The organism is Yoonia sp., assembly GCF_017854565.1.
Lineage (GTDB): Bacteria > Pseudomonadota > Alphaproteobacteria > Rhodobacterales > Rhodobacteraceae > Yoonia.
In genome coordinates this window covers 1-57,671 of the sequence record NZ_JAFMHJ010000007.1, presented here as the reverse complement: position 1 = coordinate 57,671, position 57,671 = coordinate 1, and the positions used below count along the sequence as shown (strand labels likewise).

General features: G+C 60.5%; 55 protein-coding genes (1 of these 55 running past the window's edge). 28 read left to right on the top strand and 27 right to left on the bottom strand.

The features are described from left to right. From QZ196_RS04990 to QZ196_RS04970, 5 genes are all read left to right on the top strand, one after another. Positions 1–2,053 carry the end of a glucoamylase family protein gene (locus tag QZ196_RS04990; protein WP_296424523.1) on the top strand. It extends 6,422 nt beyond the left edge of the window, so the window shows 2,053 of its 8,475 coding nt (coding positions 6,423–8,475); its start codon lies beyond the left edge, outside the window; its stop codon occupies positions 2,051–2,053. Positions 2,054–2,126: 73 nt separating this feature from the next. Beyond that, positions 2,127–3,872, top strand: a complete 1,746-nt coding sequence (gene acsA, locus QZ196_RS04985; protein ID WP_296424521.1) for an acetate--CoA ligase — start codon at positions 2,127–2,129, stop codon at positions 3,870–3,872. Further along, positions 3,869–5,869: a pyruvate dehydrogenase (acetyl-transferring) E1 component subunit alpha gene (gene pdhA, locus QZ196_RS04980; protein ID WP_296424519.1), complete on the top strand. Its 2,001-nt coding sequence runs from the start codon at positions 3,869–3,871 to the stop codon at positions 5,867–5,869. The genes acsA and pdhA overlap by 4 nt, the downstream gene beginning before the upstream one ends. Beyond that, positions 5,866–7,035 (top strand): dihydrolipoamide acetyltransferase family protein, encoded by a 1,170-nt coding sequence (locus QZ196_RS04975; protein WP_296424517.1) that lies wholly within the window; start codon positions 5,866–5,868, stop codon positions 7,033–7,035. Before pdhA ends, QZ196_RS04975 begins: the two co-directional genes overlap by 4 nt. After that, the gene (locus QZ196_RS04970) at positions 7,032–7,277 is read left to right on the top strand and encodes an acyl carrier protein (RefSeq protein WP_296424513.1); all 246 of its coding nucleotides are present in this window, start codon (positions 7,032–7,034) and stop codon (positions 7,275–7,277) included. Before QZ196_RS04975 ends, QZ196_RS04970 begins: the two co-directional genes overlap by 4 nt. A 12-nt stretch (positions 7,278–7,289) precedes the next feature. On the opposite strand, the gene QZ196_RS04965 is transcribed toward QZ196_RS04970, so the two are convergent. From QZ196_RS04965 to QZ196_RS04915, 11 genes are all read right to left on the bottom strand, one after another. Continuing rightward, positions 7,290–8,186 (bottom strand): FoF1 ATP synthase subunit gamma, encoded by an 897-nt coding sequence (locus tag QZ196_RS04965; RefSeq protein WP_296424512.1) that lies wholly within the window; start codon positions 8,184–8,186, stop codon positions 7,290–7,292. Next, positions 8,186–9,709 carry a F0F1 ATP synthase subunit alpha gene (locus tag QZ196_RS04960; RefSeq protein WP_296424511.1) on the bottom strand — a complete coding sequence of 508 codons (1,524 nt, stop codon included), beginning with the start codon at positions 9,707–9,709 and terminating at the stop codon, positions 8,186–8,188. The genes QZ196_RS04965 and QZ196_RS04960 overlap by 1 nt, the downstream gene beginning before the upstream one ends. Further along, on the bottom strand, positions 9,699–10,469 hold the full coding sequence (locus tag QZ196_RS04955) for a F0F1 ATP synthase subunit B (protein WP_296424509.1): 771 nt from the start codon (positions 10,467–10,469) through the stop codon (positions 9,699–9,701). The genes QZ196_RS04960 and QZ196_RS04955 overlap by 11 nt, the downstream gene beginning before the upstream one ends. 2 nt (positions 10,470–10,471) lie before the next feature. Continuing rightward, on the bottom strand, positions 10,472–10,759 hold the full coding sequence (locus QZ196_RS04950) for a F0F1 ATP synthase subunit C (protein ID WP_296424507.1): 288 nt from the start codon (positions 10,757–10,759) through the stop codon (positions 10,472–10,474). After that, a complete protein-coding gene (locus tag QZ196_RS04945; RefSeq protein ID WP_296424504.1) occupies positions 10,756–11,451 on the bottom strand; it encodes a F0F1 ATP synthase subunit A in 696 nt (231 codons plus the stop codon). Before QZ196_RS04945 ends, QZ196_RS04950 begins: the two co-directional genes overlap by 4 nt. Then, complete coding sequence (locus QZ196_RS04940; protein WP_296424502.1) at positions 11,448–11,747, bottom strand: ATP synthase subunit AtpR; 300 nt, start codon at positions 11,745–11,747, stop codon at positions 11,448–11,450. Before QZ196_RS04940 ends, QZ196_RS04945 begins: the two co-directional genes overlap by 4 nt. Beyond that, positions 11,744–12,031, bottom strand: a complete 288-nt coding sequence (locus tag QZ196_RS04935) for an AtpZ/AtpI family protein (protein WP_296424500.1) — start codon at positions 12,029–12,031, stop codon at positions 11,744–11,746. Before QZ196_RS04935 ends, QZ196_RS04940 begins: the two co-directional genes overlap by 4 nt. After that, positions 12,028–12,438 carry an ATPase gene (locus tag QZ196_RS04930; protein ID WP_296424497.1) on the bottom strand — a complete coding sequence of 137 codons (411 nt, stop codon included), beginning with the start codon at positions 12,436–12,438 and terminating at the stop codon, positions 12,028–12,030. Before QZ196_RS04930 ends, QZ196_RS04935 begins: the two co-directional genes overlap by 4 nt. After that, positions 12,435–13,829, bottom strand: a complete 1,395-nt coding sequence (gene atpD, locus QZ196_RS04925) for a F0F1 ATP synthase subunit beta (RefSeq protein ID WP_296424495.1) — start codon at positions 13,827–13,829, stop codon at positions 12,435–12,437. The genes QZ196_RS04930 and atpD overlap by 4 nt, the downstream gene beginning before the upstream one ends. Before the next feature lie 130 nt (positions 13,830–13,959). Next, positions 13,960–15,780, bottom strand: a complete 1,821-nt coding sequence (locus QZ196_RS04920) for an alpha/beta fold hydrolase (protein ID WP_296424493.1) — start codon at positions 15,778–15,780, stop codon at positions 13,960–13,962. 172 nt (positions 15,781–15,952) lie between these two features. Continuing rightward, a complete protein-coding gene (locus tag QZ196_RS04915; RefSeq protein WP_296424492.1) occupies positions 15,953–16,660 on the bottom strand; it encodes a GntR family transcriptional regulator in 708 nt (235 codons plus the stop codon). A gap of 239 nt (positions 16,661–16,899) precedes the next feature. Here QZ196_RS04915 and QZ196_RS04910 point away from each other — a divergent pair, with 239 nt between their 5' ends. The 11 genes from QZ196_RS04910 (at position 16,900) to QZ196_RS04860 (ending at position 26,525) form a co-directional block, all read left to right on the top strand. Continuing rightward, entirely contained in the window at positions 16,900–17,877 is a 978-nt protein-coding gene (locus tag QZ196_RS04910) for an ABC transporter ATP-binding protein (protein ID WP_296424588.1), read from the top strand. A 31-nt stretch (positions 17,878–17,908) separates the two neighbouring features. Further along, positions 17,909–19,177: a PotD/PotF family extracellular solute-binding protein gene (locus QZ196_RS04905; RefSeq protein ID WP_296424490.1), complete on the top strand. Its 1,269-nt coding sequence runs from the start codon at positions 17,909–17,911 to the stop codon at positions 19,175–19,177. A gap of 65 nt (positions 19,178–19,242) precedes the next feature. After that, positions 19,243–20,106, top strand: coding sequence for an ABC transporter permease (locus QZ196_RS04900; RefSeq protein WP_296424488.1), 864 nt, complete (start codon positions 19,243–19,245; stop codon positions 20,104–20,106). A gap of 1 nt (position 20,107) precedes the next feature. Continuing rightward, positions 20,108–20,947: an ABC transporter permease gene (locus QZ196_RS04895; protein ID WP_296424486.1), complete on the top strand. Its 840-nt coding sequence runs from the start codon at positions 20,108–20,110 to the stop codon at positions 20,945–20,947. Beyond that, entirely contained in the window at positions 20,944–21,579 is a 636-nt protein-coding gene (locus QZ196_RS04890; RefSeq protein ID WP_296424485.1) for an aspartate/glutamate racemase family protein, read from the top strand. Before QZ196_RS04895 ends, QZ196_RS04890 begins: the two co-directional genes overlap by 4 nt. Further along, positions 21,576–21,992 carry a nuclear transport factor 2 family protein gene (locus tag QZ196_RS04885; protein ID WP_296424483.1) on the top strand — a complete coding sequence of 139 codons (417 nt, stop codon included), beginning with the start codon at positions 21,576–21,578 and terminating at the stop codon, positions 21,990–21,992. Before QZ196_RS04890 ends, QZ196_RS04885 begins: the two co-directional genes overlap by 4 nt. Continuing rightward, positions 21,989–22,870, top strand: a complete 882-nt coding sequence (locus QZ196_RS04880; RefSeq protein WP_296424481.1) for a polysaccharide deacetylase family protein — start codon at positions 21,989–21,991, stop codon at positions 22,868–22,870. The genes QZ196_RS04885 and QZ196_RS04880 overlap by 4 nt, the downstream gene beginning before the upstream one ends. A gap of 19 nt (positions 22,871–22,889) precedes the next feature. Then, positions 22,890–24,347, top strand: coding sequence for a dihydropyrimidinase (gene hydA, locus QZ196_RS04875; RefSeq protein WP_296424479.1), 1,458 nt, complete (start codon positions 22,890–22,892; stop codon positions 24,345–24,347). Positions 24,348–24,368: 21 nt separating this feature from the next. After that, complete coding sequence (locus tag QZ196_RS04870; RefSeq protein ID WP_296424477.1) at positions 24,369–25,271, top strand: polysaccharide deacetylase; 903 nt, start codon at positions 24,369–24,371, stop codon at positions 25,269–25,271. Beyond that, a complete protein-coding gene (locus QZ196_RS04865; RefSeq protein WP_296424475.1) occupies positions 25,271–25,567 on the top strand; it encodes a hypothetical protein in 297 nt (98 codons plus the stop codon). The genes QZ196_RS04870 and QZ196_RS04865 overlap by 1 nt, the downstream gene beginning before the upstream one ends. Beyond that, positions 25,560–26,525: a CobW family GTP-binding protein gene (locus tag QZ196_RS04860; protein ID WP_296424473.1), complete on the top strand. Its 966-nt coding sequence runs from the start codon at positions 25,560–25,562 to the stop codon at positions 26,523–26,525. Before QZ196_RS04865 ends, QZ196_RS04860 begins: the two co-directional genes overlap by 8 nt. Here QZ196_RS04860 and QZ196_RS04855 read toward each other — a convergent pair. After that, positions 26,522–27,427, bottom strand: coding sequence for a hydrogen peroxide-inducible genes activator (locus QZ196_RS04855; RefSeq protein WP_296424471.1), 906 nt, complete (start codon positions 27,425–27,427; stop codon positions 26,522–26,524). The genes QZ196_RS04860 and QZ196_RS04855 overlap by 4 nt on opposite strands. Positions 27,428–27,677: 250 nt before the next feature. Between QZ196_RS04855 and katG the strand changes: the two genes are divergently transcribed. Next, positions 27,678–29,864 (top strand): catalase/peroxidase HPI, encoded by a 2,187-nt coding sequence (gene katG, locus QZ196_RS04850; RefSeq protein WP_296424470.1) that lies wholly within the window; start codon positions 27,678–27,680, stop codon positions 29,862–29,864. Positions 29,865–30,188: 324 nt separating this feature from the next. Next, the gene (locus QZ196_RS04845) at positions 30,189–30,404 is read left to right on the top strand and encodes a hypothetical protein (protein WP_296424467.1); all 216 of its coding nucleotides are present in this window, start codon (positions 30,189–30,191) and stop codon (positions 30,402–30,404) included. A gap of 52 nt (positions 30,405–30,456) precedes the next feature. Here the strand turns inward: QZ196_RS04845 and QZ196_RS04840 are convergent, their stop codons facing one another. Then, positions 30,457–31,545, bottom strand: coding sequence for a Gfo/Idh/MocA family oxidoreductase (locus tag QZ196_RS04840; RefSeq protein ID WP_296424465.1), 1,089 nt, complete (start codon positions 31,543–31,545; stop codon positions 30,457–30,459). 4 nt (positions 31,546–31,549) lie between these two features. Beyond that, entirely contained in the window at positions 31,550–32,257 is a 708-nt protein-coding gene (locus QZ196_RS04835; protein WP_296424585.1) for a GntR family transcriptional regulator, read from the bottom strand. Positions 32,258–32,363: 106 nt separating this feature from the next. Between QZ196_RS04835 and QZ196_RS04830 the strand changes: the two genes are divergently transcribed. The 6 genes from QZ196_RS04830 to dctP all read left to right on the top strand — a co-directional run bounded on the left by QZ196_RS04830 (position 32,364) and on the right by dctP (position 38,297). Then, positions 32,364–33,521, top strand: a complete 1,158-nt coding sequence (locus QZ196_RS04830) for an LLM class flavin-dependent oxidoreductase (protein WP_296424463.1) — start codon at positions 32,364–32,366, stop codon at positions 33,519–33,521. Beyond that, entirely contained in the window at positions 33,518–34,408 is an 891-nt protein-coding gene (locus QZ196_RS04825) for an aldo/keto reductase (protein WP_296424461.1), read from the top strand. The genes QZ196_RS04830 and QZ196_RS04825 overlap by 4 nt, the downstream gene beginning before the upstream one ends. Continuing rightward, positions 34,408–34,911: a flavin reductase family protein gene (locus tag QZ196_RS04820; protein WP_296424459.1), complete on the top strand. Its 504-nt coding sequence runs from the start codon at positions 34,408–34,410 to the stop codon at positions 34,909–34,911. The genes QZ196_RS04825 and QZ196_RS04820 overlap by 1 nt, the downstream gene beginning before the upstream one ends. Before the next feature lie 117 nt (positions 34,912–35,028). Continuing rightward, positions 35,029–35,625 carry a TRAP transporter small permease subunit gene (locus tag QZ196_RS04815; RefSeq protein ID WP_296424457.1) on the top strand — a complete coding sequence of 199 codons (597 nt, stop codon included), beginning with the start codon at positions 35,029–35,031 and terminating at the stop codon, positions 35,623–35,625. Then, entirely contained in the window at positions 35,625–37,187 is a 1,563-nt protein-coding gene (locus QZ196_RS04810) for a TRAP transporter large permease (protein ID WP_296424455.1), read from the top strand. Before QZ196_RS04815 ends, QZ196_RS04810 begins: the two co-directional genes overlap by 1 nt. Before the next feature lie 45 nt (positions 37,188–37,232). Then, entirely contained in the window at positions 37,233–38,297 is a 1,065-nt protein-coding gene (gene dctP, locus QZ196_RS04805; protein ID WP_296424453.1) for a TRAP transporter substrate-binding protein DctP, read from the top strand. Between the two features lie 134 nt (positions 38,298–38,431). Here dctP and QZ196_RS04800 read toward each other — a convergent pair whose 3' ends face one another. After that, a complete protein-coding gene (locus QZ196_RS04800; RefSeq protein ID WP_296424583.1) occupies positions 38,432–38,908 on the bottom strand; it encodes a tetratricopeptide repeat protein in 477 nt (158 codons plus the stop codon). Positions 38,909–38,947: 39 nt separating this feature from the next. Between QZ196_RS04800 and QZ196_RS04795 the strand changes: the two genes are divergently transcribed. Further along, positions 38,948–40,219 carry a cytochrome c peroxidase gene (locus QZ196_RS04795; RefSeq protein WP_296424451.1) on the top strand — a complete coding sequence of 424 codons (1,272 nt, stop codon included), beginning with the start codon at positions 38,948–38,950 and terminating at the stop codon, positions 40,217–40,219. Here the strand turns inward: QZ196_RS04795 and QZ196_RS04790 are convergent. From QZ196_RS04790 to xylF, 8 genes are all read right to left on the bottom strand, one after another. Next, the gene (locus QZ196_RS04790) at positions 40,216–41,418 is read right to left on the bottom strand and encodes a DUF4147 domain-containing protein (protein WP_296424449.1); all 1,203 of its coding nucleotides are present in this window, start codon (positions 41,416–41,418) and stop codon (positions 40,216–40,218) included. The two genes, QZ196_RS04795 and QZ196_RS04790, sit on opposite strands and share 4 nt — an antisense overlap. Further along, positions 41,415–42,620, bottom strand: a complete 1,206-nt coding sequence (locus QZ196_RS04785) for a hypothetical protein (RefSeq protein ID WP_296424446.1) — start codon at positions 42,618–42,620, stop codon at positions 41,415–41,417. The genes QZ196_RS04790 and QZ196_RS04785 overlap by 4 nt, the downstream gene beginning before the upstream one ends. Then, positions 42,617–43,573 carry a hypothetical protein gene (locus tag QZ196_RS04780; RefSeq protein WP_296424444.1) on the bottom strand — a complete coding sequence of 319 codons (957 nt, stop codon included), beginning with the start codon at positions 43,571–43,573 and terminating at the stop codon, positions 42,617–42,619. The genes QZ196_RS04785 and QZ196_RS04780 overlap by 4 nt, the downstream gene beginning before the upstream one ends. 61 nt (positions 43,574–43,634) lie before the next feature. Continuing rightward, positions 43,635–44,936 (bottom strand): xylose isomerase, encoded by a 1,302-nt coding sequence (gene xylA / locus QZ196_RS04775; protein ID WP_296424442.1) that lies wholly within the window; start codon positions 44,934–44,936, stop codon positions 43,635–43,637. Next, entirely contained in the window at positions 44,933–46,372 is a 1,440-nt protein-coding gene (gene xylB, locus QZ196_RS04770) for a xylulokinase (RefSeq protein WP_296424439.1), read from the bottom strand. Before xylB ends, xylA begins: the two co-directional genes overlap by 4 nt. Beyond that, a complete protein-coding gene (locus tag QZ196_RS04765) occupies positions 46,372–47,118 on the bottom strand; it encodes an ATP-binding cassette domain-containing protein (RefSeq protein ID WP_296424437.1) in 747 nt (248 codons plus the stop codon). The genes xylB and QZ196_RS04765 overlap by 1 nt, the downstream gene beginning before the upstream one ends. After that, positions 47,118–48,410, bottom strand: coding sequence for a sugar ABC transporter permease (locus tag QZ196_RS04760; RefSeq protein ID WP_296424436.1), 1,293 nt, complete (start codon positions 48,408–48,410; stop codon positions 47,118–47,120). Before QZ196_RS04760 ends, QZ196_RS04765 begins: the two co-directional genes overlap by 1 nt. A 124-nt stretch (positions 48,411–48,534) precedes the next feature. Continuing rightward, positions 48,535–49,569: a D-xylose ABC transporter substrate-binding protein gene (gene xylF, locus QZ196_RS04755; protein WP_296424434.1), complete on the bottom strand. Its 1,035-nt coding sequence runs from the start codon at positions 49,567–49,569 to the stop codon at positions 48,535–48,537. Between the two features lie 211 nt (positions 49,570–49,780). Here xylF and QZ196_RS04750 point away from each other — a divergent pair, with 211 nt between their 5' ends. Together QZ196_RS04750 and QZ196_RS04745 are read left to right on the top strand one after the other, a co-directional pair. Then, positions 49,781–51,046, top strand: a complete 1,266-nt coding sequence (locus QZ196_RS04750; protein WP_296424431.1) for an ROK family protein — start codon at positions 49,781–49,783, stop codon at positions 51,044–51,046. Continuing rightward, positions 51,043–52,518, top strand: a complete 1,476-nt coding sequence (locus QZ196_RS04745) for a CRTAC1 family protein (RefSeq protein ID WP_296424429.1) — start codon at positions 51,043–51,045, stop codon at positions 52,516–52,518. Before QZ196_RS04750 ends, QZ196_RS04745 begins: the two co-directional genes overlap by 4 nt. On the opposite strand, the gene QZ196_RS04740 is transcribed toward QZ196_RS04745, so the two are convergent. The 3 genes from QZ196_RS04740 to QZ196_RS04730 form a co-directional block, all read right to left on the bottom strand. After that, positions 52,515–53,822, bottom strand: a complete 1,308-nt coding sequence (locus tag QZ196_RS04740; RefSeq protein WP_296424427.1) for a cytochrome c peroxidase — start codon at positions 53,820–53,822, stop codon at positions 52,515–52,517. The genes QZ196_RS04745 and QZ196_RS04740 overlap by 4 nt on opposite strands. Positions 53,823–53,891: 69 nt before the next feature. After that, positions 53,892–55,172: a DUF3422 domain-containing protein gene (locus QZ196_RS04735; RefSeq protein ID WP_296424425.1), complete on the bottom strand. Its 1,281-nt coding sequence runs from the start codon at positions 55,170–55,172 to the stop codon at positions 53,892–53,894. 125 nt (positions 55,173–55,297) lie between these two features. Next, positions 55,298–56,470: a type III PLP-dependent enzyme gene (locus QZ196_RS04730; protein WP_296424423.1), complete on the bottom strand. Its 1,173-nt coding sequence runs from the start codon at positions 56,468–56,470 to the stop codon at positions 55,298–55,300. 350 nt (positions 56,471–56,820) lie between these two features. On the opposite strand from QZ196_RS04730, the gene QZ196_RS04725 reads away from it, so the two are divergent. Continuing rightward, on the top strand, positions 56,821–57,369 hold the full coding sequence (locus QZ196_RS04725; RefSeq protein WP_296424422.1) for a pseudouridine synthase: 549 nt from the start codon (positions 56,821–56,823) through the stop codon (positions 57,367–57,369). Positions 57,370–57,491: 122 nt separating this feature from the next. Here the strand turns inward: QZ196_RS04725 and QZ196_RS04720 are convergent. Next, positions 57,492–57,671 (bottom strand): multicopper oxidase domain-containing protein (locus QZ196_RS04720; protein ID WP_296424420.1); only part of this gene is annotated, 180 nt, incomplete at its 5' end.

Genomic DNA, 57,671 nt, shown 5'->3' with positions numbered 1-57,671 from the left:
TGCGCCGGTCAAGCTGATCCGGCTGCGTATGACCGATGTATCGGGCCAGAACCGCCGGATCACCGCAACCTATTATGTCGAATGGCTGCTGGGTGCGATGGCAAGCGTGTCCAAGCCGCATGTGCGGTGTGTCTATGACCCGACAACAAAAGCCATCATGGCGCGCAATGGCTGGAACCCGGAATTTGGGACCAAGACCGCCTTTCTGACTGCCTCGCTCGATCCGCACAGCATCACCGGTGACAAACTTGCGTTTCTGGGCAAAGAGGGCACGGTGGACGCCCCCGACGCAATGCAGCGCTGGGATCTTGGCGGCAGCTTTTCACCCGGCAGCGAGGCGTGCGGCGCCTATCAGGTCCATCTCGATATTGCCGCCGGTCAGACAAAAGAGGTCGTCTTCATTCTTGGCCAGGCCGATAACCCGGAAATGGCGGCGGCGCTGATTACCCGATGGCGCAACCCCGATGCAACCAAAGCCGCGTTGACCGATGTCGGAACATTCTGGGAAAGTCGGCTGAATGCGGTTCAGGTGCAGACACCTGATCCGGCGCTGGATCTCATGGTCAACCGCTGGCTGCCTTATCAGAACATCGCCTGCCGGCTGCTGGCACGGGGCGCGTTTTACCAGGCAGGCGGTGCCTACGGGTTCCGCGACCAGTTGCAGGATGTGCTGGCGGTGCTGTTCACCGACCCGGCCCGCGCGCGCGACCAGATCTTGCGCGCAGCGCGGCACCAGTTCGATGCGGGCGATGCGCTGCATTGGTGGCATCCGCCGCTGGGACGTGGCGTGCGGACACGCTGCTCCGATGATTATCTGTGGCTTGCGTATGTTACCGCGCGCTATGTCGAAACCACCGGCGACACCGGCATCCTGACCCAAGAAGTACCGTTTTTGTCCGGGCCACCGCTCGGGCCTGACGAACATGACCGCTATGCGCAGTTCGATCCGGGCGAAACAGGCACGCTTTACGCACATTGCGCAGGGGCCATGGACCGGATGATCCGCACCGGGCAACACGGCCTGCCCCTGATGGGCACCGGCGACTGGAACGACGGCATGGACCGGATCGGCGATGATGGTAAGGGCGAAAGCGTTTGGCTGGCATGGTTCCAGATCGCGACAACCCGCCTGTTTGCGCCATTGGCAGAGCTTTGGCCGGATCAGGCCAGCCGTGCCGCACGCTGGCAAACGCATTGCGAAAAGCTGCGGATAGCGATTGACCAAACTGCATGGGATGGGGCGTGGTACATGCGCGCCTTCGATGACGGCGGTGAACCATGGGGGTCCCACCGGAATGATGAATGTCAGATTGACCTGATCGCACAGGCATGGCGCATTCTGTCAGGCGACCCACCCGACGACCGCGCACGCACCGCGATGCAATCGGCGGCCACCCGGCTGATTGACCGCGAAAATCGCCTCATCCGCCTGCTTGATCCGCCGTTCCATCACACCCTGCGCGACCCCGGCTACATTCGGGCCTACCCCCCCGGCATCAGGGAAAACGGTGGCCAGTATACCCATGCGGCGACATGGATCGGGCTGGCCTTTGCGGCCCTTGGGGATGGTGACCGCGCATGGCAGGTCTTCGACACGATCAATCCGATCCGGCGCACCGCGACAGTCGGCGATGCGGCGCATTATCTGCGCGAACCCTATGTGCTGCCCGGCGATGTGTCCGGCGGCAGCATGATCGGGGTTGGCGGTTGGTCATGGTACACCGGTGCCGCGGGCTGGACCTGGCAACTGGCGATCCACGGTATCCTGGGGCTGCGATTCATCGCCGATAACGTGATCGTCAAACCCTGCATGCCAACCGATTGGGGCGGTGCAACGGTGCATTTGCGCAGTCCGCAGGGCGATCTGACAATCATCATCGAGGACCCGGACCATCTGGGCCACGCAGATGTGGAGCTGCGCATCGACGGGGCACCCTCCGACCCGACCAGCCTGCGCTTTCCCGGTCAGGGCAAATCGACCCGCGCGGTGGTCCGCTTGGTCGCGCAGGGCACGGCACAGCCCACGGCACGGTCCACGGCGGCACCGAATTGATCTTGATCACCCGGCAATATCATGCACGGCGCTACAGTCGCCCTGAACCCGCGTTGGCAGGACGGCAGAAGACATGGAATACGGCACAATCCCAAAATCCAAACAGGTGGCAAATGCGGCCAATATGGCCGATTACGCCGCCGTATATGACAGTTTTTCATGGAATGACGCACGCAAGCTGATCAATGGCCTGCCCGGGGGCCGCCTCAATATCGCCCACGAAGCGATCGAGCGGCACGTGCTTGCCGGCCACGGCCCACAGGTCGCTTTGCGCTGGATTTCCAAATCCGGCACCCGGACGGTATTTACCTATCAGGAACTGTCGGACCTGACCAACCGCTTTGCCAATGTCCTGCGCGATCAGGGCCTCGAAAAAGGCGCCCGCGTCTATGCATTACTGGGCCGCACACCAGAGCTTTACATCGCGGCGCTTGGCACATTGAAAGCAGGCTGCGTCTTTTGCCCGCTGTTTTCGGCATTTGGCCCCGAACCCATTCGCGCCCGGATGGAAATTGGCGGCGCAAACGCCCTGATTACCACCGCACGGCTTTACAAGCGCAAGGTCAGCGCGCTGCGCGACGCGTTGCCCGATTTGCGCAGCGTCTTTCTCACCGATGGCGACGCGGCCAATACCAAACGCCTGTCCACGCTGATGGATGCCACATCGGACCGCTTTGCCACCGAAGCAATGGACCCCGAAGATACCGCACTTCTGCACTTCACCTCCGGCACCACCGGGAAACCCAAAGGCGTCGTGCATGTGCATGATGCCGTCGTGGCCCATCACATCACGGGTCGCTTCGCGCTCGATCTCAGGCCCGGCGATACCTACTGGTGTACCGCTGATCCGGGCTGGGTGACGGGCACATCGTATGGGATCATCGCCCCGTTGACGAACCGTGTGACCATGATCGTTGACGAGGCGGAATTCGATGTCGCGCGGTGGTACGATATTCTGGATCAAGAGGCGGTGAACGTCTGGTACACAGCACCCACCGCCATTCGCATGCTGATGAAGGCCGGGGAAAACGCGCATAAGGGGCATGATTTCACGTCTCTGCGCTTTATGGCCAGCGTCGGTGAACCGCTGAACCCCGAAGCCGTGATCTGGGGCAACAGTGCCTTTGGCATGCCCTTTCATGACAACTGGTGGCAAACGGAAACCGGCGGCATCATGATCGCCAATTTCGCCGCCATGCCCGTCAAGCCCGGCTCTATGGGCAAGCCATTGCCGGGGATCAAGGCCGGCATCGTCGCGACATCTGATGACGGCCTGCGCCAACTGACCGAACCGCGCGCCATCGGCGAACTGGCGCTGCGTCCAGGTTGGCCGTCGATGATGCGCGGCTACTTGCACGAAACCGCGCGCTACGACAAATGTTTTCGGGATGGCTGGTATCTCAGCGGTGATCTGGCGATGCGCGACAGCGATGGATATTATTGGTTCGTCGGTCGCAGCAATGACCTGATCAAAAGCGCGGGCCATCTGATTGGACCGTTCGAGGTCGAAAGCGCGTTGATGGAACATCCCGCCGTCGCAGAGGTGGCCGTGATCGGCGTGCCGGATGAAACGGCGGGTGAACGCGTCAAAGCCTTTGTCGCGCTCAAACCCGGCATTGAACCCACCGATCAGCTGCTTCTGGAACTGCTGGGGCACGCCCGCACCCGGCTGGGTCCGGCCGTCGCGCCAAAGGAAATGGTATTCCGCACCAACCTGCCCAAGACCCGCAGCGGCAAAATCATGCGGCGCCTGCTGAAAGCACGCGAACTTGGCTTACCCGAAGGTGACATTTCGACCTTGGAAAGTGATGAGCAATGACCAATCTCAAACCACGGCTTGATCACGAGCACGTGCGCAGCCTGCTCAAAGACATGATCCGGATCAGGCGGTTCGAAGACAAATGCGCCGAACTGTACACCCAGCAAAAAATCCGCGGCTTTCTGCACCTGTACGATGGCGAAGAGGCCATTGCCGCCGGCATCATTCCGCTGCTCTCCGCTCAGGATCGCGTTGTCGCCACCTACCGCGAACACGGCCATGCTCTGGCCCGCGGCATCCCCATGGGCAGCATTTTGGCGGAAATGTTCGGCAAGGCCGAAGGCTGCGCTGGCGGGCGCGGCGGATCCATGCACCTGTTCAGCCGCGATCACCGGTTTTACGGCGGTAACGCAATCGTCGGCGGCGGCCTACCCATGGCGGTCGGGCTGGCACTGGCCGATAGGTTAAGTCCCACGGACGATACCGTCACCGCCTGCTTTTCCGGCGAAGGTGCCGCCGCAGAAGGCGAATTTCACGAAAGCCTCAACCTTGCCGCGCTATGGCAATTGCCCGTCATGTTTGTGTGCGAAAACAACGGCTATGCAATGGGCACGGCACTGCACCTGTCTGAATCTCAAACCGACATCAGCGCAAAAGCTGCCTGTTATGGCATCCAGAGCGAAGCCGTTGACGGCATGGATATCGTCGCCGTCGAAGTCGCCGCACGCCGCGCCCTGAATTACATTGCCAAGACCGGAAAACCGTATTTCCTCGAATGTCGCACCTACCGTTTTCGCGCCCATTCGATGTTCGACGCACAACTCTATCGCTCCAAGGAGGAGATCGCAGAATGGCGCAAGAAAGGGCCCATCTTGCGGTTTCAGACGTGGTTGCAGGACAGCGGCCTTGTACACGCCGATGAAGTGTCGAAGATCATCGTCAGCATTGATGAAGAGATCGCAGAGGCCGTGGCCTTTGCAGAGGCCGGAACCGACGAACCTGTGCAATCACTGACACGGTTTGTCACCTCGCCGGATCGCCCTGCACCGCCGGTTCCCGCGCCCCCCGGCCCGATGATGAAAACAACCTACCGCGAGGCCGTGAAAGCCGCGATCGTCGATGCCATGACCCGCGACCCCGGTGTTTTCCTGATGGGCGAAGACGTGGGCCACTATGGCGGATGCTATGCTGTCAGCAAAGGGCTGTTGGACCAGTTCGGGCCAGATCGCATTCGCGACACACCGCTGTCTGAATCCGGGTTCACCGGGGCGGGGATCGGTGCCGCCATCGCCGGGATGCGCCCCATCGTCGAATTGATGACGGTGAATTTCTCGCTTCTGGCCCTTGATCAGATTTTGAACACGGCTGCCACACTGCGCCATATGTCGAACAACCAGTTTGGCGTGCCGGTTGTGATCCGCATGGCGACAGGCGCGGGCAAACAACTGGCCGCACAGCATTCACATTCGTTAGAAGGCTGGTATGCCCATATTCCCGGCCTGCGCGTCCTTGCCCCCGCCACCATGGACGATGCAAGAGGCATGCTGTGGACCGCATTGCAGGACCCGGACCCAGTTCTGATATTTGAAAATGTCATGCTCTATAACCGCGAAGGTGACATCGCCGCAAACGCAGGTGCCGTTGACATCGACCGCGCCGCAATCCGCCGGGTTGGCACGGATGTGTCCCTGATCACCTATGGTGGTTCGCTGTTCAAAACGCTGGACGCCGCAGATCAGCTGGCCAACGACGGCATATCTGCCGAAGTCATCGACCTGCGCTGCCTGCGCCCCCTGGACATGCCAACCATCATCGCCTCCGTGACCAAAACCCGGCGCGCCGTGATCGTCGATGAAGGCTGGAAAAGCGGCAGCCTGTCCGCCGAAATCGGTATGCGGCTGGCCGAAGACGCATTTTACGAATTGGACGCCCCCTTGGCCCGTGTCTGCAGCGAAGAGGTGCCAATCCCCTATGCGCAACATCTCGAACAGGCCGCCATTCCCCAAACCGCCAAGATCGTGGCAACAGTCAAACACCTGATGGGCGCCACCCCATGAGCGCATTTCTCATGCCGTCGCTGGGCGCCGATATGACGGACGCCACCTTGGTTGAACAGCTTGTGTCGCCGGGCGACGCGGTACAGCGCGGCGATATCATTGCCGCCGTCGAAACCCAAAAGGGCGTGATCGAGATCGAAGCGTTCGAAGATGGCATATTGGACAATTGGCTGGTCGATATCGGCACCAACGTCGCCGTCGGCACGCCGCTCGCCATGATCCGGGAAAAGGGCGAAAGTGCCGCAGCGGCACCGGCTATCCCGGATATTGCCCCGCCCAAACCGGCCCCGCCCAAACCGGCCCCGCCCAAACCGGCCCCGCCCAAACCCGGCCCACCTGACACGCCGATCCCCGATGACCGCCCGCGCCGGCGCATCAGCCCTGCGGCGCGCCGTCTGGCGGTGCAAACCGGGATCGACCCAAGCACCGTCGCAACCCGATCCGGCGCACCCATTACCCGGTCCGACATTGCCATGCTGACCCAAAATGACAGGCCACCCGCACAGACCGACATGCGCACCGCCATCGCCGCCGCGATGACGCGCTCAAAACGCGACATACCGCATTACTACCTGTCCCACACTGTCGATCTGACCAACGCGCAGGCCTTTGTCAGCGCAGAAAACGCAGATCGCGCGCCGGATGACCGGCTGTTGCTGGGCGCACTTTACCTCAAAGCCATCGCAAACGCGGTCGTCAAAGTCCCGGAAATGAATGGCCACTTTACCGATGATGGGTTTCATCAAAGCGATGCGGTCCACACAGGTCTTGCCATCAGCCTGCGCAGCGGCGGATTGGTGGCCCCCGCGATTTTCAATGCCGACACGCAGCGTCTCGATGATCTGATGACATCTATGCGGGACCTGATCACGCGGGTCCGCGCCGGGCGTTTTCGCGCGCGCGAATTGTCCGATGCCACGATCACCCTCACCAGCCTTGGGGATCGCGGCGTGGATCGGCTCTACGGCATCATCTACCCGCCACAGGTCGCCATTGTCGGCATCGGCACCCCTGCCATGCGGCCTTGGGTCCACGACGAACAGGTCGCTGCGCGCCTGACAGCCACCGTGACTTTGGCCGCCGATCATCGCGTCAGCGATGGCCGTCGCGGTGCGCTGTTTCTCAATACCATCGACAAAAACCTGCAAACGCCGGACACACTATGACAGATCAGGATATTGAAACCGCCCTGACCCAAGAGCTGCACCGCATCGCGCCCGATATCAGCCTTGACGATATTGATCCCGCACAGGACCTGCGCGACGAGTTTGACATCGACTCCATGGATTTTCTCAACCTCGTCACCGCACTGGGCAAACGCTTCAACCTTGATATGCCAGAGACCGACTATCCCGAAATGCGCAGCTTCAACGCGCTTGCGGCCTATCTGCGCACCCAAGCGGCCTAGGTCGAAAACAGCCTACGACGGGCGATCTTTTTTCTTTTTGAATGCCTCGAATCCGATAATGACATCCATCAGCTCGCTGGTAATCTCACTCTGCCGCATCGTGCGCATATCTGCCACCAGTTCTTCAAGCCGGTCATCAACCGATTTCTCGGCCTGCTGCATCAACGCAAGTCGCGCTGCGTTTTCAGTCGCCAAGGCGTCGGCAGCCGCGCGAAAAATGCTTGCAAACAGATGGTTGCGGATGATCTCCCTGAGCAGATCATCAGGTGCCATGGAGAAAAATGGCCGACTGCGCGATTGCCATGGCGCGTGCGCAAGTTTGCCAATCAGCTCCGGATCAAGCGGCAACAGCACCCTGACCTGTGGTTTTTGTGAATTGGGGGTTTCACGGGCAAAATAAGCAAGCGAAATAGCCATTTCACGCGGGTTCATCGCCTGTCTGATATCGTCCAGATGCCGCGTCAGAAGATTGGCAAGCCGCTCAATCCCATCAACGGACGCGGGTGGAAAAAATGTGCTTTTTGCCGCGATCCCCTCATCCGACAGCGCGTGGGCCATCTGCGCCCCAACACACAGAACGCTGGTGTCTTCGTCCGCCCTGCTTTGAAGATATTGCGCAACATGGGTCGCCAGCGCCTCGTTGTAGTTCCCGCACAGGCCGTGGTCAGACCCGAAAACAACCAGCACCCGCGTCGCGACATTTGCCCCCGACATGTCAAGCGGACCATAGCGGGCCAGAAACGCCTGAAGACCCAGCAGAATGGTGTCGTGATAGGCTTCGATCCCGCGCGCGGCGTGGTCATAGGGTGCGGCATTGATCGCCGAAAGGGTTTTCATCGTGTGAACGATGCTGCGAATACCTTGCATGCTGGCCGTCCGGCGCGACAGTGCTTCAAGCGTCTGCGCCATCACGACCCTCCTTCGGCCTTGCGCGCCTGTTCGCCAAGCGCGACCATCCGGCTGCGGTCGTCATCGCTGAGCGGTGCGTCCTGCGAAATCCGTTTGGCAATATCACCAAGGTCTTTCGCTGCTGCCGCGCGCAGACGCGTCATGACCTGTGACGACTGCAGGTCACTCAACCCATCGAGCTTCCCGTCTATCGCGGCGACCAAAACCGCCAACTGCTCAATAGCGGGCATTGGATCGCGTTCCGCTTGCCGCAGCGCCGACCGGACAGCGGCACCGCGTGTCAAACGCGCCCGCGTCTCATCATCCAACCGCGTGCCGAACCGGGCGAAATCCTCCAGTTCCTCAAACTGCGACAACATCACCCGCAAGTTCCCGGCCACGGCGCGAAATGCCCGGCTTTGCGCCTTCCCCCCCACCCGCGACACGGAAACCCCCAGATCAACTGCCGGAAACTGGTTTTTCCGCACCAACCGTGGCGAAAGATAGATTTGCCCATCGGTGATAGAAATCAGGTTCGTCGGAATATATGCAGACAGGTTTTCGGCCTGCGTCTCGACGACCGGCAGAACCGTGATCGACCCGCCGCCCGCCGCTTTGGTGAATTGCCCTGCCCGTTCCAGCAGTCGCGCATGAATATAGAAGATATCGCCGGGAAATGCCTCTCGGCCCGGTGGGCGACGCAGCAAGAGCGATAACTCGCGGTACGATCGCGCGTGGTGTGTCAGATCATCCATCACCACCAGAACATCTTTGGACTGGTCCGAAAAAAACGTGGCCATCGTCATCGCCGCATAGGGCGCGACATATGCCAGACCGGCAGCGTCCTCGTCCCCCGCAAAGATGACGATCGTGCGCTCCATCATGCCACCGGCACGGATCGCACCAATCGCCTTTGCAACCGCATCACCGCGCTGGCCAATGGCACAGTAGATACAGATCACATCGGTGTTCTTTTGGTTGATAATGGCATCCACCGCCAACGATGTCTTGCCGGTCTGCCGGTCCCCGATGATCAGCTCGCGCTGTCCCAACCCCACAGGCACCGCCGCATCAATCGCCTTGATCCCTGTGGCCAGAGGCCGTGTGATGGCCTCGCGATCCAGAATTTTCGGGGCTTCCGCCTCGACCGGTCGCACCGCCTGCGCGTTGATCGGGCCCTTGCCGTCGCGCGGCGCGCCAAGCGCATCCACGACACGACCCAGTAGCCCCGGACCTACCTTCGTCCCGACCACTTTGTGCGACCTAACGACGCTGTCGCCAACACCAATGCGGTCCGAAGGTCCCAACAGAACAACACCCAGACGCCCCGGCTCAACGTCAAGCACGATACCTTGCACGCCGCCTGAAAACTGTAGCACCTCTTCCGACAACGCGCGCTGCAAGCCGGTGACAACGGCGATACCGTCCCCCACCTCGGCCACCTTGCCGATTTCGCTTAGTCGCGGCGCAGGCGACGGGCTTGCCAGTAACGCGTCCAAAACCACGTTCGGCGCAGGTGCCGTCATCCTCGTTTCAGTGTACATGCGACGGCACCTTGGCGTCCGGTATCACTGCGAACTGCTCCTCCATCAGCGCATCCAGACCCTCGATATAGGTGTCCACAGTCCACGAAAGCTGCGCGCCGCCGATGCGCACGATAACCCCCGGTGCCTGATCGGCATCCGTTTCAAACCGCAATGACGCCTTGGGAAAAACCGCCCCGAGCTGTGCTGTCATTTCATCTTGTGCCGTTTTTGACAAAGCATCATGACTGACGATAACGGCCTCGGGGCCATCTCCCGCCGCACGCTGCAGGTCTGGTTTCATCGACGCGATTTTCTCGCACAAATGATGCGCGATCCGAGACTCCAAACTCTCATCTGCCAAATCAGTCAACGCCTTACGGGTCAAAGCTAACAACGCGCCCGCGCCAGCACGGTGCAGCTTGGCGGTATATTTGCGCGTTTCTTCTTCAAGATGGGCCTGCCAATCGGCGCGCTCCTGCTCCAGCCGCTCGTGCGTTTCAGCCAACAATGCATCGCGCTGCTTTTCTGCCTTGTGGCGCATCTCATCGGTCATTTCCGATTGTTCGAAATGCAAGGCCGCCAACTGGTCATGATACTCCGACTGTGCCGCTTCGGCCTTGGCCTTTGTTTGCGCGGCTTCTTTCATCCGCTCGCTGATCTCGGCCTCACGGGCATCAATGCCGTCCAGAATGGGACGGTACAGAAACCGTTTCAATAGCCAGACCAGAACCAGAAAATTGGCCAGCTGGGCGGCGACGGTGATCCAGTCGATTGACACAGCTACCCGCCCGCAGCCTGTGCGGCCGCCAGCGCCGCGTTCCAGAATGGATTGGCGAAAAGCAGGATCATTGCGACCACGAAACAATAGATCGCCGTGGATTCAATCATCGCAAGGCTCACAAACAATGTCCGCGAAATCGTCGGTGCGGCGTCTGGTTGCTGCGCAATCGCATTCAGCGCGGTGGACGCGGCACGCCCTTCGCCAAGGGCAGGCCCCAATGCGCCAAATGACACGGTGAATCCTGCGGTAAAGATTGATATGGCCGCAATAATGGCAAGTTCTGTCATTGTGTTTCCTCTTCGGGCTGGGCAGGTTTTGTGGCGGCTGTCGCGCTGGAAATATAGACCGTCGCCAAGATCGCAAAGATATACGCCTGGATTAATCCCGTCAGCAGACCCAGCACGTCCATGATAACGGGAAAGAAAAACGGCGCGACACTCAGCAAGATTGCTGCAATGACGCCGCCGCTCATGATATTGCCGTAAAGCCGGATCGCAAGCGAGATACCGCGCGAAAACTCCGAGATGACATTAAACGGCAGCATGACAAAAGACGGCTCCAGATAGGTTTTCAGGTATCCAACGACCCCCCGGCTACCGATCCCAAACAACGGCACAGCCACCAAGACCGACAGGGCCAATGCTGTCGTCGTTGACAGCGATGCCGTCGGCGGCTGAAAGCCCGGAACAACCATCAAAAGGTTGGACGTGGCGATAAAAAGAAACAGCGTCCCCGAAAAATACAGCAACTGGCGTGCGGGACGCCGGGTGATTTCATGTATCTGCCCCTGAATCCCCAAAACGATCACCTCCAACGTGGTGCGCCAACGGCTTGGCGGCACATCAGGGCGCAAATTGTGGGTGATCAGCATTGATGCAACCGTCAGCAACGCCATGACAACCCAGGTAAAAACAACCGTCGCATTGACCGATATGCCCCAAGCGACGAAAACGATGATCTGATCAGGCGTCAGCGTCATGGCGTGCCACCGGCGCCCAACCCAGCCCTGACAAACGTTGTGGCGACAAGCCGGATGATGAAAAACGCCGTGCCATACGCAACCAATGCCCACGGCCCCGCCTGCCAGACGATGGCCCAGCCGACGCCCAGCAGCGCCATGATCCGCAGCCCCGCACTGACCAACAACACGCCCATCGGCTGGGCCGCGCCCAGCGCCAGACGCATCCCAAGGGCAAGTCCTTTGAAAAAGGCCGCACTGACGACGGCACCGATCCCAAGCCCCAGCATCACCGCATTCCAGTCAACCGACATCATTCGTCCCGCCCCTCCTTGCCAACCCACATGCCGGCGATGAACGCGCCCAACACCACGCCCCCAAGGATCAGCGCGATGGTCCATGAAAAGCGTTGCGGCGCCACCCGATCCAGCCAAAGCCCCAGAAATGCGCCGCCCACCGTCGGCACGGCAATCGACCAGCCGATCATGCCAAAGGTGCCTATGCCCCGCAGCGGACTGGGTCCGGGATGATCGCGCGCGGCTTTTTTCCGTCTGGCATGCTGGACGATATCGTCGGCGGGTTTGTCGGGTTTGATCGTCATGGCTGCGGCTCTCGCAGCTCGGCAAAGCGCCGGACGATATTGGCCTCAAGCCGCGACAAAGCAGAGCGCGCGCGCCGCTCGTCCTCATCCATCTCGATAAAACTGTCCTGCACTGTCTGCTGCAACGTGCCCAGATCATCGCCATGAACGCCACGCAGCACGGCCACAGCAACATGATGCCCCTTCTTGACCAAAAGCCCCTCATCAAGACCAAAGATTTCCTCGGAGCCATCCGCCAGCCCCAGTGTCATGACCGACGGGACAATCGCGGTGACAAAATCAATGTGGTTGGGCATGATCCCAAAGGCGCCATTTTTTGCCACGGCATTGATGCGTATCACGCGCCCGTCATACAACACCTTGGTTGGCAGCCGCAGTGTCACGTGCATATCGGTGGCCATAGTCATACGGCATCCTCCAGATCATGCAGATCGCCGATCATGTAATAGGCACTTTCCGGCAGGTCGAACCGGGTCTGCCCAAGGATCGTCTCGCAGCCATCCAGCGTATCGGCGACCGGCACCAGCTTGCCATCCGTTCCCGTGAAAGAGCTTGTTGTGAAAAACGGCTGGGTCAAAAACCGCTCCAAACGCCGTGCGCGTGCCACCGTCGCGCGATCTGCACCCGACAGCTCTTCAAGGCCCAGCATTGCGATGATGTCGCGCAGTTCCTCATATTCCGCCAACGTGCGGCGAACCGCGCGCGCAATATCATAATGCCGCTGCCCCACCACCGATGCCGACAGCATAACCGACGCCGACGCCAGCGGATCAACCGCCGGATAAAGCCCCTCACTCGCCCGTTTGCGCGACAGCACCACCGAGGCCGACAAATGCGAAAAAATATGCGCAGCAGCGGGATCGGTAAAGTCATCGGCGGGTACATACACCGCCTGGATCGACGTGATCGCCCCGCGCCGTGTCGACGAAATACGTTCCTGCAGTTGGGCAAGCTCGGTCGCAAGTGTCGGCTGATACCCCACACGTGACGGCATCCGCCCCATCAGCCCCGACACCTCCGCCCCGGCCTGCACAAACCTGAAAATATTGTCGATCAAAAGCAGGACATCCTGCCCCTTATCGTCCCGGAAATATTCGGCCATGGTCAGTGCTGTGTTGCCGATCAAAAACCGCACGCCGGGCGGTTCGTTCATCTGGCCAAACAACATCACCGTCTTGTCGCGCACCCCGGCCTCGCCCATCTCGCGGTACAGCTCCTCCGCCTCGCGGGACCGCTCGCCGATCCCGCAAAACAGGCTGACACCCTTGTGATGCTGCACCGTGTTGTTGATCAGCTCGGTGATCAGCACGGTCTTGCCAACCCCCGCCCCACCGAACAGCCCCGTTTTCCCGCCCCGCTCAATCGGCGACAACAAATCAATCGCCTTTATCCCGGTTTCAAGTATTTCCGAGCGCGTGACACGATCACTCAGCTTGGGCGGTGCCTGATGTACGGACCGCATTTCGGCGCTTGCAGGTGCCGGGCGCCCGTCCATCGGGGCACCGAATACATTCAGCATGCGCCCCAACACAGCATCACCCACAGGCACCATAATCGGCCCTCCTGTCGCCTTGACCGACATACCCACCCCAAGACCACGCACCGGCGCCAATGCCATAGCCCGCACCAGCCCACCACCAATCAGCGCCGCCACCTCCAACGCGACACCCCCGACATACAGCAAGTCATGAATATGCGGCATCGGCCCGTCGAACATCACATCCACCACACCGCCCCGAATGGCCGCGATCTGCCCATCGGTCGATGTGTCCGTTTGGGATGCTTGCCGGGTGCTCATAGCGTCTTGGGTCTCCATGACTGCGATCGGGTGTGGCCCTGCAAACATGCGCGTCTTTCGAGTGATGGAAATGCCACAAGCTGCGTGCTGCGGATTGACCGAACGCAATCTTTTGCCAGCGTGGCCATGGTCATGTCTGATGCACATAGGTGCCCGGTGCGGGGATGATCACCGCATGGTCCTGCCCCGGTGCGCAGGCGGCTGGCGCGGATCGTTCGCCACTGCTTTGATCGTCCAGCCAGTCCTTCCATTCCGGCCACCATGACCCCGATATTGCCGCGCGCTGTGCCAGCCAGGCATCCGGCCCCACATAAAGCGCGCCCTGCGAGCGGTGCGACATCCGGAAATGACGCCCCGATTTGCCCGGCTCGTTGACGATCCCGCCGTTGTGGCCCCCGCTGGTCAACACAAACGTAAGGTCACAGTCGGTGAACAACTGGGTCTTATAAACCGACCGCCACGGCGCAATGTGATCGTCCTCGGTGGCGATCACAAACATCGGTGCCGCGATATCCTTCATCGCTATCACCCGCCCCTCAACGGCAAAACGCCCCGCCGACAGACGGTTTTCCAAAAACAGGCCACGCAGATATTGCGCATGCATCCGGGCGGGCATGCGGGTCGTGTCCGCCACCCAAACGCCCATATCCGTCGGCAGATCCTCTTTCCCAAGAAAATACCGGCGCACGGCCCGCGAATAGATCAGGTCTTCGGACCTGATGGTCGAAAAGGCCCGCGCCATCTGTGGCCGATCAAGATAGCCCTGATCCCACATCATGTCCTCGAGAAAGGCCACCTGACTTTCGTCCAGAAACAAAAGCAACTCTCCGGCTTCGGCAAAATCGACCTGTGCGGCCATCAACGTGATCGTGGCCAGCCGGTCATCACCTCCGCGCGCCATCGTCGCCGCCGCAATCGCCAACATCGTGCCGCCCAGACAATAGCCGACAGCATGAACCTTTTGATCCGGCACGATGGCATTGATCATATCAAGCGCCGCCATCACGCCACGCTGCCGATAATCTTCCAGCGACAATGCGGCCTGCTCCGCCGTGGGGTTGCACCATGAAATCATGAATACAGTGAACCCCTGCCCCACAAGGTAATTCACCATCGAGTTATGCGGCGACAAATCAAGGATATAGTATTTCATGATCCACGCCGGCACGATCAGGATCGGTTCGGACCGCACATTTTCGGTCTGTGGCGCGTATTGGATCAATTCGCACAGATCATTGCGAAACACGACCTGACCGGGCGTACAGGCCAAATCCTTGCCAATCTGATAGCCCTCCGGCGGCGCCTCATGCGCCTGCGACACCGTTTTCATGAAATCATGGGCGAAATTGGCAGCACCGTCGCGCAGGTTCTGACCGCCGGTCGCGACCGTCTCATTGATGATCTCGGGGTTCAGCCATGGGAAATTCGACGGCGACACCAGATCCAGCGTCTGTCGCGCCATAAAACGGGTGCGGTCCGCATCATCGGGCTGCAACCCCCGCAGGCGATCAGTTGCAAGGTCCCACCAGTCCTGCATCGCCAGAAAGCCCAGTTTCCACATCTCGAACGGGGCCTCGTTCCAGCCCTCACTGTCAAAGCGGTGATCATAGCCTTTGGGGGCAAAGGGCGGTTGCCCATCGTGTTTTGTGTCCGCCACATAGGTCATAAGCTTCAGCGCGCTGCGTTGCGCATGTTCAATGAGCTCTAGCTGACGACCCGGCGATTGGGCCATGTGATGCGCCCAGTCGGTCCAGGCTTCAACAAATGCGTGGGTCGCGACGCCGCCGCTCAACCGCGCAGCCGCCGCACGCACCCCCCGGTCAAGGTTCTGGTGCGGATGCTCTGGACGGCTCTGTCGACCGGGCGCGACAACAACCGGGACCAGCGCATGCGCGGTCGCTCTCTTCCCAGCGACCGATTTGGTCTTGGGTCTTGCTGTTCTCTTACTCATTTCAGCCCCTTCGCCAGCCACTGATGGCAGCGATTCCCGCGTTGCATCGCAAAGAACGCCCGGCCGGCAACATGGTTACGGTGTGATGATGGGCCAAACGCAGGCGCGGTACTTTGACCTAGGACAATTGGGACCAAACTTTTTCGCGCCCGTGCCGGACCCCGGTCCGATGTCAGCGCAGGATGTCCTTCAGCGTCGCGCCCGTGGGGGCCGCGTGATGCAGATCCAACGTCGAATGCAGGTCCACAAGGTGGCTGCGCATCAGTTCCTCGGCCCTTTGACCATCATTGTCCGCGATGGCCTGCACAAGCGAATGATGCGCATGGCTTTCACATAGCGCGCTCTCGCGGCGCCAATATAGCGCGATAATCAACGATGATCGGGCAATCAGCGTCTCGATAAACCCTGCGATCGTGGCCTGATTGGCAATGCGCGCGATCTCGATATGAAAGCGACCGGACAAAAACAGCGCCCGCCCACGGTCTTTGACGGCAATCGCGGCATGTTCATTTGCGATATGCGTGCGCAGGATATCCACGTCGGCAGGCGTCGCATGCAACGCCGCAGAACGGGCCGTGCGCGGTTCAAGCAGTTCGCGCGCCTCGAACACTTCGCGCGCCTCGTGGGGGCTGGGCTGCGCCACGAAAGCCCCGCGATTGCGCCGAATTTCGACAAGCTGGCCATGGGCCAACGACTGCAACGCGGCACGCACGATCGTGCGCGACACCCCATAGATCTCAGCCAGGTCATCTTCGCCCAGTTTGGTTCCCGGCGCGAGCCGGTGTTCATGGATCGCAAGCGACACCGCATCAGCCACAGTCTGGACGCGGGCGGGCCGGTGTGCCGCGTCAATCGTGGCAATATCAGGTTTGTTTGTCATGACGATCCTCGCCTGTTGCTGATGTCAGACACAGGTGCATTGAACAAGAGATCCTTGATTGTGCGCGCCTCGTCTTCTGATTGTATACAATATTGCGCCCAATTCTTGAGCGCAGCATCCGGCAAACGATCAAAATCACGACATACCCAAGACTCAGCCCCATTAATATTCCATCAACCTTTGCCCGCGCGCCCCTTCCTGCTGCCTGAATGAGACAACACAGGAGAAACATCAGCGTGATCTTACAAGACCTGGAACTGGTTTCTGTCACCAAGAGGTACGGCACGACCGTCGCCGTTGATGCGGTCAGCCATCACTTCAAATCGGCAAGCTACACCTGCCTGCTCGGGCCGTCGGGCTGTGGCAAATCATCCACCCTGCGGATGATCGCCGGGCACGAAAGCGTCAGTGACGGGTCCATCCTGCTGGCTGGGCGCGACATATCCCACCTGCCCCCCGCCAAACGCGGCACCGCCATGATGTTCCAAAGCTATGCCCTGTTTCCGCATCTCAGCGTGCGCGACAACGTGGCCTTCAGCCTGAAGATGAAAGGCATCGACAAACCCGAGCGCTATGGCAAAGCCGGCGAAATGCTCGAACTGGTCGACCTGTCCGCCCTTGCCGACCGGCTGCCCGATCAGCTTTCGGGCGGGCAACAGCAACGCGTGGCACTGGCGCGTGCCTTGATCACCCGCCCTCAGGTTCTGCTGCTGGACGAACCGCTTTCAGCGCTCGACCCGTTCCTGCGCATCCGCATGCGGGCCGAATTGCGCAAACTGCAAAAAGAGCTGCAGATCAGCTTTGTCCACGTCACCCATGGCCAGGACGAAGCATTGGCGCTGGCCGACGAGGTCGTGGTGATGAACAACGCGGTGATCGAACAGGCAGGCCCCGCCCGCACGGTGTTCAACGCCCCCAAAACCCGCTTTGTCGCGCAATTCATGGGCGGGCATAACGTGATCGCGCTGCCCGAAGGTCATTTTGCCATCCGCACAGATGCCGTCACGACGACCGCACCGGACCAAGGCACCGTTGCCGCCGATATTCTCGCCATCGAATATCAGGGCACCCATGTTTCCGTCCTGACAAAAATCGCCGGAGATCAAGAAGTGACAGCGCTGATCGCTGACGCTGATTTCTTTGCCCACCCGCACAACCCCGGCGACCGGATCGGTCTGACCTGGGACGCAAACAGCCTTCACCCTCTGACCGCGTAAAAGCGGCATTTCCACCGACAAGGAGAGATCAATGACACGATACACGAAACGAAATGGCCTCAGCCGCCGCACGCTGCTGAAAACCGGCATTGCGACCGCCGCGACCGCATTGGCCGCACCCATGGTGTGGGCGCAGTCCAACATCGTGCTGCGTCAGGCCGGCACCGGGGTGTCCGCCTTTAATGAAATCGCGGCAAAGGCGTTTGACGATCTGGGCATCACCCTCGAGATGACAGCCCTCGACAGTGACGCAGTCACCCAGCGTGTGGCGACCCAGCCCAACAGCTTTGACATTGCCGACATTGAATATTGGATCTGCAAAAAGGTGTGGCCAACCGGCAACCTGCAGGCCATGGATACCAGCCGCATCGCCAACTACGACAAGATCGCCGGCACCTTCCTGTCCGGCAAGCTGACCCCGGAAAGCAATATCGCCCAAGGCACCGCACCGCACACCGTCGGCTTTACATCGGGCGCAAACGGCACCGATTTCGTGCAGGAACAATCCGGCTGGATGACCTTGATCCCCACGATCTACAACGCCGACACCTTGGGCATCCGCCCCGATCTGATCGGTCGTCCGATCACGAATTGGTCCGAACTGCTGAACCCCGAATTCAAAGGCAAGGCGTCGATCCTCGACATCTCGTCAATCGGGATCATGGACATGGCGATGGTCGTGGAATCCATGGGCGAATACACCTACCCCGACAAAGGCAATATGACCCGCGAAGAAATTGACCTGACCCTTGCCATCTTTACCGAAGCCAAGAAAAACGGCCAGTTCCGCGCCTTCTGGAAATCGTTTGACGAAAGCGTGAACCTGATGGCATCGGGCGAGGTTGTCATCCAATCCATGTGGTCGCCCGCCATTGCCGCCGTCCGCAGCCAGGGTATTCCCTGTGTCTACCAGCCGCTCGAAGAAGGCTACCGGTCATGGGGTGGCGGCATGGGTCTGGCAGCTGGCCTTGATGGGGCCAAACTGGATGCGGCCTATGAATACATCAACTGGTACCTGTCCGGCTGGGCCGGCGGATTCTTGATGCGTCAGGGCTACTATTCCGCCGTTCCCGAAACCTCCAAGGACTTCATGTCCGACGACGAATGGGGTTTCTGGTTCGAAGGCAAGGCCTCGCAGGGGGACATCGTCAGCCCACAGGGCACCATCATGGAAGGCGCCGGCGCTGTTCGCGATGGCGGATCATTCTACGACCGTATGGGTGCCGTGGCCTGCTGGAATTCCGTCATGGACGAAAACCAGTACATGGTCCGCAAGTGGAACGAATTCGTCGCAGCCTGATGCAATCTGCCGTGGGGCGCCGTGATGGCGCCCCACCATTCCCGCAACACTTCCCCCGGACCCTCATGCAAAAACTGCGCTCCCAAAATGGCCTCATGGGCTGGCTGATGGTGTCACCTCTTGCGGTGGTCCTGCTTATCTTTCTGGTGCTGCCGATCATCATGATCGCCGTCGTCAGTTTCTGGCGGGCAACCGAATTTTCAATCATCCCCGCCTTCGAACTTGAGAACTACACATTTTTATTCAGCTCACCAGTGACTTACACGGTGTTCCTCAACACGTTCAAATATGCGTTGCTGACGTGGATGTTCACATGCGTGATCGGTTTCACGGTGGCCTACTATCTTGCGTTTCATATCCGGACACTGACGTGGCAGGTCGCGCTTTTCTTGCTTTGCACCATTCCCTTCTGGACCTCCAACATCATCCGCATGATCTCGTGGATCCCGTTCCTGGGGCGCAACGGGATCGCCAATTCCACCCTCATTTCGTGGGGGGTGATCGACGAACCCCTGGACTGGCTGCTGTTCAGCGACTTTTCCGTCGTGCTGGCCTTTGTGCATCTTTACACGCTGTTCATGGTCGTGCCGATCTTCAACACGATGATGCGGATCGACAAATCCCTGATCGAGGCGGCGCGCGACGGCGGTGCCAACGGTGCGCAAATCCTGTGGAATGTGATCATCCCGCTGACCAAACCCGGCATCATGATCGGCACCATCTTTGTGGTCACTTTGGTGATGGGCGATTTCTTTACGGTGCGCATCATGTCGGGCAGTCAATCGGCCAACGTCGGTCGCCTGATCTCGAACGATATCGCCCTGCTGCAATACCCCTCTGCTTCGGCGACGGCCATTGTGCTGCTGCTCACGGTGCTGCTGGTAATCGGCATCCTGCTGCGGTTCGTCGATATCCGAAAGGAGCTATAGGATGGAACCCCGTCCCCGTTCATTTTACGTGCTGACCGCGTTCTTTGCGCTGTTCTTACTGTTTCTCTACGGTCCGACCCTGACCATCGCTGTGCTGTCGTTTCAGGGCCCCGGCGGCGGGCTGACATTCCCGATGCGCGGCGTGTCGCTGTATTGGTTCCATGACCTGTTCGAACAACAAGCCGTCGGCGACATCTGGGGCAGCTTCCGCCGCAGCCTTGTGCTGGGTATGATGGTCATGGTCACCACGGTGGTCGTATCGGTCATGGGCGGGCTGGCCTTTCGCAAGAAATTCCCCGGTGCAAACATCCTGTTTTACCTGATCATCACCTCGCTGGTGATCCCGTCGATCCTGATTTCGCTGGGCGTCGGCCTGATGTTTTCCCAAGCCGGGATCGCCGTCCACTGGGCCACGTCGGGCTTTGGCTCACAACTGACATGGACGCTGCCGTTTGGCTTGCTGATCATGTTTGCCGTCTTCAACCGCTTTGACAAAAGCTACGAGGAAGCCGCCCGCGACCAAGGTGCCACGTCATGGCAAACCCTGCGCCATGTCGTGCTGCCGATCATCGCGCCCTCGCTGATCGGGGTGGCGCTTTTCGGCTTCACGCTCAGCTATGATGAATTTGCACGGACCCTGCTGACCTCGGGCAGCAAAAACACCCTGCCGCTGGAAATCTACGGCATGACCACCAACGTCACCTCGCCCGTGCTCTATGCGCTTGGCACACTGACGACCGTATTTTCGCTGCTGATCATCGGCATCTTCCTGTGTGTCGCACTCTGGACCACGCGCCGCAAAGCCAAGGCCGGATCGGACGCGGGCAAGGGCATGTTATGATCATCATCATCAACCCCAACAGCACCGCGTCAATGACCGACGCGATGGTGCAAACCGCGCGCGATGCCTGCCCGGGCGTGGCCATAACCGGCTGGACATCCCACGACGGCCCGCCCGCAATTCAAGGGCCCGCTGATGGCATCGCCTGCGTGCCGCCGCTGCTGAAACTGGTCGCGCAGGCATCGCACCAAGGCGCGCGCGTCATCATTATCGGCTGTTTCGATGACACCGGGCTGGATGCCGCCCGCGCCATGGCGACCTGCCCTGTCATTGGCATCGGCCAAGCGGCCTACCATCTGGCCGCACTCGCCGGAGCGCGCTTTTCGGTGGTGACGACGCTCGACGTGTCGATCCCCGTTTTGCACGAAAACATTCAGGCCTACGGGCTTGCGCGCAGCCTTGGCCGGGTCCGCGCCAGCGGCGTGCCGGTGCTGGCGTTGGACACCGATGCGGACACCGCCAACGCCCGGATCATCGCTGAAATCAAACGCGCCGTCGCCGAAGACAATGTGCAAACTGTGGTGCTGGGATGCGCGGGCATGACGCATATCCCCGCCGCTGCCGGCCCCCGGATCGGCGTCCGCCTGATCGACGGGGTGCGCGCCGCCGTCCAGATAGGTGCAATCTTATGACGGACCAAATCTCCGACGCCTGCACCATCGTCGCGGCATATCTGGAACGCTCCATGGTGCCGGACCCTGCCGGGGCAGCGGCCTATGTCGGGCCTAATTTCCAGATCACCTTTACCGGGGGGCGACATATGACCGCCCCCGCCGATACCGCCGCGTTCAACGCCCAGCGCTACAAATGGGTGAAAAAGAGGTTTTTGCGTACCGATGCGGCCCTTGATGCGACCACAGGCGATATTCACATCTATAACACCGGCCATCTTTATGGCGAATGGCCAGATGGCACACCGTTTGAAACCAACCGTTATATCGACACCTTTGTCGTGCGCGATGGCAAAATCATCAGCACGCAGGTCTGGAACGACAGCGCCGAAATCCTGCTGGACCGGGCCGGTCTGGCCGAGACGCCCCTATGACCCTGCCCCACCACGATCGCTACGCCTATGTGCCGATCCACGCACGGCCCGATTTTGACTGGCCAACCGGCAAAAGGCTCGCGGTTTATCTGGGCGTGAACCTTGAACACTTTGCCTTCGGGGCCGGTTTGGGTGCCGAACTGGCCCCCGGCGGGCCGCAGCCCGACATCCTGAACTATGCGTGGCGCGACTATGGCAATCGCGTGGGCGCGTGGCGGTTGCTTGATCTGCTGGATGATCTGGACCTGCCCGCAACGGTGCTGGCCAACAGCGCCATGTACGATCATGCGCCCACCCTGATGCAAGCCCACCATGCCCGCGGCGATGAAATCGCAGGCCACGGGCGCACCAATTCCGAACGCCAAAGCACGATGGATGAAACCACCGAGCAGGCCATGATCGCCCACGCGACCGCGACACTCACCAGCGCCCGGGGCACCGCACCCAAAGGCTGGCTCAGCCCTTGGATCGCCGAAAGCCGCGTCACCCCTGATCTGCTGCAAGAAGCGGGATATGCCTATACGCTGAACTGGTGCATGGACGATCAACCGGTGTGGATGCGCACTCGGTCCGGCCCGCTTCTGGCGGTGCCCTACCCTCAGGAAATCAACGACATCCCCGCCATCATCGCGCGCAAGGACAGTGCCGCGGATTTCGCAGATATGATCATCGACACCTTTGACGAAATGCTGGCGCAATCGGCAGCGCAGCCTTTGGTCATGGGCATCGCCCTGCATCCCTATATCATCGGCCAGCCCGGACGTCTGCGTCAGTTGCGGCGTGCGCTGACCCATATCACCGGCCAACGCGACGCCATCTGGCTGACTCAGGCCCGGCACATTGCCGCAGCCTATACCACCCGCACCCCAGCGCCATGAACGTCCAAAGGAGAACCCCATGTCTTGCGTTATCAAAGGCGGTACAATCGTCGCCGCAGACCGCACCTATGTCGCCGATATTCTGATCGCAGGTGAAACGATCACTGCGATTGGCCCCGACCTGTCGGGCGATACCGTCATCGATGCCTCCGGATGTTTCGTGATGCCCGGCGGGATCGACCCGCACACGCATCTTGAAATGCCCTTTATGGGCACAACCACCGCCGAAACATGGGAAAGCGGCACATTTGCCGCGGCCTCGGGCGGGACCACGATGGTGGTCGATCACATCATCCCCGGTGCCGACGGCATGCTGACCGCGCTTGACCAATGGCACGACCGGGCCGCGCGTCAGGCTTCATGCGATTATGGGTTCCACATGGCTGTCACCGGATGGTCGGAACAGATATTCAACGACATGGCCGTCGTGGTGGATCGCGGCGTCAACACGTTCAAACACTTCATGGCCTACAAGGGCGCGTTGATGGTGAATGACGACGAAATGTTCGCGTCCTTCACCCGCGCAGGCGCGCTGGGGGCCTTTCCGCTGGTCCACGCCGAAAACGGCGACCTGATCGCCAGCCTCCAAGATCGCCTGATGGCCGCAGGCAACACCGGACCCGAGGCGCACGCCTATTCCCGCCCCGCATCCGTCGAGGGCGAAGCCGCCAACCGCGCCATTACCATCGCCGATGCCGCAGGTGTGCCGCTTTACGTCGTGCATACCTCAAGCGAAGATGCCCACGAGGCGATCCGCCGCGCTCGCCAAAAAGGCCAGCGGGTCTGGGGTGAACCCCTGATTCAGCACCTTTTGCTGGACGAAAGCGCATATGCGCACCCCAGTTGGGACCATGCCGCACAACGCGTCATGTCACCGCCGTTTCGCAACAAACACCACCAAGACGGGCTTTGGGCAGGTCTTGCTGCGGGATCACTGCACGTGGTCGCAACCGACCACTGCGCCTTTACCACCGCGCAAAAGCGGATGGGCGTCGGCGACTTTACCAAAATCCCCAACGGCACTGGCGGCCTCGAGGATCGGCTATCGCTTTTGTGGACGTTCGGCGTCGCCACGGGTCGGCTGACGATGAATGAATTTGTCGCCGTCACCTCGACCAATATCGCGCAAATCCTGAACATCTATCCCCGCAAAGGGGCGATCCTTGTGGGGTCTGACGCCGATCTGGTGGTCTGGGACCCCGACGCCAGCAAGACGATTAGCGCCAAGACCCAGAAATCTGCAATTGATTACAATGTTTTCGAAGGGTTCGACGTCACCGGCCTGCCCCGCTTTACCCTGTCGCGCGGCACGGTCGTCTGGGACGCAGGCACCCCGCGTCAGCCGCAGCCCGGCCACGGCACTTACATCAAACGCACGCCATTCCCCCCCATCAGTCAGGCGCTTTCGGTATGGAAAGAACTGGTCGCGCCGCGCCCCGTCGCACGGGACCCCAAACACATGCCCATCGGCGTCTGACGCCCATCAAAAGGACCCAAAATGACTAAGAAAATTATGTGCGCCTTTGGCACCGACATCGATTCCGTCGCGGGTTGGATCGGCTCTTATGGCGGCGGCGACAGCCCCTCTGACATCCAGCGCGGCATATTCGCCACCGAGGTAGGCATCCCCCGCCTTTTGCGGATGTTCAAGAAATACGACATGCAAACCAGCTTTTTCATCCCCGGCCACAGCCTCGAGACGTTCCCAAAGGAAATGCAGATGATCGTCGATGCAGGTCACGAGGTGGGCGCACACGGCTATATGCACGAAAACCCCGTCGCCATGACCCCGACCCAAGAAGAAGACGTGCTGGTCAAATCCATCGCACTGATCGAAAAACTGACCGGCAAGACCCCCAGAGGGTACGTCGCCCCGTGGTGGGAAATGTCGAACGCCACCGCCGCTTTGCTGCAAAAATATGGCTTTTCCTACGATCACAGCCAAGGCTACCGCGACTTTCAGCCCTTCTATGCCCGTGTGGGCGATGAATGGAACCTGATCGACTACACCAAAACCGCCGCCGACTGGATGCACCCGCTCAAGCATGGCCATGAAATCGACCTCGTTGATATCGCCGCCAATTGGTACGTCGATGACCTGCCGCCGATGATGTTCATGAAAAAGGCGCCCAACAGCCATGGCTTCGTCAATCCGCGCGACATCGAACAGATGTGGCGCGATCAGTTCGACTGGGTCTACCGCGAGATGGATTATGCGGTCTTTGCCTTTACGATCCACCCCGATGTGTCCGGTCGCCCACAGGTCCTGCTGATGCTGGAGCGGCTGATCGAATACATCAATGGCCACGAAGGCTGTGAATGGATGACGTTTGACGCCATCGCAGATGATTTCCGGGCGCGCTATCCTTTTGCGGATGCCGCACGGCCTGCAGTCATCTGATGTGCGCCAGTTGCGGCTTTCCTGCAGCCCCCGGCCACTGGACCGAAGCCGGGGCGGCAACCGCGCCGGATCGCATCCGCGAACGCTTTCGTAGGGCGCAGATCCTACGGCGCGTCCTCAAAGGCACGGGGCTGACCGTCCACGACGGTGGTCTGGTGCCCGGCATCCAACTGTCCACGCTCACCGGCGCGCAAACCATCGTCCCCCATCTCGAACAGCTCTGGATCGAGGCCGAGCGGATGACCGGCACCCCCTTTGATCCGCTTGATCCCAAATTTCTGACCAGCGATGTCTAAGGTGCCCGATGGCCGCATCCGCCTGACCATCCTGGGCGGCTACCTCGGGTCCGGCAAAACCACATGGCTGCGCCATCAGTTGCATGAGAAACGCTTTGGCCGGGTGCATGTGATCGTGAACGAAGCCGCCGAAATTCCCGTCGACGATGCCCTGCTGGGGGCGGCGGACGGGCTGACCGTTCTGGCGGGCGGATGTGTGTGTTGCGCGGCTCAGGACAGCCTGCGCCGCACATTGCGCCAACTCTGTGACGACCGCAGCAAAATCAGCGATCCGTCCAGCCGGATTGCGCGGATCGTGCTGGAAACCAGCGGGCTGGCAGATCCCGCCGCCATCGCGACCATGATCCAGACCGACCCCATGCTTGTCCGGCAGATCGTTATCGCCCAGATTATCGTCGCCGCCGACGCGCTGCATATCATCGCCCAACTGCGCCACGAACGGCTGGGCCGCGCGCAGATCGAGGCCGCAGATGACATCGTCCTGACCAAAACCGATGCCGCCCGGCACGATGATCTGTCACGGCTGGTGGCGACGCTCCGGTCGCTCAACCCCGGTGCGACGCTCACCGCGACCGCATTTGGATCACAGGTTGCGCTACCGCCACCCGCGCCGGACGTACCACCGCTGCCCGTGCCGGACCTGTCCGGTGCGGACCCAAGACCGATTATTCCCTGTCGCCTTGATCTGGGCGCCGTGCCCGACTGGACCGCCTTCACCGTCTGGCTATCGGCGCTCCTGCATGTCCACGGGGTGCGAATCATGCGCGTCAAAGGCGTGGTTGTGACGCCCGCAGGCAGGCTCTTGCTGCAAACCGTCCGCAAGACCGTGCAATCACCCGAAGTTCTGCCCGACCGCGCCACCGCCACCGACACCGACAATCAAATCGTGCTGATCGGGCGTGGGCTTCATCCCCCGGACCTGCGGCAGTCCCTGTGCCACTTTACCACATCCCCCTAGGGCAACTTGCGCAAATCAGCACCCGCTTGGCGCACGACCTCTGACAATTCCAACAATTGCGCCGATAGCGGGTTGGTTTTGCGCCAGATCATCCCGACCGTTCGCGATGGCCGGGGTCGGTTGAACCGCACCACACAGACCGGCGCGGACCGGGTTTCAACACGCACCGCCATCTCGGGGATCAACGTCACGCCAATGCCCGCACCCACCATCTGCACCAACGTCGCCAAGGATGACCCATCCAACCCCTCACGCGGCACCGCCCCGCCAAAATTGCAGAACGACAGCGCCTGATCCCGAAAACAATGCCCTTCCTCCAGCAACAACAGCCGCATCGCGCGCAGGCTGTCGCGGCTCGGCACCGGCTTGCCCGCGTCGGCATCCGGCCGCACCAGCACGAAATTTTCATCAAACAGCGCCACTTCGGTAAACGCAGGCTCAGACAGCGGCAACGCGACAACCGCCGTATCAATCCGCCCGTCGGACAGTTCCTGAATCAGGCGCGGCGTGACCGTTTCGCGCACATGAATATCAAGATCGGGATGGCTTTGATGCAAGGCGCCGATGATCGTGGGCAACAGATAGGGCGCGATCGTCGGGATCACCCCGATGCGCAACCGCCCCGTCAGCCGCCCCCGTGCGGCGCGGGCCAGATCACCCAGTTCATCCACCGACTGCACAATCCCGCGGACCCGCAACGCAAATTCCGCACCAAAGGCCGTCAGACGCACCTGCCGGGCCGTCCGCTCGAACAATATCATGCCCAGCGCGGTTTCCAGTTCCTTGATCTGCACCGACAGCGCGGGTTGCGAAATCGCACATGCATCCGCCGCATGCCCGAAATGCCCATACCGGACAAGCGCCTGGAAATAACGCAACTGCTTGAAGGTCAGATTTAGCATAGTTAAAAGTTATCGCAGCCATTAGTAAATGCAACTTAAAACTATCACAAGACTTTGCTATGTTTCGCGCAGAAACGCAAAGTGTCGGCCAATATCACATCAACCATGCCTGATTTCGCCCCCCGCGCAACGCTGGCGCGACAGGACCAATTTTGCTAAACGCCGGACAGCACACGGATAGTCACGCAACAAATCACGGTCCCGGATGCGGACCAGCGCCCTTAAAAACCACTCAAGATCGGAGACTACTATGGACGGAAGTAACACAGGTAAATGCCCGGTAATGCACGGCGCCGTGCAAGCAGGCGGTCGTTCAAACCGCGACTGGTGGCCGAATCAGCTCAACCTCAGGATCCTGCACCAGAACGGCCCGCAGTCGAACCCGATGGACCCTGATTTCAACTATGCCGCGGCCTTTAACGCGCTCGACATGGACGCGCTGAAAAAAGATCTGACCGCGCTGATGACCGACAGTCAGGATTGGTGGCCCGCTGACTACGGCCACTACGGTCCCTTCTTTATCCGCATGGCGTGGCACAGCGCCGGCACCTACCGCACCGCCGACGGGCGCGGCGGATCGGGCGCGGGCACACAGCGTTTTGCCCCGCTCAACAGCTGGCCCGATAACGGCAATCTGGACAAGGCGCGCCGCTTGCTTTGGCCGATCAAGCAAAAATATGGCAGCGCCATCTCCTGGGCCGACCTGATGATCCTGACCGGCAACGTAGCGCTTGAAACGATGGGCTTCAAAACCTTCGGCTTTGGCGGCGGTCGTGAAGACGTCTGGGAACCCGAAGAAGACATCTATTGGGGCGAAGAAGCCGAATGGCTTGGCGATAAACGCTATTCGGGCGACCGTGAATTGGAAAACCCGCTTGCCGCCGTGCAGATGGGCCTGATCTACGTCAACCCCGAAGGGCCGAACGGCAACCCTGATCCACTCGCCGCAGCCCACGACATCCGCGAAACCTTTGCGCGCATGGCCATGAACGACGAAGAAACAGTGGCGCTTGTCGCGGGCGGTCACACCTTCGGCAAAACCCATGGCGCAGGCGACGCAAACCTCGTCGGGCCGGAACCAGAGGCGGCCCCGATCGAGGAACAGGGCCTTGGCTGGAAAAACGCCTATAAATCCGGCAAGGGCGTCGATACGATCACATCCGGCCTCGAAGGCGCATGGACCCCCACCCCGACCACCTGGGACATGTCCTATTTCGACGTCCTGTTCGGCTACGAATGGGAACTGACCCAAAGCCCCGCCAGCGCGAACCAATGGCAGGCAAGGAACCTTGCCGAAAAAGACCACGCGCCACAGGTTGACGGCTCTGGCCCGGTGCCGATCATGATGGCCACGACTGACCTGTCCATGCGTCAGGACCCCGCCTACCGCGCCATCTCGGAACGGTTCCACAAGAACCCCGATCAATTCGCCGATGCCTTTGCGCGCGCTTGGTACAAGCTGACCCACCGCGACATGGGGCCGGTTGCCCGCTACCTCGGCACCGATGTCCCCGCCGAAGAACTGCTGTGGCAGGACCCGATCCCCGCCGTTGATCACGCCTTGATCGACGCGCAGGATATTGCAGACCTCAAGGGCAAGATCCTTACCTCCGGCCTGTCGGTGTCGGAACTGGTCAGCACGGCCTGGGCCTCTGCGGCGACCTTCCGCGGCTCTGACAAACGCGGCGGTGCCAACGGTGCGCGCATCCGCCTGGCCCCGCAAAAAGACTGGGCAGTCAATCAGCCTGCGCAGCTGGCCAAGGTGCTGACCACGCTCGAAGGCATCCAATCCGCCTTCAACGCGGGCGCTGGCCACAAAAAAGTGTCCATGGCCGATCTGATCGTGCTGGGCGGTTCCGCTGCCATTGAAAAGGCCGCCGAAGACGCGGGTCAGGACATCGCGGTGCCCTTCGCACCCGGTCGTGCAGACGCCACCCAAGACCAGACCGATGTTGAATCATCGGCCGTTCTGGAACCTGTCGCTGACGGTTTCCGCAACTATCAGAAAACCGCCTATACAGTCACCGCCGAAGAAATGCTGCTCGACCGGGCGCAATTGCTGACGCTGACCGCACCGGAAATGACGGTGCTTGTCGGTGGTCTGCGGGTCCTTGGTGCCAATGCCGACGGCGGGCCACACGGCGTCTTTACCGACAAACCCGGCGCGCTGACCAACGACTTCTTCACCAACCTTCTGGATATGGGCACCACCTGGACGCCCCTTTCCGACGCCGCAGACATCTTTGAAGGCCGCGACAGCAGCACTGGTGCGGTGAAATGGACCGGCACCCGCGTTGATCTGGTCTTCGGGTCGCACTCGCAACTGCGCGCACTGGCCGAAGTTTACGCGACCGATGACGCACAGCCAGCCTTTGTGCGCAACTTCGTCGCGGCCTGGACCAAGGTGATGAACGCAGATCGTTTCGATCTGGCCTGATCGCCCCCCCATAGCTGCCCTTGCCAATCAGCAGGGGCCGCGACCAAACAAACGTCAAGCGGCGCGCAACCCGATTGCAGCGCCGCTTTTCACACCTGCGGCCCGGCGTTCCATCACCAGGCCGGACCATAAATCACCAGATAAACGCAACTTTGACCACGTAACTACGTAGAACCCTACGTAGTTTTACCTATCCCGCGCGCCGCCATTACTATGACCACCCCGGGCGCAGTTCGCGCTAACGTGAAGACAACATAAGTGAAACCTTGGGGGCTCTATCACATGTCACACGTAAAACGCACAATCGCACACACACTCACAGCCATGGCACTCTTTGCCGTGATGCCGGCAGTCGCCAGCGCAAACGAAATCGCGCTGACATTCAAGAATGGGTCCGTCACAATCCGTGGTGACTTTGTCGGCTTCCACAACAACGCATATCTGGTTGCGACGGCTGCGGGCCACATCAATGTCCCCGCCAAGCATATCACCTGCGAAGGCCAAGATTGCATCGTCATCTTGTCGTCCAACGCAAACTAACGTCCCTCCCGACGTGATGTGATCGGCGTGAGACCCTCCTCAGGTGCGCCGATCACATCTGAACGGCCTGCCCGGTCAACGCGCTGTGTTGTGCGGCCATGCCGATCGCAACCGCTTTGGCGCCATCGGCCACAGTGACCTCGACCACACCCTGGCCGCGCACCACCGCGTTAAAGCGTTGATGCTGATAGAATGTGGACCCGTTGTGGTCCCCCGCCGCCAACAGCGTCGAATCAACCGGAATTTCCGATACAAACGGCCCCTTGGGCGCACGTGGGCTGATGACGAGTTGCGGCACCGGCGCGTCGCCCAACAGCTTGGGCCAAAACCGCCCCGGCCCCGGCACAAAGGCCTCTATCTTGCCCTTTGGCCCCACCGCGCTGATCTCTTCTTGATAGCGCGCGCCTTCGGCGAACATGCATAATTCCAGCATCGCCCGCGCGCCATTGTCAAAATCCATAATGACATAGCCGTTGTCCCAAATATCCGGGGTCTGGCCGTCGTAACGCTCATCGACATGGTTCACCGATTGCCCGGCACTGGCCATGACGCGGACCGGCTCTGCGCACAGGATCAGCCGCATCAGATCGAAAAAGTGGCAACATTTTTCAACCAGCGTGCCGCCGGTTTTGGCGTTAAACCGGTTCCAGTCGCCGACCTTCGGCAAAAACGGAAAGCGGTGTTCGCGCACTGTCAGCATCTTCACGCCCCCCGTCGCGGCCTGCGCCTGCGCAATAAACGCGGCCACCGGCGGCATATAGCGGTACTCCATCGCGACCCAAACCGGATGCGGATAACCCGCGAACAGCGCCTCAATCTCTGGTGCATCCGCCGGATCGGTGTACAGCGGCTTTTCACATAAGATCGGCAGGGGCCGGGTCTGCACGATCTGGCGCAACTGCGGCACATGCAGATGGTTGGGGCTGACGATCACGACCGCATCCAGCGCCGCGAACGCCAGCAGTTCTTCCAGCGATCCCGCAACATGCGCGTCACCCGCCAATGTCGCTGCGGCCTCTGCCAACTCCGCCACCGGATCGTACACAACCGATACCCGGCCATGCGGCAGCAGATTGATATTCTGAATATGCTCGCGGGCCATCATCCCGCAGCCGATCAGCCCATAGTTTACAACGTCCAAATTCCTAACCCTTACCCATCCGAGAGACATAAGTCGCACGCGCCGGATCAAACCAGGTGCGTGAAAATTCCGCCGGTTCATGCGCGGCATTCCGGCTTGACCGTTCAACATAACCGACCGTCTGACCGGCACGCAGATGAAACGCCGCAGGCGTCCAATCGGGCATCGCGGCCACACCGATCCGGTCCTCGACCGCGGCAATCACCAGCCCCAGCTGATGCCGGTAAAAATGATACAGCGATTCAGACAAGTCATCAGGACCAATCACATTGCGCTGCCCGCCATCCAGCCAGATTTCCTCAAGCGCGATCAAACCGCCATCCAGCGACCGCAATCGCCGGATCCGGTGCCCCTGCGTATCCGGCCCGAAATCGGGCGCATCCGCAGGCTTGGCCAACCGGTCCACCGACAGTACCTGCGCTGTGGGCAACCCGCCACCACGCAACAGCTCCAACCGGAAGAACGCGTAGACCGAATTCACCACGGGCCGGTGGCGCACATAATTGCCCGACCCCTGCAACCGCTCCAGCAATCCCTTGGCCTCGATATCCGCCAGCGCCTTGCGCAGCGTGCCCACAGCAACGCCAAGGTCCTCTGCCATATCCCGCTCGGGCGGCAACCTTGCGCCATCGGCCAAATGCCCGGCCGCAATTTCGCGGATCAGCATTTCACTGACCTGAATGTATTTTGGCAAAGCCGAGGTCTTGACCATGGCACGCCCCTCCTCCGGCTTGCGCATGAAAATTGATACACTATTGTTGCACATAACTTACCATGCTAGGCAAGTGGAAACGACGACCAAGGGGGGAGCAGAATCAATGTCCATCGTGCCCGTCACCAGTGCCGATCTGGATGCAGCCGAAGTCAGCTGGTTCTCGGCCCTTTGCTCCGACGACTACCAGTTCCTTGGCGTGCCCGACGGGGATCTGCGATCATCATGGGACCACTGCCGCGACATCGCGCTTGAGGCCGAAAAGCAGGGTTTTCGCAATATCCTCGCGCCCTCATCCTATCAGGTCGGCCAAGACACGCTGTCGTTCGTCGCAGGCATGGCGCCGCTGACCGAAAACATCAACTTTCTCGCCGCGATCCGCTGCGGTGAAATGCACCCGATCATGCTGGCCCGTACCGTGGCAACCCTCGATCACATGCTCAAAGGGCGCCTGACCCTGAACGTGATCAGCAGCGATTTCCCCGGCGAAGTCGCAGACAGCAAATACCGCTACCAACGCAGCCACGAAGTCGTGCAAATCCTGCGGCAGGCCTGGACCCGCGACGCCATCGACCACGATGGCGATATCTACCAATTCGCGAATGTCCCCACAGACCCCGCAAGGCCCTACCAACAAAACGGCGGCCCCCTGCTGTATTTCGGCGGCTACTCGCCCGATGCGCTCGAACTGTGCGGCGCGCAATGTGATGTCTACCTGATGTGGCCCGAAACCACCGACCAGCTTGCCCAGCGGATGAAGGATGTGCACGCCCGCGCGGCTGCGCACAACCGCACGCTGGACTACGGGTTGCGCGTTCATATGATCGTGCGCGACACTGAAACCGAGGCGAAGGAATATGCCGACTACATCGCTTCCAAACTGGACGATGAATATGGCAAACTGATCCGCGACCGCGCACACGACAGCATTTCGCTTGGCGTCGCCCATCAGGCCAAAGCCCGCGCATTGGCCGATAAATTCGGCTACGTCGAACCTGGCTTGTGGACCGGCGTCGGGCGCGCCCGGTCCGGCTGCGGGGCCGCACTCGTCGGCTCCACCGATCAAATCATGACCAAAATCGAAGGCTACCAAAAGATGGGCATCCGTGCTTTCATCTTTTCAGGCTACCCCCATATCGACGAAGCCAGACACTTTGGCAGCCGCGTCATGCCACATTTGAAAACCTGCTCGCTGCCCCAGGCATACGGGCGAGTCCCAACCGAAACACCAGCCACGCCTTTGGGCACAGGACCACGCCGTTGAACCGCATTGGAATCACCCAAGACCTCTCGTTTAGCTCCATCGTCTATGGCATGTGGCGGCTTGGCGACGACACCGACACCAGCCCTGCCCATGTTCAGGCCAAGATCGACGCCTGTCTGGCCCAAGGGATCACCACCATGGATCAGGCCGACATCTACGGCGGCTATGCGGCCGAGGAAATTCTGGGCAAAGCGCTGGCTGCCGCCCCGCACCTCAAAGACAAGATCGAAATAGTCACCAAATGCGACATCATCGCGCCCGCCGGGCGGTATGCGAATGCGCGGGTGAAATACTATGACACCAGCCGGGCGCATATCACAGCCTCGGTTGACCATTCACTGCGCCTGATGGGCATCGACAAAATCGACACGCTGCTGATCCACCGCCCCGACCCGCTGATGGACCACCACGAAACCGGCGCCGTACTGGACGACCTTGTTGCATCAGGCAAGGTCCGCAGCGTCGGCGTGTCCAATTTCAAACAGTACGACTGGACACTGCTGCAATCGGGGATGCAAACCCCGCTGATCACCAACCAGATCGAACTGTCCCTGACCGCACACGCAGGGTTTACCAACGGCGACGTCGCCTACCTGCAGGAACGCGACACCCCGATCATGGCATGGTCGCCTCTGGGCGGCGGCAGCATGATGACCGGCACAGGCGCCGTACAGGACGCTTTGGCCAAAGTCGCGCGTGAAAATGACGTTGACGCAAGCGCCGTTGCCGTGGCATGGCTGTTGGCCCACCCAAGCCGCATCATGCCGGTCATGGGAACCAACAACCTAAACCGAATCAATGCGTTATCCGACGCTTTGAAAGTCAACATGGACCGGCAAACGTGGTATGAACTCTACACCGCCGCTCTGGGAAAAGAGGTCCCTTGATGGACACAATCACATCCGCAACATTCGACCCCAGCTCCGACGCCGACAGCTTCCGTAGCGCCCTTGGCAGCTTTGTGACCGGCGTCACCGTCATCACGACCGACAGCGCCGAAGGGCCCGTTGCCATCGTCGCCAACAGCTTCGCCAGCGTCTCGCTCGATCCGCCGATGGTGCTGTGGTCACCGGCCAAATCATCCAAACGGTTCGAACATTTCGCCGGTTCGCGGCGCTTTGCCGTGCATATTCTTGCCGCCGACCAGCGCGATATCTGCACCGCGATCATCGGCTCCAAAACCGCGATCAACAAGGTACCGATGCACCTGTCGCACTGCGGCATGCCCATCATCGAAGGTGCGCTGGCAACCTTTGAATGCAATCTCGCAGCCACCCATGATGCGGGCGACCACGTCATCGTCGTCGGCCACGTCACCAAAGCCCACCACAAAGGCGGTGACCCGCTCGTCTTCCATGGCGGCAGATACGGCGCCTTCAAAGAACACTGACCGCTTCTTCCGAAGGGGAAATATCCCGGGGGAGGCCCGGACTTGATCCGGGACGGGGGCAGCGCCCCCTTACGACACGGGCAAAACGCCCAACATACACAACAGGGGAGGAGCCGCATGTCGGTCCTGTTTGGCCTCTTGTGGCCGCTGCAACGGTTCAACACTGCTGTGTTGTCCATGGGTCGGGCCATCGCGGTCACGGCATTGGCCATCATGGTCTGCCTGATCCTTGGTCAGGTATTCTTCCGCTACGTCCTCAACGACGCCCCCAACTGGACCGAGGAAGGCGCGCGTTTCGGCATGTTGTGGATGACCGGCCTGATGGCACCGCTGGCCTACCGCAAGGGGGGCTTCGTCGCGATTGACATGGTCGAACGGGCCTTGCCGCGGGTCCTGTCCGGCCTGCTGAGCCTCTTGTTGCTGGCGATTTCACTCTGGGTGCTTGTGATCGCGTGGGAACGCGGCTTGAACAACCACGTCGATACCCTCTCCGGGCGCGGCTGCTCGTCCTCGCTGCGGTGGCCCTTCGGGATCGAGATCGGCAAATGCGGCGCGAAATTCCAGAACAATTATCAATATGCTGCGCTCTGGGTCGGGGTGAACTTGCTGATCCTTGTGAATATCGAACTGATGATCCGGCAAATCATCACGCTGCTGGGCCAGGGCGACCGCCTGACCCAGCAGCGTGATGACACAATCGTGGGGGCCGACTGATGCTTTTATGGTTCCTTCCGATCTTCCTGATCCTGATCATGGTCGGCCTGCCGGTGATCTTTGCCCTGCTGGCATCCCCCATCGCGCTGATCATGCTCGAAGGCGATAGCCGCAACGTCGTCGCAGGGCTTTATCGCAATCTTTACAACGGCATGGACAGCTTTCCTCTCATGGCGCTGCCGTTCTTCATGCTGGCGGGCGAAATCATGAACCGGGGCGGGATCACCCTGCGCTTGGTCGAATTTTCACAGGCCTTCATGGGCCACCTGCGCGGCGGGTTGGCCCATGTGAATATCCTCAGCTCGATCCTCTTCGCGGGCCTCTCGGGCAGCGCCGTGGCCGACACCTCCGCGCTTGGCTCCACCCTGATCCCCGCGATGGAGAAAAACGGCTACACCCGTAAATTCGCCGCAGCCATCACCGCCGCCAGCTCGGTCATCGGCCCCATCATCCCACCATCGGGCATCATGATCATCTACGCCTACGTCATGGGCGAAAGCGTCGCGGCACTGTTTCTCGCCGGTATTGTCCCCGGCATCCTCGTGGGCGTCGGGCTGATGATCATGGTGCGGCTGATGGCCGACCGGTATGATTTACCCAAGGCCGAGCGCATCGTTCACACCGGCCAGACAATGACCCCGGTTGAATATTGGGTCAGCTTTGCGCTGATCCGGATCAATGTCGCGGGCCTGCTGATGGCGATCTACGGCGGCCTGTCCACATCCGTCGGTCTGGCCACGGTCAACGACGCGGGCGACAAAATCCACACCCTCGACCTCTGGGTCGTCTTTGCCGTCCTGCTGGTGGTTTCGCACATCTTGCTGATGGGCTACCGGGACCGCGTGTCTCATGACTTCCGCATGATCTGCAAAAAGGCCGTGGCACCGCTGCAAACCCCCATCATCATCCTCGGCGGCATCCTTGTCGGCGTCTTCACCCCGACCGAGGCGTCAGCCGTCGCCGTCGCCTACGCGCTGATCGTGTCATTCTTCGTGCTGCGGTCGATGAAACTGCGCGACCTTGCCGATGTGCTGACCCGTTCGGCACTGGCCACCTCTGCGGTACTGCTGCTGGTTGGCGCTGCGGTATCGTTCAAAACCGTCGTATCCCTGTCATATGCGCCGCAAATACTGTCAGACTATATCCTGTCGCTGTCGGAAAACCCGCTTGTTCTTTTGTTCCTCATCAACATCTTGCTGTTCATCGTCGGCATGTTCCTCGATGCAGGCCCCGCGATCATCATCCTTGGCCCCATCCTTGGCCCGATCTTTGTCGACCTCGGCGTCCACCCCGTGCACTTCGCCATCATCATGAGCGTGAACCTCACCGTCGGCCTTGCCACGCCGCCCATGGGGCTGGTGCTTTTCGTGGCCAGTACAGTCTCGGGCGAAAAGGTCGAAACCATCGCCCGCGCGATCCTGCCGTTCCTCGCCGTCGAGGTGGTCGTGATCTTCCTTATCACCTATATACCGGCCATTTCGATGACCGTCCCCTATCTTACCGGTTTTCTCGGCTGCGGCCCGGACATCGGCTTCTCGGCTTGCATAAGCCCATCACCGTAGGTCGGGGTTTACCCGGCCATCTTTCAACGTCCAAGGGAGGACAAAATGCTGAAAACCTTCACACGCGTGGCCGCAACCGCCGCGCTTCTGGCAACACCGCTCGCCACATGGGCGGCCGGGCATACGGAATATACCATCCGCGCCACCGCCAATTCGAATGAAAATGACGAAGATTACGACGGTCTTGTCGTGTTCAAGAACTACGTCGAAGCTGCCTCCAACGGCCGCATCGCTGTGGAACTCTTCATCGGCACACAGCTCTGCGCGACGGGTGCGGAATGTCTCGAAGGCGTCGCCGAAGGCTCCATCGACGTCTATATCTCCACCTCCGGCGGTGCTGCGGGCATCTTCCCCTACGTGCAGGTTCTCGACCTGCCCTACCTGATGGCCAATGACCGGGTGGCCGAGGCCGTGCTGACCGGCGACTTCACCCGCACCATGCGTGACATGGCGCTGGAAACCTCCGACAACACCATCCGCCTGATGACCATCGGCAACACCGGCGGCTGGCGCAACTTTGCCAACACACAGCGCCGGGTCACACAGCCCTCGGATCTGGACGGCCTGAAAATCCGCACCGTGGTCGCAGACCTGCCACAGGAACTGGTCCGCGCAATGGGTGCATCGCCCACACCGATCCCATGGCCCGAACTGTTCACATCCCTCCAGACCGGCGTTGTCGAAGGCTCAAAGAATGGCATCACCGACATCATGGGCATGAGATTCCCAGACGCGGGCCTGCAATACCTCACGCTCGACGGGCACGCCTACATGGGTGCGCTTTGGTGGATGAGCAACGCAAGCTTCATGGCCATGCCAACCGACCTGCGCCGCGTCGTCGTCGATGGCTTCAGCCAGTTGCAACAGGCGACCTTTGCGTCACCCAAGCGTAAATCCATCGAAGCCTACGAGGCCTTCGTCGCAGGCGGCGGCGACCTCTACGTGCCGTCACCCGATGAAAAAGCCGCCTTCGCCGCGGCCTCCCTGCCCGTGCAGGACTGGTTCCGCGCCAACGTCGACGGCGGCGACCAAATCCTCGACGCGCTTGTCACAGCCGTAGCCAAAGCCGAAGCCGACCTCGACGCCGCCTACGAAAGCGACCTGAACTAAACGTCGCACTTGTATCGACACGCAAAAGGGCCGTCCGTTTGGACGGCCCTTTCACATCCAGCGCCCCCGTAGGGCGGGGTTCACCCCGCCACCCCACGGTGAATAGCGCAATCACTTTTATCGCATGTCACCCTTCACCGAAACGGATACATCCAGACCTTGTAGTCATCTACCAGCACCTCGGCCCGCGCCCGCTCATCCGCCGTAAGCCGTGGCGTGATCTCTTCCAGACTGTCGACCGCATCGGGGTCCCCGCCTATTGCTGACAGCGCATACCACAGGTACGCTCTGACCATATCCGGCGCGGGCAGCCCGCGCCCGACCTCATAATACCAGCCAAGCCCGGATTGCGCCCCAGGATGCCCTTTCATCGACGCCCGCAGATACCAGTCGAACGCCCGTTCGTCGTCGCGCGCGACGCCCAGACCCATGGCGTACATCACGCCGATCAGTTCCTCGGCATCGGCGTTGCCCGACCGGGCGTAAACCTCGAACGCGGCGCGGGCCTCGGCAAATTGGCCCGCCTCCATCAGATTGCGCGCGTGTTCCATATCGGCCTGCGCGGGCAGCACCCAGAACAGCAAAGCCAGACACGTGTACGTACAGTCCATGTACGCCTTGTGTACGCGATACATACGGCGCTCCTTTGGTTGGTTTTCGGTGCCAATCTGGCCACCGCTCAGCCGATTTTGCCCGATGATTACATCCCCACGGACGTGGATCAAGCCCGCATCGGCCAGTTGCTATTTTATGATAAGATACTGTCAGGGAACAAAAATATCTCCTGCGGCACGTGCCACCACCACGATCATAGCGGCAGCGACGGCCTGCCGCTTGGCATCGGCGAAGGCGGCGCGGGCGTTGGCCCCGACCGCACCCCCGGCACCGGTGCGGACAGGGTGCGCAAACGCATCCCCCGCAACGCCCCAAGCCTCTGGAATCTTGGCCATAATTCCGTTCGTGTGCTGTTCCACGATGGTCGCTTGTCGCGCTCTGACATCTACGGCAACGGGTTTGACAGCCCCGCCGAAGAATGGCTTCCCCAAGGCTTGGATAACCTATTGGCCGCGCAGGCTTTATTTCCGATCGTGGCGCAGTTTGAGATGGCGGGAAACCCCCGCGAAAACGAAATCGCCGGGGCCATTCACAACCGCATTGATACCGCGTGGCCGATCATCGCCAAACGCGTGCGCATCATCCCGGAATATGGGCAAATGTTCGTGCAAGCCTTTGATCACATTGAAAAACCGGGTGATGTGAGCATCGTTGAAATCGGCAACGCCCTTGGCGCGTTCATCGCCCGCGAATGGCAATCCCATGACAGCCCCTATGACGCCTGGCTGACCGGCACCCCGCTGCCGCCAGACGCCGAACGGGGGCGTCAACTTTTCTTTAACAATCGCTGCGCATCATGCCACGCAGGACCACTGTTCACGGATCAGGCGTTTCATGCGCTTGGCTTGCCAGCCTTTGGGCCGGGACGCACGCGCGCCTTTGATCCGTTGCCGCGTGACGTCGGGCGGATGGTGAAAACAAACTTGTTATCAGATGCTTACCGGTTTCGGACCCCATCACTGCGCAATGTTGCGCTCACCGCGCCTTATGGGCACAACGGCGCCTTTGCCACGCTGCAACGCATGATCCGCCACCACGGCGATCCGGTCGGGTCGCGCGCGGCATGGCAGCCCCGCATGGTCGCATTGCCCGACATTCCATGGCTCGCGGCCAGTGATTTTGCGATCCGGGCAGACACCCGCGAAATGGCGCGGCAGGTTCAGGCGCTTGATATCCAGCCGATCCGATTATCAGACGAAGAAATCGCTGATCTGGTCACGTTTCTGCACGCCCTGACCGGCGAAACCGCCCGCGACCGCCCCATGGGCCGCCCCGACACTGTTCCCAGCGGCCTACCCGTCGATTAACCCCTGCGGATCAGCACCCCCAGATCAGCGACATTCGTCCCGGTCGGCCCGGTGATCAACAGATCACCCGCCAACGCCAGCGCCGCATAGCTGTCATTGTTGGCCAGCAGCGCCTCTGGGTTGCCGCCCTGCGCCGTGATCCGGGCCAAGGTCCCGTGATCCACCAGACCACCTGCCGCATCGGTCGGGCCGTCGCGCCCGTCGGTGCCACCCTGCAAACACACCCAATCGGTCCAGCCACGCTTTGCGGCCTCGACCGCGATCCAAAGCGCCAATTCCTGATTGCGCCCGCCACGCCCCGTACCGCGCAACATCACCGTTGTTTCGCCGCCCCACAGGGTGATGCCAACGCGCGCATGGTCACAGATCAGCACAGCCGCATCGCGCACATCGCCCGCGACAGCATCGGGAATGACATGCGCATCCTGCGCAACCGCAGCCATCGCCGCGACACTTTGCGCATTCGATCCAACCAAGATATTGACCGCCGGTGGCAAGCCATTGGGTGCCGCCTTGCTGGTCAGATGGTCGCGCACCGCCTGCGGGACCTGCGCCCAAAGACCGCAGTCTTTCAACAGCGCGGTCGCCTCCGCGCCCGTTCCGATGGGGGCCACAGTTGGTCCACTGGCGATGGTGGACAGATCATCGCCGACAACATCCGACAGGATCAGCGCCATAACAGGTTGCGGTGACGCCAGCCGTAAAAAACCCCCGCCCTTGAGGTCCGACAGATGCTGCCGGATCAGGTTCATCGCCCGAATATCCAGCCCCGACGCCAGCAAAAGCGCATTGACAGCCGCCTTGTCCCCCAGCGACAGCGGCGCCGTCGGGGCAGGCAAAAGAGCCGATCCGCCGCCCGAAATCAGCGCCAGCACCGGCCCCTGCGCCGCCCGCAACGCCGCAATCACCGCCTGCGCGGCCTGCGCCCCATTTTCATCAGGCACCGGATGACCCGCCGCAAAAACCTGTGCCCCGTCCAAAGTTGCCGCATTTTCATAGTTTGTCACAACCAAGGTGCGGACACCCGCAAACCGATCCAGCGCCGCCTTGGCCATTAACCGCGCGGCTTTGCCCACTGCGATGATTAACGCAGGTCGGTCGGTCACATGATCCGCCGCAGCTTGCACCGCAGCGTAAGGATCTGCCGCGCGAACCCCGGCCTGAAATATCCGCACTGCCTTGTCGCGTAACTCTTTCATTTCATGCCTCCCGGCCGCGCAGCCATCAGCGCCGCCATCCGTTGTACCACCTGTAACTCCAACTCTGCCATCGGTGACGCGCTAAGCGATGGCATGGACAGCGCGATGAAAACCGGCGGCGCAACCGCAACCCGCATGATATGTGTCGCACTGTAGTGGGCGAACAGATACGCGATATGATCGTCCGCAGCAGCACCCAAATTGGGCGGTGCCGCCCGCCGCAGCACCGGGCTTGCCTCAAAAATCGCCGCCAGCGTTGCCGCCTGCAAGCCTGCCAGACTATCGGCGCTTAGAACCACGGCACCTTCGACCAGCGGGTGCGCTTGCAGATCACGCAAGAATGCAAGCGGATCATCGGTATCGGCATCGGCCATATGGCGCAAAAGCCCAAGGCTTTGTGCCTCCGATCGCAGCGCACGCGCGTCATTGAAAATCGCCAGCAGAAACATCGCCGCCATGATCAGCGCAATGCACAGCAGCGTTCCATCACGGCCCAACGTGCCGAAAAACCCAATCAGCGATCCGACCAGAACTGCCGCCGCAATGATCATCCCAAGGCTGACCAGTGTCGCGCCATGCCCCCATTGCGACCGCCCCAAACCAATTGCCAGCCAGCATAAGATCAACACCGCCAGCGCTGAAAACTGGATCGGCAGCCCCAGATACACCATCAGAAAATCCCCCGCTGCCATCGGGATAAACGCAAAAAGAGACAGCCCCAACCGCGCCACCATCGTGTTTTCGCCCGCCGACAGCGATGCCCGATCACGGCGCAGGATCAACCAACCAGCCACGCAAAAACCCGCGATCTGAAAGGCCAGCAGGGCCATCAGGCGCAGCGGATCAATACTGCCGGAATACCAAAAAGCGCTTACCAGACTTATGACCGTCCCACCCCCGATCAGCACTTTGATCCAGCGGGGCGCATGGCGCCGCAGCAGGCCTTCGGTCAGCAACAAAACCGCCAGCGGGATCAGCCCAGCCCCGAGCAATACCAGGATACGAAACCCCGCCACCCCGGTCACGATCAGCAGCGCGCGCCCGGCAAACAGCAACATCGTCACCCGCACACCAAACACGAACCGCCGGTTCAACGGGTCCCACGCATCGCGCCGGGTCAGCATCCGGTCCAACACCGCCAGCCCGACAAGCGCCGCGCAGGATAAGAACAGCTCGGTCATGATACCCGCAGCAGCAATCATTTTTGCCGGCCCGCGCAGGGGCGCAGAATTGACCACTGGTTCGCGCTATCAGCCCAATAAAGACCCGGCAGGACAAACCGGCGTAGCGCAACCATGGCACCAGCCACCAACAGCCCCAGAACAGCCGATTTAGGTACTTCACGCGCCAGATAGCCCCGCATCGCCGCCAAATCCATCTGCCCTAGCTGCATCACATCATCGCCGCGGCCATAATCCAGCGCCGCCGCGCAATACGCGTTATAGCGCGCATCGCGGTGCTTGGGCGCGGCCTCCCAGGTTTTTTTCAGATCATCCGACCCGCCGGTATATGCGTCAGTTATCACAAACCGTTCCTCATCGAACCCGGCGTCGTAGCCCACACCAAAGACATCACGGTGATCGGCCATGATTCGACGCGCCAAAAGCACATGGGTCAGCGTGCGCCGCCCGCCATCGGGCTTGGGCCAGACATTGGAAAACATCTGCGACACCATGCCTACCACGGCAGGCACCTGCGTCACATTGGAAACCCACACCGGGCGGAACTGGCGCCGAAAGAAGATCAAAAAACAGGTCAGCCCATAGAGCACCCAAGACAGGTTCTTGGACCGCTCATCCGGGTCCACCATGACCAACCCCAGATGCAGCACCTCGGTGGGTTGCCCCATCATGCCCTGCAACTGCATCACGGCCAATGCGTTAAAGGCAACCGGCGTGCCATCGCGGCGGTAGACAACAGTGATGATCACCTCTTCCAGCCGGGATGCATCGCCCGAAAACACGCCATAGGTCAGGCTGCCCACATCCAACGTGCGCGCGGCAACACAGCGCAAATCGGCACAAAGCGCTGCAATACCTGCCACATCCATCCACAGCCCCGGCCGTTCTATGATCCGCACGACAAACACAGGGCCTGACCGCAGGGTCACGTCCATATGCCTGCGCCCAAGCGCCTTGATAATTGATCTGATCACGCGCTGATGCCTGTCCCTTTGACGATCAGGTTAGGCAGCGCGCGTCAAAGGCGCAAGGCCGTCACAGATAACGGTTTACTAGATTTTCCAGCCGTTCCTGCCGACCCGACCGGGGCTGTGGATCGGTGCCATCGGCCAGCACTTTTTGCATGATGCCATGCAGATCGCTGTTCAGCAGCGCCCGCCCATCGGGCGTATCCCAGCCAGCGTAGCGGTCATTGCGCGCCGCCTCCAACTTGCCATCTTCCAGCATCGCCGCCGCCGCCTTCATGCCTGCGGCACAGGCATCCATCCCACCGACATGCGCCAGGATCAGGTCCTCGGGGTCCAGCGACTGCCGCCGCAACTTGGCATCAAAGTTGGTGCCACCGGTGGTAAAGCCGCCCGCGCGCAGCACCTCGTAATAGGCCAGCGCCATTTCGGGCACATTGTTGGGAAACTGGTCCGTGTCCCAGCCCGATTGATAATCGTTCCGGTTCATATCAATCGACCCGAAAATTCCCAACTCGCGCGCAACCGCCAATTCATGCTCGAACGAATGTCCGGCCAGAATAGCGTGCCCCTGCTCAATATTCATCTGCACTTCGCCCTCAAGCCCAAAGTCCTTGAGAAAGCCGTATACCGTCGCCACATCATAATCATACTGATGCTTGGTTGGCTCTTGTGGCTTTGGCTCGATCAGGATCGCGCCCTTGAAACCCATCTTGTGCTTGTAATCGACCACCATCTGCAACATCCGACCCGCCTGCTGGCGTTCGCGCCCCATGTCGGTGTTCAACAGCGTCTCATAGCCTTCGCGGCCGCCCCAAAGCACGTAATTCTCGCCGCCCAACTTCATCGTGGCGTCCATACAGGTCTTGATCGTAGCCGCCGAATAGGCAAAGACATCCGGGTCAGGGTTTGTCGCCGCCCCAGACATGAACCGCTTGTGCGAGAACAGGTTCGCTGTGCCCCACAGCAATTTTACCCCGGTCGCATCCATTTTTTCTGCAAAGTAATCAACGATCTGCTCAAGGTTCTTTGTGCTTTGCGCAAAGCTGTCACCTTCGGGCCGGACATCCGCGTCATGGAAACAAAAATACGGTACACCCAATATCTGAAACATCTCAAACGCGACATCCGCCTTGAGGCGCGCCGCATCCATCGTGTCGTCAAACCACGGGCGATCAAACGTCTGCCCGCCAAACGGATCACCACCGAGCCACGCAAACGAATGCCAATACGCGGCGGCAAATCGCAGATGATCTTTCATTGCCTTACCCATCACCACCTCGTCAGGGTTGTAGTGGCGGAATGCATAATCATTGTCGCTGTCGAGCCCTTCATAGGTGACGGCAGGAATACCCTTGAAGAAATCAGTCATGTCAGTCCTTTCAATGCGTCATAGCTGGCGCGATAGCTTGCATGAGCGGCAGCAAAGGCCCCGGTCAACGCGGTGTCAGGTTCGATCGTGCGGGCAATTTCGGGCGCGGTCGCGATTTCGACCCCAGCACCCGTCGCGGCCATCATACCAAGGCGCGCCGCCCCAAAGGCGCCACCAAAGTCACCTGCCACGGGCAGTTCAATCGCAATGTCCAAAGATGTCGCAATCGCCTGTACCCAATAGTCGGATTTCGACCCGCCGCCGACCGCGATCAGCCGGTTGATCCGGGTGCCCGTGGCGGTCAGCGCGTCAAAGCTGTCGCGCACCGCGTGGGTCACCCCTTCCAGCACCGCGCGGGTCAATGCGGCCCGGTCCGTCCCGTGATCAAGGTGCAGGAACGATCCACGGATATTGGCGTCATTATGCGGCGTTCGTTCACCGCCAAGGTACGGCAGGAACACCGTCCGCCCCGGTGCCTGCAACGAGCCGAGCCCCCCCGTCAGCGTCGCTGCGGGCACAGCGGCCACCCCGGCAAACCAGTTCAAAGCATCCGCCGCCGCCAAAATAACACCCATCTGGTGCCATGTATCGGGCAGCGCATGACAGAACGTATGCACAGCCGACGCCGGGTCCGGCTGATAGGCGTCGCTGGCGGCAAACAGCACACCAGATGTGCCTAGCGAAACAAACGCATCGCCCGCCTTTACAACACCCACACCCACCGCACTGGCGGCATTGTCACCGCCGCCACCGGCCACGACCACACCTTTGGGCAGTCCCCAACGACTGGCCAATTTGTCCCTCAGATACCCTGACACATCGGAGCCTTCGACCAGATGCGGCATCTGCGCACGGGTCATCCCCGTGGCCGCCAACAGATCGTCCGACCAATCCCGCTTTGCGACATCCAGCCAGCTGGTGCCAGCGGCATCTGACATCTCGGCCACTGCCGCGCCAGTTAACCACAGGCGCAGGTAGTCCTTTGGCAGCAGCACACGGGCCACCCTGGCAAATACATCCGGCTCGTGGCGCGCCACCCAAACCAATTTGGGCGCAGTGAACCCCGCAAACACAATATTGCCGGTCAACGCCCGAAACTGCGGGTCCGCATCCAGCGCCGCCGCCTCGGCTGCCGCACGTGTGTCATTCCACAAAATGCAGGGCCGCAACACGGCATCATCAGCGTCCAAAAGGGTCGCCCCATGCATCTGCCCTGACAACCCAATGCCACGCACCTGCGAAAGCGGCACCTGCGCGCCCAGCTTTTTCATCGCGGCATCAGCGGCATCAAGCCATGACGCAGGCTCCTGCTCTGACCAACCCGGCGCGGGGCGCACGGCCACCAGCGGCTGCGTTGCCTCGGCCAAAATGCGCTGTGCATCGTCGATCAATACAGCCTTGATGCCAGATGTCCCCAGATCAAGGCCTATAAACATCAGGCGGCGGCGCGCGGGTTCTTGCCCAGAATGATCATCGACAGGATGTCATCCTCGGTCACGTCTTCCACCCGTTCGGTGCCAACGACCTGTCCGTTTTTCATCACCGATACCCGGTCACATAATTCCATCATCTCGCGCGTGTCATGGCTGATCAGGAAAATGCCCAGACCTTGTTTTTTCAGCTCTTGGATCAGATCGGCGACCATCTTGGTCTCATGTACACCCAAGGCGGCTGTCGGCTCGTCCATGATCAGAATCTTGGCCTTGAAATACACCGCACGTGCGATCGCAACCGACTGGCGTTGCCCCCCCGACAAAGCCGACACCGGTTCCTTGAGCTTTTTGAAATTCGGGTTCAGGCGCGCCATGATCTTGCGCGTCTCCGCTTCCATCCGGCCATCATCAACAAAGCCCAGTTTCGTGGTCAGTTCGCGCCCCAAAAACAGGTTCGACGCCGCATCCAGATTGTCGGCAAGCGCCAGCGTCTGGTAAATCGTCTCGATGTTGTAATCGCGACTGTCACGGGGGGAATGGATTTCGGCCTTCTTGCCCTCGATCCAGATCTCGCCGCTGTCCATTTTATAGGCACCCGACAGCATCTTGATCAGGGTCGATTTTCCCGCACCGTTATGACCCAAAAGACCAACGACTTCACCGGGATACAGATCAATGCTCACATGATCGACAGCCTTGACACCACCGAACGAGATCGACACATCCTTCATTTGCACCAATGGGGTCATTATTTCGCTCCCGTGATTTTGCGGTATTGGATGTCCACCCAAACGGCGAACACAAGGACAGAGCCGACAACGATGTTCTGATAGGGCGCATCCACGCCCACCATCGCCATCCCCGATTGCAGTGACTGCATGATCAGCGCACCAAGAATCGCGCCATATATCGTCCCGACGCCGCCCGACAATGCAGTGCCGCCGATCACGGCTGCGGCAATCACACGCAGTTCATCCAGCGTCCCGATGTCATTGGTGTGGTATGTCTGCCGGGCCGATGCGACCACGGCGGCGATTGCACATAGCACACCCATAATCGCGAACACCTTGACCGTCAGCAGGCGGGTGTTGATCCCCGACAGTTCTGCCGCGTCAGGGTTGCCGCCGGTAGCAAAGATGTAGCGCCCCAGCCGTGTGCGCCGCGCCACGACAGTCAGCGTGACCGCGACCGCAATCAGCAGCAGCACCGACACGGGAATACCATACGATGGGTTACATCCGACAGCAGTGGCGCAACCATAGTCGGCAAAATCACGCGCGACGGCCCGTTCAGGGACAGCATAGGCGTTCAGCGTGGCCACAAAGGCCAGAATCGCGCCCGACAGGATCACGGTCAGCGACACTTCGGCCCAAACCGGCTTGACGGGGAAACCATGGCCCACTTTGGTTTTCCGGTTGCTCCACAACAGCCAGCAGGTCGTCAGCACAGCAACACCGGCAAAAACCCACGACCACTGCGTGCCCAAGGTGCCGTTGATGCCACCAAAATCTTGAAAGACAGGGTCAAGCGGGCCAATGGTCTGGCCGCTGGTCTGCACCCAGCCCACGTTGCGCCAGACCAGAAAACCGCCCAGCGTCACGATAAACGCCGGAATCCCCTGATAACCCACAAGCCACCCGTTGAACGCACCGATCAAAGCGCCCACCGCAATGCCAAATGCAATCGTCACCCACGGGATCAGCGGATGCCCCAGACCAAGACCCAGCGTATCGGGCAGAAACCGCGTTTGCGTCAGGGCCATCGTCGCCGAACACACAGCCAGAATGGCGCCGACCGACAGGTCAATGTTCCGCGTGACAATGACGAACACCATACCCGTCGCCATAATCGCGACCGACGCGGTCTGGATCGACAGGTTGAACACGTTCCGCGGCGTCAAAAACCGACCATCCGTCAGAATATTAAAGACGATACACACAAGTGCAAACGCGCCGATCATTCCCAAAAGGCGGGTATCAACCTCGAGCGATTGTAAGAATGAACGCTTTGGCGGGGTATCGGTGGCTGTGAGATCAGACATGTAATGCTCCATCACGGCGCTGCCCTATCGTGACAGGCAGCCTGCGGTTTGCAAAGAATTTCGGAAAAAAGGCCCCGCCCGTCACAGGCGAGGCCGCAGGGTGGAAGAAACCCCACCACGATCCTTAGTTACAAGGTGCCGGACCGTCGGTCACACCCTGACAGAGTGCTTCGACGGTGATCCAGCCTGCGTCAGTCACAGCCGTCAGGTTATCGGCGGTGATCGGCACGGGGGCCAGGAACATGGCGTTCATTTCGGTCCCGGCAGGCGAAGTCCATATCGCGGACCCGTCAACCATCATGTCGCCGCCTTCGTCCGACGCCAGCGCAACTGCGATTTCAGCCGCAGCTTTGCCCAGTTCACGGGCGTCTTTCCAAACCGAAACGGTTTGTGTACCCAGCGCCACGCGGTTCAGCGCAGCATGATCGCCATCCTGACCCGAAACAGGAATGCCTTCCATGCCCTGCGCTGTCAGTGCAGCCACAGCGCCACCAGCCGTGCCGTCATTGGATGCGACGACCGCATCGACTTTGTTGTCGTTGGCGGTCAGGATCTGCTCCATGTTGCGCTGCGCATTCGCAGGCAGCCAGCCATCGGTATAGGCTTCGGCGATGATCGTGATCGCGCCGCTGTCGATGGCCGCCTGCAGCACTTCTTGCTGACCGCCGCGCAGGAAGTCGGCGTTTGGATCAGTCGGCGACCCTTTGATCATGACGTAGTTGCCGGTCGGCTGTGCGGCCAACACGGCACGGGCCTGCATGCGGCCAACTTCGACGTTGTCAAAGGTCAGATAAAAGGCGCGGCTGTCTTCGATCAGACGGTCATAGGCGACGACAGGAATGCCTTCGTCAGCTGCGGCATCCACTGCGGGGCCGATTGCAGCACTGTCCTGGGCCAAAATAATCAGGGCGTCGACACCCTGTGCAATCAGGCTTTCCACATCCGACAACTGCTTGGCAGATGATGACTGTGCATCGGCAGACACATATGTTGCGCCCGCCGCTTCGAGTGCGGCTTTGATTGCAGCTTCGTCGGTCTTCCAGCGCTCTTCTTGAAAGTTGGACCAGCTGACGCCAACGGTCATACCGTGGCTTTCGGCAAAAGCGGCCGAGTTGAAACCCGCGACAGCAATAGCAGCGGCGATGATAGATTTATGCATGAGTTCCTCCCAGAAAATGCAGCCCCACGTATCGAGGGCGTGGGCCTCTTGACCCTACACCCTAAGGGAAGACCAATTAAATTCAGTTGTCAAAATAAAAATTGCTGAAAATGCGCAAAAAACGCTTTTAAGGTGCGGAAATATTGGGCACACTCCAGAAACACCCGAATTCAACGGCGAAAAACCGCCCCAATAGTTCAGGCTCTGAATAATGTATGACGAAGTATCACTGAACGACAGCGAATCGCAGGGCACATCCGGCTGCGGGCCGATGTTGTCGACCGCCAGCGATAATGCAAAACCGTTGCGACAGCAGATATTTGAACACGTGCGCGCAGCCGGGCGCGCGGCGCGCAGCGATGTCACCCGCGCCTTGGGCATCAGCGCAGGATCCGCCACGACCCTGACCGCCGATCTGATCGCGGCAGGGCTCCTGCGCGAGGTGGATGGCCTGCCGCGCGATCCCGGGCGCGGGCGCCCACCCGTCGCACTCGAGGTCGTGCCAGAGGGCCGGCACGTCATCGGCATCAAGCTGTCGGACGAAAAACACTCCGCTGTGCTGACCGATTTTGCAGGCCGGATGCTGGCAGATGCCACGCTGCCAACACCCGCAACCCGCAAGACCCTTGATGACCTGCTCGAAGAGATGGATGCGCTGATGGCCATCGTCCTTGCCGCCGCAGGCAAAACACTGGCCGATATTTCCGCCGTGGGCGTGGGCATGTCCGGTATTGTCGATCACCAAACCGGCACGGTCGTATGGTCGCCCCTTATGACCACCCGCGACAACGACTTTGCGGGTGCCTTTCTGGCGCGTTTTGGTGTGCCGCTGCATGTCGATAATGACGCCAACGTGCTGACGCTTGCCGAACTTTGGTTCGGGGCCGGGCGCGGCATGTCTGATTTCGCCGTTGTGACCATTGAACATGGCGTCGGCATGGGCCTTGTTCTTGATAACCGGCTGTTTCGCGGATCGCGCGGTTTGGGGCTGGAACTGGGGCACACCAAGGTGCAGCTTGATGGGGCGCTGTGCCGGTGCGGCCAGCGTGGCTGTCTTGAGGCATACCTTGCCGACTACGCGCTTGCCCGCGAGGCCGCGACCGCCCTGCACCGCAACCCCCGCAACCCGCAAAGCCCTAATGCCATGCTGGACGCGCTGTTCGCACAGGCCAAATCCGGGAACGAAGCCGCGCGCACTATCTTTCGCCGCGCGGGGCGCTATCTGTCCGTGGGCCTTTCCAATGTCATCCAGCTCTTTGACCCTGAGCTGATTATTCTGTCCGGCGAACGGATGCTGTACGACTATCTTTATGCCGACGAGGTGCTGGCGGAAATGCATAAACTCACGCTCACTGACGGGCGCCCTCCGTGCCGGATCGAAATCCACGCTTGGGGTGATCTGGTTTGGGCACGCGGCGCCACCGCCCTCGCACTTGCCGCCGTCAGTGACGCCGCCTTGGGCGAAAGCCGCGCATGATACGCGCCCTGCCCTTTGTGTTGCTTGCCACGGCGGCCAGTGCTGACCCGCTGTTCGAAAACCGGTCCGGGGGCATCCCTGATCACATTTACAGCGGCGGTTGGGAACATTTCGTCGGTGGTGGCGTGGCGGTGTTTGACTGCAATGGCGACACGCTGCCTGACGTCTTTGCCGCCGGTGGCGAAACCCCCGCAGCCCTGTTTCGCAACATGGGTGACTTTACCTTCGTCGCCGCGACCATCCCCGCGCTGACCGGCGTCACCGGTGCCTACCCGTTGGATATCAATGCCGACGGTCTGATGGACCTTTTCGTGATGCGCGTCGGCCCCAACATAGTACTGCAAGGCACCGGCAACTGCGCCTTTAGCGACGCGACAGACGCCCTGACCATCCCTGCGGATGATCAATGGACTACAGCGTTTAGCGCGTGGTGGGACACGGACGGCAAACCCACCATGGCCATCGGAAACTACGTTGACCGCTTTGACCCAGAGGGCCCGTTTGAGGCGTGTGATCGCAATCACATCCTGCGCCCTACCGCCGATGGCTATGCCACCGCGCCCCTCAACCCCGGATTTTGCCCGCTGTCAATGTTGGCCAGCATTGATGCCCGCGGGCGCCCCACTCTGCGCATTTCCAACGATCGGCACTATTATGTGCGTGGCGGGTATGAACAAATGTGGGACATCGCCTATGAACGCTTTCTCGGCCCTGCGGACGGCTGGCAAAACGTCTCGCTTTGGGGCATGGGTATCGCCAGCCGGGACCTGACCGGTGACGGGCGCGACGAGGTGATGATGACGTCGATGGGTGATCAACTGCTGCAAATCGCCCAGCCAGACGGCACGTACGTCGCCGCCCCCTATGCCATCGGAACCTACGCGCAGCGGCCCTATACCGGCGGTGACGGGCGGCCATCAACCGGCTGGCACGCGCAGTTTGGTGACGTGGACAATGACGGGCGTGCGGATCTGTTCATCGCCAAAGGCAACGTCGACCAAATGCCGGGCCTCGCCATGCAAGACCCCAACAACCTGTTGATGCAAAATGAAAATGGTCAGTTTTCCGAAACGGGGGGGGGCGCAGGCATCGCAAGCACCGACCGCTCGCGCGGGGCCGCGCTCGTGGATTTCGATGGCGACGGGCGCCTTGATCTGATCGTCATGAACCGGCGCGCCCCGATCGAGCTGTACCGCAACGTCACCGCCGACACCGGACACTGGCTACGGATCGCCCTGTCCCAATCGGGTGGCAACCGCAACGCCATCGGCGCGGTGATCAGCGTCAAAACCGAAACCACACAATCGCAACAGGTTACCATCGGCGGCGGTCATGCCGGCGGTCAGGCCTTGCCACTGCACTTTGGCCTTGGGCCTGCAACAAACGCCACCGTCACGATCACATGGCCCGATGGCACCGCGTCCAGCCACAGCACACAATCCGACCGCCAAATCACGCTGACAAAACCCTAGCGTGGGCGGACCACGGGCAGACCACTGGGCACCGTATCGGGCACGCCCAAATGGCCCTGCTGCGCCGCCGGATCGGTCAACGCCTGCAAAAATGCGATCAAAGCAGCAATATCGTGATCACGCAGTGTCACCGGTGACACCGTTACGGCGGCGGCAATTGCCGGATTATCGTGCAACCCACGCGCATCATCCGCGTCAAACGCGGGCAAGACCGCTGCCGCGATATCATAGGTGGCCAACGCCGCCGCCGGGTCCAGATGACCGACTACAAATTTGCGCAAGTCCCTTTCTGCGCCGGCATGACCGTACGGCGCGGTCAGCGCGACATTGCGCAGGCTGGGCGTTCGAAACGCATACAGGTCCGCAGGATTGCCCGTCACCCGAAACCGTCCCTCATCGCGCGCATGGCTTTCAAATCGGGCGGCCTTGCCGGGGCCAATCTGCGGCACACCCATCACATGAAACTGATGATCGGTCAGAAACGGGCCCCTGTGACACCCCGCGCAGCCCGCTTCGCCATAAAACAAAGCCATGCCAGCGGCAGCAGGTGCTGGCAAATCGCCGTCGCCCCGCAGCACCCCATCAAACGGCGCCCCATCAGACCGCCATTCAGACGCAATAAACGCCGCAATCGCGTTTGAGATATCAGCAAAGCCAATCGCGCCCGGCGCGTCAATATGGTCATAGACCAGCATAAAATCCGCCGCATAGGCTGGAATATCCGCAACCCGCCGGGCAATAATATCCCATGCCCCACCCGGCCCTGTCAGCACACCACGGCGCACTGCCTTGGACACCTCGTTTTCGCTGTAATGCCCGGCCATTTCATCGGGGCTGAGCACCGGAAACATCGTCTGCGCCGACAAAAGCGATGTAAACCCGGCGACCATATCCGCGTCCAAAGGGGTGCGAAGGCCGCCGGGGCGATCCGCGTCCACCTCGATCCGGCCGTCGTGAAACAGCACGGTGAATTCATAAGCGCCCAAATTGAACAGCGCAGGCGCATTTCGCGGCACCCGCTGTTCAGGCATATTGACGGGGTCAACCACACGGGCCGTCCCCAGACCCATCCCGCCATCGCCAATCCCCAACGACAGACCATCACTGGTCCCAAACGCCGGATGATGGCAGGTTGCACAGGACACCTCGCGATTGCCCGACAAGATCGGATCATAGAAAAGCTGCTGACCCAACAGCACTTCTTCGATCCGCACCGGTTTGAAATCGGCATCCGTCAACGGCGCGGGCAGTTCCTGCGCCAAGGCCGCAGAGCCGGACAGCAGCGCCAACAGACAAAGTCTCATACTATCAATCATCGTGCCCCTCTTGCGCGCGGCAAAATGGTAGCATGCCACACAAAAGGCACAACGGCCCTACGCCATCTTTTTGTGAATCCGTTGCACCATCAGCCACACAAACAGCAATACCACCGGCGTCGCGATCGCGGCCAACACCGTCTTAGGGATATCAAACGTCTTTTCCAGCGGGCCTGTCATATATAGCACCAGATTGACCGCGTAATAGCTGATGGCCACGACCGACAGCCCCTCAACCGTGCGCTGCAACCGCAGTTGCAAATCGGCGCGGCGGTCCATGCTGGTCAGCAAATCCTGATTTTGGGCTGACCGTTCCACATCCACCCGCGTTCGCAGCAAATCACCGGCCCGCAGGGCGCGGTCGGACATCGCCTGCAAACGCCGCTCGGTTGATTTCACGGTGCGCATGGCCGGATCAAACCGGCGCATCATAAATTCGCCAAAGGTCTGGCGGCCAGCAAACCGCTGCTCACGCAGCACTTCAATCCGCTGATTGACTATCGTCTCATAGGCCCCTGTCGCACCAAAGCGGAACGCGGTCTGCGCCACGATGTTTTCCAGCTCTGCCGACACTTCAAGCAGCGATTGCAGCATCCCCGCCGGTTCCGCAATGGGGCCACACATATCGCCGACCAGTTTTGACAATGTACCATCAATCGCCGCCAGACGCGGCCCAAGTTCGCGCGCGCGCGACAGGCCCAACATTGACATCGCTTTATACGTCTCAATCTCGCACAGACGCTGAACGACCCGCCCGATGCGGCGCGCGCCTGTGCCAGGTCGCGCAAAAACTGCAAACCGCATATGGCCCGCAGGATCAATCCTGAAATCGCCAGCCACAACCAGATCATCCTCCAGCACACGGCTTATCGCCAAACTTTCAGGGACAAACCAATCATGTGCCTTGTCGCTCAGACCGCCGTCGCCTTCGGCAACTTCGACCCGGATCAGCGCAGAGGTTACCCGGGTGCCGGGGGCTGCGGCCAACCAATCTTCAGGAAAGACCGCGAAGGTTGCCACGTCAAACGGCCGTTCTGCGACGCCATCGCCAAAAATTGTGTAGGTCACAAACTCTGTATGGCTTTCCCACTTCAGAATATGTTTGCCGATCTGTCCGAAATAATGCGTCGCATCCGGCTGTGGATGTTGGGCGCCGAAACGGTCCAGCAAATCAATCAGATGGGTCCTGTCCTTTGCCCTGTCGCGGCCCGCCGCGTTCTTGGCTGGCTTGATCGCAAGATAGGCCGCGCGGCTGGGTGCCGCCACCGATGGAAACGGTCGCGCGTGCAGCTCATTGGCCATCGGATAGCGTAGTGGATGGTCGGCAATCGGGGGCATGGGGCCAGCCTTTGCAAAATTACTCACCTGTAAACTAGCGGGGTTTTGCAGACTGTAAACAAAAAAGGTGTTAATTTAGAAACGCTTAGCGGCACACGGTGGTATACCGCGTGCCGCTTGCGCAGTTAGATGACCACGACGTCCAGCGGCGGGAAGCCATTGAAACAAACCGACGAATAGGTCGATGTGTACGCCCCGGTGTTGCGGATCAACACACGATCTCCTGATTTCAGCGTCAGCGGCAGCGCGACAGGGCGCTTTTCGTACAGCACGTCGGCGCTGTCACAGCTGGGGCCTGCCATGATGCAGGGGCCCGTCGCATCGGCATCCCGCGCCGTTTCAAACTGATAGCGGATCGCCTCGCCTTCGGTTTCGGCCAGACCCGAGAAACGCCCGATGTCCAGATACACCCAGCGGTGCATGTCGCGATCAGATTTGCGCGAGACCAGCATCACTTCGGATACGATCACCCCCGCCTCTGCGACCATACCGCGGCCCGGCTCTGCCATTATACGCGCGACATTGGGGAAGCGGGCTTCGACCATCTCGATGACCTTGGCCGCATATGCGGTCGGCGCGTCGATTTCTTCGCCGTAGAACGCCGGGAAACCACCGCCGATATTAACGAGGCTGAGATCGTGACCGGCGTCCAGCGCGGCCTGCCAGATCACACCCATGGCGTCCAACGTCGGCGCCCACATTTCAGCACGGCGGGTCTGCGACCCCACGTGGAACGAGAACCCAACAGGGTTCAGCCCCAATTCTTTGCAGAGGTCCAGCAGGCGCAGCGCGGTGTCACTGTCGCAGCCAAACTTGCGCGACAACGGCCAGTCGGCCTGCGATACTTCGACGATCAGGCGGATGTAGACAGAAGCGCCCGGCGCATTTTCAGCGATCTTTTCCAGCTCTTCTTCGGCATCCGCAGAGAAAAGCGTGATCCCCTGTTCCCACGCCCAGGCAATGTCAGACGCACGCTTGATCGTGTTGCCAAACGACACCTCCGATGGATCGGCGCCCTCCTCAAGGCACAGCGCGATCTCAGCACGCGATGCGGCATCAAAATGCGACCCAAGGTCGACAAGCCGGGCAATGATCTGGCGTGCCGGGTTCGCTTTTACGGCATAGTGAATGTCAGCGCGGCCCAAACCGGCTTTCAAAGCATCATACTGCTTGGCAACACGGTCAAGATCCATCACCAGCGTCGGCTTATCAAAGCTGCGCGCAGCAACATAGGCATCCAAGCGGTTTGCATCTGCGGCAATGACAGACGCCGCGGCGCCAGAAGAATATACAGTCATTTTGGTCATCTCCAGTAGACCCGGCCATATATGACCGCTCAGTTCCAAGGGAGACGTTACCGTCGCTACGTAAACACGTGTGCGTGACAATCACCGGCCAGAGGCGCGTGCGTTGGCGTCTTCAAAACGCATTTGGGGCAACTGCGGATTCGATGCAAGAGATATTTCAACCGCCTGTGAGATTTTCCGCACAAGCGCTGGAAATCAATGATGAATACCCGTATTTTTTATCGCCAGCCCGGCGGCACATCACGACAAGAGGCCGCACGCAGTCGCGGCACACGCCATGTGGCAAACCTGACATCGTCAGCCCGCTGGACCAGCCCCCGTCAATCAGGCTAATCAGACGTATGACCAGCGTAATTCTCTTTAATAAACCGTTCGGCGTACTGTCACAATTCACCGATGTGCGCAGCCCGTCGCCGCGCCCGACCCTGTCGGCCTATATCGACGTGCCTGACGTCTATCCCGCCGGTCGTCTGGACCGCGACAGCGAGGGTCTGTTGGTGCTGACCGATGACGGCAAATTGCAGGCCAAAATCGCTGACCCGAAACATAAGCTGCCCAAAACCTATCTGGTACAGGTCGAAGGCGCGCCCACCGACGCGGATATGCAACCTCTGCGTGCCGGCGTCACGCTGAACGACGGGGTCACCGGTCCCGCGCTGGTCCGCCTGATTCCCCCCCCCACCCTATGGGACCGCGACCCGCCAGTGCGCGTGCGAAAATCCGTTCCGGACCGCTGGATCGAAGTCCAGATCAGCGAAGGCCGCAACCGCCAAGTCCGCCGCATGACCGCGCATATCGGCTTTCCGACGCTGCGGCTGGTGCGCTGGCGGATCGGCGACTGGACACTGGATCACCTGCCATTGGGTAAGTGGCACAGGCTTGATCCATAGATCGGCTGTCGGAATTCATCTTGTGAATTCGGTGTAATGACTGGCGCGATATCAACCATCGGACACCGGCGATTTGCCAGATCAAGAACAATGACGACGCTGCGGTCCGCACGGGGCGCAGGTCAAGCAACGGTAAACTGACCCATCATGCCTGCATCTTCATGTTCGAGTATATGGCAATGGAACATGAACGGCGTGGCGCCGCTTGCGGGCTGGTCAAACCGCACGAGGATCTCGGCCTCTCCGCGGCTCTGTTGCACAAATTCTGTGAGGGATTCATCTAGTGAATCCAGTGTGGTAGC

Coding starts and splice junctions, on each gene's coding strand:
- QZ196_RS04890 (WP_296424485.1), top strand. CDS start 20,944: ATGATCATCATCATCAACCCCAACAGCACCGCGTCAATGACCGACGCG.
- QZ196_RS04745 (WP_296424429.1), top strand. CDS start 51,043: ATGATACGCGCCCTGCCCTTTGTGTTGCTTGCCACGGCGGCCAGTGCT.
- QZ196_RS04895 (WP_296424486.1), top strand. CDS start 20,108: ATGGAACCCCGTCCCCGTTCATTTTACGTGCTGACCGCGTTCTTTGCG.
- QZ196_RS04845 (WP_296424467.1), top strand. CDS start 30,189: ATGGCACTCTTTGCCGTGATGCCGGCAGTCGCCAGCGCAAACGAAATC.
- QZ196_RS04885 (WP_296424483.1), top strand. CDS start 21,576: ATGACGGACCAAATCTCCGACGCCTGCACCATCGTCGCGGCATATCTG.
- QZ196_RS04970 (WP_296424513.1), top strand. CDS start 7,032: ATGACAGATCAGGATATTGAAACCGCCCTGACCCAAGAGCTGCACCGC.
- QZ196_RS04920 (WP_296424493.1), bottom strand. CDS start 15,780: ATGAGTAAGAGAACAGCAAGACCCAAGACCAAATCGGTCGCTGGGAAG.
- QZ196_RS04820 (WP_296424459.1), top strand. CDS start 34,408: ATGGACACAATCACATCCGCAACATTCGACCCCAGCTCCGACGCCGAC.
- QZ196_RS04785 (WP_296424446.1), bottom strand. CDS start 42,620: ATGATTGCTGCTGCGGGTATCATGACCGAGCTGTTCTTATCCTGCGCG.
- QZ196_RS04730 (WP_296424423.1), bottom strand. CDS start 56,470: ATGACTGTATATTCTTCTGGCGCCGCGGCGTCTGTCATTGCCGCAGAT.
- QZ196_RS04880 (WP_296424481.1), top strand. CDS start 21,989: ATGACCCTGCCCCACCACGATCGCTACGCCTATGTGCCGATCCACGCA.
- QZ196_RS04750 (WP_296424431.1), top strand. CDS start 49,781: ATGTATGACGAAGTATCACTGAACGACAGCGAATCGCAGGGCACATCC.
- QZ196_RS04930 (WP_296424497.1), bottom strand. CDS start 12,438: ATGACTATGGCCACCGATATGCACGTGACACTGCGGCTGCCAACCAAG.
- QZ196_RS04905 (WP_296424490.1), top strand. CDS start 17,909: ATGACACGATACACGAAACGAAATGGCCTCAGCCGCCGCACGCTGCTG.
- QZ196_RS04740 (WP_296424427.1), bottom strand. CDS start 53,822: ATGAGACTTTGTCTGTTGGCGCTGCTGTCCGGCTCTGCGGCCTTGGCG.
- QZ196_RS04900 (WP_296424488.1), top strand. CDS start 19,243: ATGCAAAAACTGCGCTCCCAAAATGGCCTCATGGGCTGGCTGATGGTG.
- QZ196_RS04800 (WP_296424583.1), bottom strand. CDS start 38,908: ATGGACTGTACGTACACGTGTCTGGCTTTGCTGTTCTGGGTGCTGCCC.
- QZ196_RS04765 (WP_296424437.1), bottom strand. CDS start 47,118: ATGACCCCATTGGTGCAAATGAAGGATGTGTCGATCTCGTTCGGTGGT.
- QZ196_RS04815 (WP_296424457.1), top strand. CDS start 35,029: ATGTCGGTCCTGTTTGGCCTCTTGTGGCCGCTGCAACGGTTCAACACT.
- QZ196_RS04855 (WP_296424471.1), bottom strand. CDS start 27,427: ATGCTAAATCTGACCTTCAAGCAGTTGCGTTATTTCCAGGCGCTTGTC.
- acsA (WP_296424521.1), top strand. CDS start 2,127: ATGGAATACGGCACAATCCCAAAATCCAAACAGGTGGCAAATGCGGCC.
- katG (WP_296424470.1), top strand. CDS start 27,678: ATGGACGGAAGTAACACAGGTAAATGCCCGGTAATGCACGGCGCCGTG.
- QZ196_RS04870 (WP_296424477.1), top strand. CDS start 24,369: ATGACTAAGAAAATTATGTGCGCCTTTGGCACCGACATCGATTCCGTC.
- QZ196_RS04735 (WP_296424425.1), bottom strand. CDS start 55,172: ATGCCCCCGATTGCCGACCATCCACTACGCTATCCGATGGCCAATGAG.
- QZ196_RS04950 (WP_296424507.1), bottom strand. CDS start 10,759: ATGACAGAACTTGCCATTATTGCGGCCATATCAATCTTTACCGCAGGA.
- pdhA (WP_296424519.1), top strand. CDS start 3,869: ATGACCAATCTCAAACCACGGCTTGATCACGAGCACGTGCGCAGCCTG.
- hydA (WP_296424479.1), top strand. CDS start 22,890: ATGTCTTGCGTTATCAAAGGCGGTACAATCGTCGCCGCAGACCGCACC.
- dctP (WP_296424453.1), top strand. CDS start 37,233: ATGCTGAAAACCTTCACACGCGTGGCCGCAACCGCCGCGCTTCTGGCA.
- QZ196_RS04945 (WP_296424504.1), bottom strand. CDS start 11,451: ATGACGCTGACGCCTGATCAGATCATCGTTTTCGTCGCTTGGGGCATA.
- atpD (WP_296424495.1), bottom strand. CDS start 13,829: ATGAGCACCCGGCAAGCATCCCAAACGGACACATCGACCGATGGGCAG.
- QZ196_RS04830 (WP_296424463.1), top strand. CDS start 32,364: ATGTCCATCGTGCCCGTCACCAGTGCCGATCTGGATGCAGCCGAAGTC.
- QZ196_RS04865 (WP_296424475.1), top strand. CDS start 25,271: ATGTGCGCCAGTTGCGGCTTTCCTGCAGCCCCCGGCCACTGGACCGAA.
- QZ196_RS04810 (WP_296424455.1), top strand. CDS start 35,625: ATGCTTTTATGGTTCCTTCCGATCTTCCTGATCCTGATCATGGTCGGC.
- xylB (WP_296424439.1), bottom strand. CDS start 46,372: ATGTTTATAGGCCTTGATCTGGGGACATCTGGCATCAAGGCTGTATTG.
- QZ196_RS04790 (WP_296424449.1), bottom strand. CDS start 41,418: ATGAAAGAGTTACGCGACAAGGCAGTGCGGATATTTCAGGCCGGGGTT.
- QZ196_RS04725 (WP_296424422.1), top strand. CDS start 56,821: ATGACCAGCGTAATTCTCTTTAATAAACCGTTCGGCGTACTGTCACAA.
- QZ196_RS04940 (WP_296424502.1), bottom strand. CDS start 11,747: ATGATGTCGGTTGACTGGAATGCGGTGATGCTGGGGCTTGGGATCGGT.
- QZ196_RS04915 (WP_296424492.1), bottom strand. CDS start 16,660: ATGACAAACAAACCTGATATTGCCACGATTGACGCGGCACACCGGCCC.
- QZ196_RS04975 (WP_296424517.1), top strand. CDS start 5,866: ATGAGCGCATTTCTCATGCCGTCGCTGGGCGCCGATATGACGGACGCC.
- QZ196_RS04835 (WP_296424585.1), bottom strand. CDS start 32,257: ATGGTCAAGACCTCGGCTTTGCCAAAATACATTCAGGTCAGTGAAATG.
- QZ196_RS04960 (WP_296424511.1), bottom strand. CDS start 9,709: ATGTACACTGAAACGAGGATGACGGCACCTGCGCCGAACGTGGTTTTG.
- QZ196_RS04935 (WP_296424500.1), bottom strand. CDS start 12,031: ATGACGATCAAACCCGACAAACCCGCCGACGATATCGTCCAGCATGCC.
- QZ196_RS04860 (WP_296424473.1), top strand. CDS start 25,560: ATGTCTAAGGTGCCCGATGGCCGCATCCGCCTGACCATCCTGGGCGGC.
- QZ196_RS04965 (WP_296424512.1), bottom strand. CDS start 8,186: ATGGCGCAGACGCTTGAAGCACTGTCGCGCCGGACGGCCAGCATGCAA.
- xylF (WP_296424434.1), bottom strand. CDS start 49,569: ATGCATAAATCTATCATCGCCGCTGCTATTGCTGTCGCGGGTTTCAAC.
- QZ196_RS04760 (WP_296424436.1), bottom strand. CDS start 48,410: ATGTCTGATCTCACAGCCACCGATACCCCGCCAAAGCGTTCATTCTTA.
- xylA (WP_296424442.1), bottom strand. CDS start 44,936: ATGACTGATTTCTTCAAGGGTATTCCTGCCGTCACCTATGAAGGGCTC.